Origin of the sequence: Frigoribacterium sp. CFBP 8759 (assembly GCF_014841655.1) — a bacterium.
Lineage (GTDB): Bacteria > Actinomycetota > Actinomycetes > Actinomycetales > Microbacteriaceae > Frigoribacterium.
The window spans coordinates 569324-625229 of the sequence record NZ_JACYUH010000001.1 but is presented as its reverse complement, the minus strand read 5'-3'; the positions used below and the strand labels follow the sequence as shown (position 1 = coordinate 625229).

Sequence of the window (55906 nt, the reverse complement as noted above, 5' to 3'; positions counted from 1 at the left end):
AGCCGTTTGGACGACGACGACTTCGCCGTGACGACCTCGGCGTGGTGCTCGAGGGCGTCGACGAGTTCGGCGAGCGCGGTGGGGATCTTCTTGGCCATGCGGGGGCCTCTCGGGTGAGGGAAACGGGTGGCGGGGCGTCCCGGACCGGTCGGGAGTGGTCACGGACGCCGACCGGATCATCACCCCACCCGGAGAACGGCAGGTGAACGGACCCGCGGCGCGAGTGCGGTCGCGGCTAGGCTCGCCTGCCGTGACGGGCGCGCGGGTGTGGCTGGTCGACCTCGACCTCGACCTCGGCCGAGAAGGCGACGCCGGCGCGCCTCCGGCGAGCGAGGTCTGCGACGCGCACGAGCGGGTCCGCGCGGCGGCCTTCGTGGACGCGACCGACGCGCGTCGGTACCTGGCCTCGCATCGTGCGCTGCGCCTCCTGCTCTCGTCCGTGACCGGCCGGGAGGCCGGGTCGATCGAGTTCGGACGCGAGGCCTGTCGCTCGTGCGGTGGTCCGCACGGTCGGCCGGTGCCGGTGCCGTCGGACGACCTGCACGTGAGCCTCAGCCGGAGCGGTCGCTGGGCCGCCGTGGCGGTGCGGGCCGGCGCGCCCGTCGGCGTCGACGTCGAAGGGGCCCGTCCAGCCGGTGCGCTCGAGCACCTCCGGCCCGACGTGAGCCCCGAGGACGTCGACGTGGACGTGCTGCGCGCCTGGGTGCGGAAGGAGGCGCTGCTCAAGTCGACGGGGGAGGGGCTGACCACCGCGATGTCGGCGCTCCGTCTGGGGCCCGGGCCCGGGGGCACGACCACGGACGGTCGACGCGGACTGGTCCACGACCGGCGCTCGGCGACCGGGGTCCTCCTCGCCGTCGCCGGTCCGGCCCTGGACGCGGTCGAGTTCACCGACGTGACACCTGGGGTCCCTACCGTGCGGCCGTGAGCCAGACACTGCCCGGCGTGATCGCCGGTTCGCCCGCGGCCCCCGCACCCCGGACGCTCGTCGACGTCCTGCGGGCCACGGCGCTCGAGCACCCGGACGCCTCGGCCCTCGAGGACGAGCGGGGCGCGTGGAGCTACGCGGAACTCGTCGTCCGCGTCGGAGCCGCTTCGCGCGCGCTCGCCGACGCCGGGGTGCGCCGCGGCGACCGGGTGGGCGTGCGCATGCCCTCGGGCGACTCGTCGCTCTACCTGACGATCCTCGCCGTCCTGGCCGCCGGGGCCGCCTACGTGCCGGTCGACGCCGACGACCCCGACGAGCGGGCCGCCCTGGTCTTCGGCGAGGCCGGTGTCGTGGGCATCGTCTCGGCGGGGGGACGCTTCACCCCGCGTGACGCCGACCGACCCGACAGCCTCGTGCTCGCCGCACCGGCCGGGCACGTCAGCGGGCGGGGCACGGCGCTCGCCGACGACGACCGGTCGCCGACCCCGGACGACGACGCCTGGGTGATCTTCACCTCGGGCTCGACCGGCACGCCGAAGGGCGTCGCCGCGAGTCATCGCTCGGCGGCCGCCCTGGCCGACGCCGAGGCGAGGATGTTCCTCTCGTCGCCCGGGCTCGATCCGCTCGGACCGGGCGACCGGGTGCTGGCCGGACTGTCGGTCGCGTTCGACGCCTCGTGCGAGGAGATGTGGCTGGCCTGGCGCAGTGGCGCCTGCCTGGTGCCGGCCCCTCGCAGCCTCGTCCGGTCGGGTGCCGATCTCGGGCCGTGGCTCGTCACCCACGGCATCACCGTCGTCTCGACCGTGCCGACCCTCGCGGCCCTCTGGCCGGACGAGGCCCTCGAGAGCGTCCGGCTGCTGATCTTCGGCGGAGAAGCGCTCCCGCCCGAGATCGTCGACCGGGTCGTCGGCGACGACCGCGAGGTGTGGAACACCTACGGGCCGACCGAGTCGACCGTGGTGGCCACCGGGGCGCTGGTGCGTGCCGGAGAGACGGTGAGGATCGGTCTGCCGCTCGACGGGTGGGACGTGGCCGTCGTCGACGCCGAGGGCGACCCGGTCGCGGAGGGCGAGGTGGGCGAGCTGATCATCGGCGGCGTCGGCCTGGCCCGCTACCTCGACCCCGCCAAGGACGCGGAGAAGTACGCCCCGCACGAGCAGCTCGGTTGGCAGCGCGCCTATCGCAGCGGTGACCTGGTGCGGTTCGACCGGGCCGGACTCGTGTTCCAGGGGCGGGCCGACGACCAGGTCAAGGTCGGCGGGCGCCGGATCGAGCTCGGGGAGATCGAGACCGCGCTGCAGGCCCTGCCCGGGGTCGGCGGCGCCGCCGCGGCGGTGCGGACGACGGCGGCCGGCAACCAGGTGCTCGTCGGCTACCTCGCGGTCGCGTCGGCCGAGACCTTCGACCGAGGCGCTGCCCTCGCCCGCCTCCGGGACGGACTGCCGGCCGCGCTGGTGCCGCTGCTGGCGCTGGTCACCGGCGACCTGCCGACGAAGACGTCGGGCAAGATCGACCGCGACGCGCTGCCCTGGCCGTTGGTCGACTCGTCGACCGGTGGCGACGGGAGAGGTGGCCGGCCCGACGGTGCCGGTTCGATGACCCCGGTCGAGCAGCTCGTCGCCGACCGCTGGCGCGAGGTCCTCGGCGTACCCGTCCCGGACGCCGACGCGAACTTCTTCGACCTGGGCGGGGGATCGCTGGCCGCCGCCCAGCTCGTGGCCCGGCTGCGCGAGCTCGACCCCGAGTTCACCGTCGCCGAGATCTACTCGCACCCCCGGCTCGGCGCGCTGGCCGAGGCGCTGACGGTGGCGGACGTCGACGACGAGGCCCCGCCGGCCGTGTTCCACCGGTCGGTGCCGACCCCGCGCCGCACCCAATGGCTACAGACCCTGCTCGGGGTGCCCCTCCTCGTGCTGTCGGGTGCGCGCTGGCTGACCTACGCCCTGACCGCGAGCACCGTGCTGCGCTGGTGGAGCGGGTTCGACGCCCTGCCGGCGGTCGACGGCGGGCTGCTCGTCGTCGCGATCCTCGTGTTCGCGACCCCGCCGGGACGCATGGCGATCTCGGTGCTGGCCTCGCGCCTCCTCCTCCGGGGGGTCGAGGCGGGCGATCATCCGCGCGGCGGCAGCGTGCACCTGAGGCTCTGGCTGGCCGAGCAGGTCGCGCACCAGATCGGGGCGGTCGGGCTCGCCGGCGCCCCGTGGATCAGTTACTACGCGCGGGCCCTCGGGGCTCGCATCGCACCTGACGTCGACCTGCACGCGCTGCCGCCCGTCACCGGCATGCTGCGCATCGGTCGCGGGGCGTCGGTCGAGCCCGAGGTCGACCTGGCCGGGCACTGGATCGACGGCGACGTCGTCCGCATCGGGGCGATCCGCATCGGTGCGGGCAGCACGATCGGCATGCGGAGCACCCTGCTGCCCGGCACCCGGATCGGCAAGGACGCCTCGATCGCGCCCGGGTCCGCGGTCTTCGGGCGGGTGCCCTCGGGTCAGCACTGGGCCGGTTCGCCGGCCGAACGCATCGGCCGCACTCGCGCCTGGTGGCCGGAGGACCGACCCCCGGCACCCACCCGGTGGTTCGTCGCCTACGGGGCGTCGGCCGTCGTCGTCGCGTTGCTGCCGGTGGCGTCGCTGAGCGCAGGAGGCGCGGTCGTCGCGCTCGGCGTGCGGGGTGCGGGTTCGCTGACGGACGCGTGGTGGCGGGCCCTCGCCCTCCTGGTGCCGGGCACGCTCGTGGCCGGGCTGGTGGCCGCCGTGCTGGTCGTCGCACTCACCCGGCTGTGGGCCCTCGGGGTGACCGAGGGCACCTTCGCGGTGCGGTCGAGGGTCGGTTGGCAGGTCTGGAGCACCGAACGCCTGCTCGACCTGTCGCGCACCCTGTTGTTCCCGCTCTACTCGAGCCTGTTCACGCCGGTCTGGCTGCGCCTGCTCGGGGCCGAGATCGGGCGGGACGTCGAGGCGTCGACCGTCCTGCTGCTGCCGTCGATGACGACCGTCCGCGACGGAGCCTTCCTGGCGGACGACACGCTCGTGGCGTCGTACGAGCTCGGCGGCGGCTGGCTGCGCGTGGCCCGGGCCGAGATCGGTCGGCGGGCGTTCCTGGGCAACTCGGGCATGACCGCCCCGGGCCACAAGGTGCCGAAGGACGGTCTGGTGGCCGTGCTCTCGTCGGCTCCGCGCAAGTCCAAGGCGGGGTCGTCGTGGCTCGGTTCACCCGCGGTGCGCCTGCGCCGCACGGTCGCCGTCGCCGACGAGACCCGCACCTTCCGCCCGGCCACGCACCTCCGGGTGGCCCGCATCGCGTGGGAGCTCAGCCGGATCGTGCCCGTCGTCGTCACCTGCGGCATCGGCCTCGGCCTGGTCGTCGGACTGTGGGCGCTGGTCGACGCGATCGGGGTCGGCGCGACGGCCGCGGTCGGCGGCGTCGTGATGCTCGCCGTCGGGGCGGCGGCCGCCGGGGTCACGACGCTCGCCAAGTGGGCGCTCGTCGGGCGCATCCGGGCCGGCGAGCACCCGCTCTGGTCGTCGTTCGTCTGGCGCAGCGAGGTGTCCGACACCTTCACCGAGATGTGCGCGGCCCCCTGGTTCGCCCACGCGGCGGCCGGCACCCCGGCCCTCGTGTGGTGGCTGCGCTCGCTCGGGGCCTCGATCGGTCGCGGCGTGTGGACCGACAGCTACTGGTTGCCCGAGGCCGACCTGGTGCGACTCGACGACGCGTCGACGGTGAATCGAGGATGCGTCGTGCAGACCCACCTGTTCCATGATCGAATCATGAGCATGGACACCGTCACCCTGGCCGCGGGCTCGACCCTCGGACCCCACAGCGTCGTGCTGCCCGCGGCCCGTCTGGGCGAACACGCCACGGTCGGTCCCGCGTCGCTCGTCATGCGCGGCGAGGTCGTCCCCGTCGGCAGCCGGTGGAGCGGCAACCCGATCGGCCCGTGGCGGGACGTCACGTTCGCGGACTACCACGCCGTCTCGCAGTGACCGGTCCGGCGGCGACCCCGGACGGCTACACGCCCGAGAGCGGCAACACCGGGTACGGCGTGCGCTCGTACGACCTCGTGGTCGGGTACCGCGTGGCGACGAACCGACTGGACGGCGTGGCGACGCTGACGGTCGTGCCGACCGAGGCCGTCCGCACGCTCGTGTTCGACCTGCTCCGCCTCCGTGCCGCGAAGGTGCGGGTGGACGGGCGCAAAGCGCGTCACGCGCAGTCGGCGACGAAGCTCACGGTGACGCTGCCCGAGGAGACCGTGCCGGGTGAGCCGGTCGAGGTGGTCGTCGAGTACGCGGGCTCGCCCGCACCCCGCCGCACCCGCTGGGGCACCCTCGGCTGGGAGGAGCTGACCGACGGCGCACTCGTCGCCTCGCAGCCGAACGGGGCGGCGACCTGGTTCCCGTGCAACGACGACCCGGCGGACAAGGCGACCTACCGGGTGCAGGTCACGACCGAGCAGCCCTACGCCGTCGTCGCCCACGGTGAGCTGACCGACCGGCACACGCGGTCCGGCCGCACGACCTGGGTCTACGAGCAGCCCGAGCCCACGGCGACGTACCTCGCGACGGTGCAGATCGGCCGCTACGAGTTGGTGCCGGTCGTGCTCGCGGGGGTGCCCGGCGTCTTCGCCGGGGTGCCCGCGATGCGGTCCCGCATCGGTCGTGACTTCGGCGAGGTGGCCGACATGATGGCCTGCTTCGTCGAGCGGTTCGGTCCGTACCCCTTCGCGTCGTACTCGGTGGTCGTCACCGACGACGACCTCGAGATCCCGCTCGAGGCCCAGGGCCTCGCGATCTTCGGGGCGAACCACGCCGACGGGGCGGGCGGGTCGCGTCGGCTGATCGCGCACGAACTGGCGCACCAGTGGTTCGGCAACAGCGTGGGCCTGACGACCTGGCGCGACATCTGGCTGAACGAGGGCTTCGCCTGCTACGCCGAGTGGATCTGGTCCGAGGCCTCGGGCGGTCCGTCGGCCGCGCGCATCGCCGCCCAGACCCGCGCGCGGCTGGCCGGTCTGCCCCGCGACCTGCTCGTCGGCGACCCCGGCCCCGACCTGATGTTCGACGATCGCGTCTACAAGCGCGGGGCGCTCGCGGTGCACGCCCTGCGCTCGGCGGTCGGCGACGTCGCGTTCTTCGACGTGCTGCGTGCCTGGACCGCCGAGCACCGGCACGGCGTGGCGACCACGGCCGACTTCGTCGCCCTCGCCACCCGCGTCTCCGGCCACCCCGTCGGACCGCTGCTGCGTCCCTGGCTCGACGAGCGGGCCCTGCCGCCGTCGCCGTGACGATAACGTGACGGCATGACCGCCCCGACGCTGTCCGCACCGCCCGTGATCGCCCTGCTCCGCGACCTCGTCGCGATCGACTCGACCAGCGGCTCACCGGGCGAGGCGGCCGTCCTGCGCCGCGTCGCCGCGGAGTTCGAGGGCGTCGAGGAGGCGCGGGTCGCCTTCGCCCCCGGGGCCGACGGTGAGCCCACGGCGCTGCTGGTCTCGCCGGTGGTCGTCGGCGCCGACAGGCCGCTGCTCGTCTTCGCGTCCCACGCCGACGTCGTCCCGGTGACCGACGCCTCGGCCTGGACCCACGATCCCTTCGCCTCGACCGCCGTCGGCGACCGCCTGTACGGGCGGGGTGCCTCGGACATGAAGTCCGGCCTGGCCGCCTCGATCGTCGCCGTACGGGACCTCCTGCGCCAGGGTGCACCCGTCGCGCTCGCCGTCTCGACCGGTGAGGAGGTCGGCTGCCTCGGGGCTCCTGCCGTCGTCGACCTGCTCGCGGGCCTGCGCGTGGGGGCCGTGGTGATCCCCGAGTCGACCGACGGGCAGGTCGTGCTCGGTCACCGCGGCGCGCTCTGGGCGACCGTCCGCACCTCGGGCGTCGCCGCGCACGGCAGCACGCCCGAGCGGGGCCACAACGCGATCCTCGACCTCGTGGCCGTGCTCGGGCGCCTGGACGACCTGCCCCTCTCGTCCCATGCCGACCTCGGGCGCGAGACGGTCAACGTCGGCGTCGTGTCGGGCGGCAGCGTGCCGAACATCGTGCCCGACGTCTGCGAGGCGCGCATCGACCTGCGCGTCGTCCGGGAGGACGTCGACGAACTCGTCGACTGGTGGCGTGGCCAGCCCGAGGTGACCGACGTCCGCGTCGACCTCGACCTGGCCGCGGTGTGGACCCCGCGCGACCATCCCTGGCTCGCCGGGCTCGACGCCCCGGTCTCGGAGGCGCCCGCGTCGTACTTCACGGACGCCTCGGTGCTCGTGCGGTCGCTCGAGGACGGGGTGCCCGTCGTGGTCTGGGGCCCGGGCGACCCCACCGTCGTCCACACGGTGGACGAGTCCGTGTCGGTCGAGGCGGTCCTGCGGGCCGTCGAGCAGTTCGGCCGCGTCGGCGGGCGGTGGGCCGTCGAGCACTGACCGACGCCCGACGGGGCGGACGGGTCAGGCGGGCTCGGGAGTCGACGACCGCGTGCTCTGCCGGCGGACGAGCCTCGGCGCGAACGAGACGCGCGCGCCTCCGAGTCCTCCGTCGTCGGAGCCCCGCAGCGAGAGCAGCCGCAGCGCCTCGGCGGCCATGCGGTCGGTCGGCTGCGCCAGGGTCGTCAGGGCCGGGGTCACGTACGAGGCGAAGACGATGTCGTCGAAGCCCGTGACCTGCAGCTCGTCGGGCACCGACACCCCGAGCTCGCGGGCCGCCCTCAGCACGCCCATGGCGATCAGGTCGTCCGCGCAGACGATGGCGTCCGGGCGGTCGTCGGAGGTCAGCAGTCGGCGGGCCGCCGCGTCGCCGCTGTCGACCGAGTAGTCGCCGAGCACGACCCCGTCGCGCACCTCGCGGATGCCGAGTTCGGCCGCCCAGTGCCGGAAGCCCCGGAGGCGCAGGGTCGTCGACGAGTTCGTCAGCTCGGAGGTCACGAACGCGGCCGAGCGGGCACCGGTCCCGGCGAGGTGCGTCAGGACGAGCTTCATCGCCTCGGCGTCGTCGAGGCCGATCCAGTCGGTGCCGGCGACGTCGACCCGGCGGTCGAGCTGCACCAGCGGGACGGCCCGGGCGGACGCGGCGACGGCCGCCGCGCTCTCGGTGTCGTGCACGGGGCTGACCACGATGCCGTCGACGTGCCGCTCGATGAGCGACCGGAGGTGCTCGGCCTCGACGGCGGGGTCCTGCCGCGAGTCGCAGAGGAACAGCTGTTTGCCCTCGCCGTGCAGCGCGCTCTCGAGGCTGTCGACCAGGGTCGTGAAGAACGGGTTGAGGATGCTCGGGACGACCATGCCGACCGTGTCGGTGCGGCGGGTGCGCAGGGCGCGGGCGATGCCGTTGCCCGAGTAGCCCAGCTCGTCGGCCGCCAGCCGCACGCGGGCCTCGACCTCGCGGCCGACCGGGCGCGACGCCGACATGACGCGCGAGACCGTCGCGGCGGAGACGCCCGCCCGGCGGGCGACGTCCGAGATGGTGACGGCGTTCATGGGCTCCTCAGGGCGTGGCCGCCGGGGACGACGGGTGATGCCGTCATCGTATCGTCCCCTCGCGGGAAACCGATTGCCCGCTCGAGATCACTTTTACACGTCGGAAACACAAAGGTGTTGACACTCGAAACACGGAGGCGTCACTCTTGACGCAGTTCCCGACGGAAATCGATTGCCCGTCGATCTCGACCCCACCGAGATCGCCCCCTCGCCAGTCCCGCATGCTCCACCTCGTCCTCCCCAGGAAGGCTCCTCATGCCCACGACCCGTACCGTCCTCGCCGCATTCGCCGTGGGCGCCATCGCCATCGGCACCCTCGCCGGCTGCGACTCGTCCTCGACCACCGCCTCCGGCTCCGCGTCCGGCGGCTCGACCTCGACCCGCCCGGCCCCCACCGACGTCCCCCAGGCCTGTGCCCCCGAGGGCGGCGGCACCCTGCAGCTCGGCATGGTCGACATCAACGAGCAGACCGCCTTCTTCACCCAGATGAACGAGGGCGTCCAGGACGTCGCCGACGAGGCCGGTGCCGACCTGCAGATCGTCAGCGGCGACAACGACAGCGCCACGCAGGTCTCGGGCGTCGAGAACCTCGTCGCCTCGGGGGTCGACGCGCTCATCGTCGACCCGGTCGACGCGACCGCGTTGATCCCGGCGCTCACCGCGGCGAAGGCGGCCGGCATCCCGGTCGTCGCGGCCGACGGTTCGGTCGAGGACGCCTCGGCGATCGACTCGTACGTGGGCACGGCGAACGAGGACGGCGGCGCCCAGCTCGGGAAGGCCTTCCTCGACATCACGGGTGGCGAGGGCGAGGTCGGCGTCGTCGGAGCGCTCAACAGCGCGATCCAGATCCAGCGCCAGAACGGCTTCACCGACGCGGTCGAGGCCGGCGGCATGACCATCGGCACGATCGTCGACGGCCAGAACGTCAACGAGGACGCCCAGGCGGCGGCCGAGAACCTGCTCACCGGCAACCCCGACCTCGAGTACATCTACGCCACGGGCGAGCCCGCGCTGAACGGCGCCATCGCCGCGGTGAAGAGCCAGGGCGCCCAGGACCGCGTCACGATCGTCGGCTGGGACCTCTCGCCCTCGGCCGTCGAGGGTCTGCAGGACGGCTACGTGAAGGCCGTCATCCAGCAGGACACCTTCGGCTTCGGCTACGAGGCCGCGAAGGCCGCGATCAACCTGGCCTGCGGCACCGCCGACGTGCCGACGACCGTCGACGTGCCGATCACGATCGTCACGCCCGACAACCTGGCCGACTTCTCGTACTACCTGGAGGGCTGATGACCGACGTCACCACCGGCGACCTGCTCGTCGAACTCGAGGGCATCCGCAAGTCGTACGGCGCCGTCGACGTCCTGCGCGGCGTCGACCTGCGCCTCGCGCGCGGCGAGGTGCTCGGCCTGGTCGGCGACAACGGCGCCGGCAAGTCCACCCTCATGAAGGTGCTCGCCGGTTCGGTCCAGCACGACGGCGGCCGCATCAGCATCAAGGGCAAGGAGGTGCGGTTCCAGTCCCCGAGCGACGCCCAGGCCGAGGACATCGGCATCGTCTACCAGGACCTCGCCCTCTGCGACAGCCTCAACGTCGCCGCCAACCTGTTTCTCGGCCACGAGCCTCGGGTCGGGCCCTTCCTCAAGGTCGGGGCGATGCACGCCGAGGCCACGGCCGTGCTCAAGGAGTTCGGCGTCCGCGTCACGTCCACGCACCAGCTGATCTCGCAGCTGTCGGGTGGTCAGCGCCAGTCCGTCGCCATCGCGCGCGCCGCGTCGGTCGACCCCGACGTGCTGATCCTCGACGAGCCGACCGCCGCCCTCGCCGTCACCGAGGTCGAGTCGGTGCTGCGCCTCATCAAGGAGGTCGCGGCCCGAGGGGTCGGCGTCATCCTGATCACCCACCGGCTGCAGGACCTCTTCCGGGTCTGCGACCGCATCACCGTCATGTACGAGGGGCGCAGCGTCAACGACGCCCGCATCGACGACCTCACCATCGAGTCGCTCGTCGACATGATCACCCGTGAAGGGAGCGCTGCCGCATGACCGCGACGACCTCTGACCCCACCCGCACCAACGGCCCCGAGCCGGGTCGCGGACACGGCTCCACCGACGTGCGCGAGCGCCGCTGGGAAGCCCTGCAACGCGTCAACAAGTCCACCCTGTTGATGCTCGTCGTGACGCTGGTCGTCATCGTCGTCTTCTCGGTGGCGACCCCGACCTTCCTCACCGGCACGAACCTGCGGAACGTCGCCGTGCAGGTCGCCCCCGCGGCGATCGTGGCCGTCGCGATGACCTTCGTCATCACGGCGGGCATGATCGACCTCTCGGTCGGGTCGACGCTCGCCCTCGTCTCGGTGATCGGGGCGGTCCTGCTGCGGGCCGGTCTCGAGTCGGTGCTGGTGATCGTCATCTGCCTGGCCGTCGGAGCCTTCTGCGGGTTGGTCAACGGCTGGTTCTCGAGTTACCAGGGCATCCCGTCGTTCATCGTCACGTTGGCCACCATGTCGATCGTGCGGGGCGTCGCCCTGCTGATCACGAAGGGCTACTCGATCGCCATCGGCTCGGGGCTGATCTTCGCCCAGGTCGGGCAGGGCCGGCTGTTCGGGCTCGGGTACCCGGCCTGGCTCGCGCTGATCATCGTCGGCGTCGGCATCGTGGGGCTGCAGCGCATGCGGTTCGGCCAGTACATCACCGGCATCGGCTCGAACGAGGAGTCGGTCCGCCGGGCGGGCGTCGACACCCGCTTCGTCAAGATGATGGCCCTCGTGCTCAGCGGCACGGCGGCCGGCGCGGCCGGCATCATCACCGCGGCCCGACTGGGGTCGGGCGACGCCAACTCGGGCGTCGACTTCGCCATGACGGTCATCACCGCCGTCGTGATCGGCGGCACGAACCTGCTGGGCGGCAAGGGCAGCGTCATCGGCACGGCGATCGGGGCGATCCTGACCGGCGTCATCACCAACGGCCTCACGTTGCTCGGCCTGAGCCCCTACATCGTGCCCATCGTGACCGGCAGCCTCCTGATCATCGTCATCTGGATCAACCTGCGGGGCGGCTCGTTCACCGACCTGGTGCGCAAGCGGGTGACCCGATGAGCCGCGTCGGAGGGTTCGGGGTCGAGACGACCACCGTCGTCGACGTGCAGACCGTCACCGGTCCCGTGCCGAGCGACCGGCTCGGCTACACGCTGCCGCACGAGCACCTGATCAACAGCATCGAGGAGGGCGGGCTCGAACCCGACCCCGACTTCCCCGAGCTGTTCGACGCCCCGGTCACTCCCGAGATCGCCTGGTTGCTGCGCGACCGTCCGCTCGCCTGCCGCGACAACTGCGTGCTCGACGGCGACGACGACGCGGTCGACGAGCTCGTCGCGTTCCGCGAGCTCGGCGGCAGCACGGTCGTCGAGCTGACCTCGGACGGACAGGGGCGCGACCCCCGCCGTCTCGCCGAGATCTCGCGCCGCAGCGGGGTCGCCGTCGTCACCGGCGGCGGCTGGTACCTCGAGCGGTTCCACCCCGAGGCCACGGGCCGCGACACCGTCGACGACCTGGCCTCGCGCCTGGTCGCGCAGTACCGGGCCGACCCGGCCGAGACCGGGGTGCCCCGGTCGGGCGTGATCGGCGAGATCGGCGTCTCGCCCGGGTTCACCGAGCGGGAGGAGCGTTCGCTGCGCGCGGCCTGCCGCCTGCAACGCGAGACCGGCCTGCCGATGTTCGTGCACCTGCCCGGCTTCGTCCGGCACGGCGGCCGCGTGCTCGACGTCGTGCTGCGCGACGAGGGCGTCGACCCCACGGCGGTCGTCCTCTGCCACATGGACCCGTCCGGCAGCGACCCCGACTACCAGCGCAGCCTCGCCGAGCGCGGGGTCTGGCTCGAGTTCGACATGATCGGCATGCCGTACCGCTTCTCCCTGCCCGGCGAAGGGCAGTCGCCGTCGCCGGTCGAGACGGCCACGGCCATCGCCCGTCTGGCCTCGGCCGGGTTCGGCCGCCGTCTGCTCTTCAGCCACGACCTCTTCCTCAAGAGCATGTTGCGCAAGCACGGCGGCAACGGCCTCTCGTACGTCCCCGCCGTGTTCCTCGACCGGCTGACCGACCTCGGCGTCGACGCCGAGATCGTGCACGGCGTCGGCACCCGCAACGTCCGCGACCTCTTCGAGGGCGCCGCCCTGACCCGCTGAGGGGCGACGACGCGGCACCGAGCCGCTCGCGCCTCCTCGTCCCGAACCGTCCCGTCACCACCGGAAGGCCCCACCATGTCCCGCATCCTCATCGCCGGCGAGAGCTGGATCACCGCGACCACCCACACCAAGGGCGTCGACGAGTTCACCGCCCACTCGTACACCGAGGGCGTCGCGCAGCTGCGCACGGCCCTGCAGGCCGGCGGCCACGAGGTCGTCCACCTGCCCGCCCACCTCGTCGCCACCGGCTTCCCCGAGACGCAGGAGGCGCTGGACGCCTACGACGTCGTGGTGCTGTCCGACATCGGCGTCAACTCGCTGCAGCTCGCGCCCGCCGTCTTCGAGAAGAGCATCCCGGGTCGGGACCGCGTCCGCGAGCTCGCCCGCTGGGTCGAGGCCGGAGGCGCGCTGCTGATGATCGGCGGCTACCTGTCGTTCTCGGGCTGGCAGGGTCGTGCGGGCTACGCCCGCACCGAGATCGCCGACGTGCTGCCGGTCGAGATGCTGATCGGGGACGACCGCGTCGAGCGCCCGGCCGGCGTCGTCGCCACCGTGCTCGACGCCGAGCACCCCGCCCTCGGCGGCGCGGGCACCGAGTGGCCGCTGCTGCTCGGCTACAACCGCACCGTCGTGAAGCCGGGCGCGGTCGAGCTCGCCCGCCTCGACGGCGACCCGCTCGTCGTCGTCGGCGAGGCCGGTGCGGGGCGCACGGCGGTCTTCACGAGCGACTGCTCGCCGCACTGGGCGCCGCCGGCGTTCTGCGAGGAGTGGGACGGCTACGCCCGGGTGTTCAACGGCATCGTGTCGTGGCTAACCGGCCGCTGACGGTGGCGGGCACGACCCGGCCCGAGGGCGTCGGCACGGGCCGGGCGGCGGCGCTGGTCGCCCGCTGCTCGGCCGAGCTGGACGCCTCGGCGTCGGTGCCGCTGCTGGCCCGGATGGCCGACGGCACGCTCGACGACCCCGCCTTCGGTCGCTACCTCGCGATCGAGCAGGCGTTCGTCCGGACGGCGGCCCGTCTCGCCGGCTACTGCCTCTGGCAGCAGCCGGAGTGGTCCCGCGCCGAGCGCCACGCCGAGGCCGTCGCCGACCTCGTCGGTCCGCAGAGCCGGTACTTCGAGCGGTTGCTCTCGACGCGACCGGTCGACGACGTGACCTCGACCGACCTGCTGCGCCGCGCCTCCGTCCTCGAGGGGGCGGTGACGGCGGCACTCGCCGAGGGCGGCTACGCCGGGGTCGTCACCAGCCTCGCCGCGGCCGAGACGCTCTACCTGCGGTGGTGCACGCGGGCGGTCGAGCGTGCCGTGCCCCGACCGGACGACGTGCAACGGTGGATCGAGCTGCACGTCACCGACGGCTTCCGCGCCCAGGTGGCCTTCTTGCACCAGCTGGTCGACGAGCTGCCCGCCGACGTGACCGACGCACGACTGGCCGCCTGGTTCGTCGGCATGCTGCGCGCCGAGGACGCGTTCCACGCGAGCGCCCTCGTCGAGGTGGCCGCGTGACCGGGCCCACTGTCGACCCGGTCGGCCCGGTCGCGATCGACCTGCGCGCCGTCGAGGCCCGTCTCGCCGCGGCCGGCATCGCCTCCGAACGGGTGGTCGTCGGAGCCGACGCCGTCGTGGTCGTCTCGTCCTACGGAGGCCGCGTCTACGGCCCCTTCTTCGCCGAGGGCGAGGCCGAGAACTGGCTGCCCGACGCGTTCACCGACGACGACGCGTTCGGCGCGTTGGTCGACTCGTGCGACTGGAACGTCGGCGGCGACCGGGTCTGGATCGGACCCGAGATCGCCTACATGATCCGCGACCGCAGCGACTACTGGGGCAGCTACGAGATGCCGCCGTCGCTCGACCCCGGCCGCCACGACCTCGGCCGCACGGGCGACCGCGTGACGCTGTCGCGGGTCGCCGAGCTCGAGGCGTTCACGGAGCCGACCGGGCTCGTGCGGGCCGACCTCACGCTCGTCGTGCGGCCGGCGGCCCACCCGCTGCGACACCTGCGCGGGGCGTCGGCCGGGGGCCCCGGCGGCGCACCGCTCGTCGACGCCGTCGAGTACGGCGGCTACGTGACGGAGGTGCGGCTCGGCATCACCTCGGACGGCGCGCACGAGGCCGAGTCGTGGATGCTCGACCAGGTGCGGGCGGGCGGCACGGCGTTCGTCGCGGCCGTGCCCGACACCCAGGTGACCGACTACTACGAGCCGGTCGGCGAGCTGCTCGCCGAGGTGCCCGGCGGCGTCGCCGTGTCGCTGACCGGTGCCGACCGCTTCAAGATCGGCTTCGCGGCACCGCACGTCACCGGACGCGTCGGGTACGTGCGCGCGGTCGGCGACCCGGCCGACGACCGTGCCGTGCTGTTCGTGCGTGGCAGCCACAGCGACCCGTCGGCCGAGTACTCGGAGGAGCCCGACCCGTCCCCGGGGGTCCGGGGCGACTCGCTGCACCTGTACGACGACGACGGCGGGCTCGGCGGGTTCGCCGAGATCGAGGCCCGGGGCACGCCCGTCCTCGGGCCGCGACCCGAGGCGGTCACCGACCGGTTCGCCAGCTGGTGGTTCCGGGGGAGGACGGACGACGTCGCCCGCGTGGCCCAGCACCTGCTCGGGGTGCCCGCCACGACGGTGGCGCAGGCCGCCCGGGGGGCCGCGCCGCGCCTCCTCGGTCCGTCGGCCGCGTCGTCGACCGCCACCACGACACCGTCACCGACCCCGACCCCAGAGCCGTTACCGAGAGGCACGACATGACCCACGACACCGACCCGGCCGCGGCGCAGCGCGCGGAACGCGCCTACGACGACCTCGTCGCCCTGGTCCAGCACGGCCCCCGGTTCCACGGCACCGCAGGGATCGCGGCCGCGGCCGACTGGCTCGAGCAGCGATTGACCGCGGTCGGGTGGCCGGTCGCCCGGCAGCCCGTGACGCTGCCCGGCTGGCAGCCGGGCAGCGTGCACCGGGTCGCGGTGCAGCAGCCGATCGCCCGTGAGCTGCCCGCCTGGCCGATGCTCTGGAGCGGGTCGACCGGCGGTCCGCGCCGGGGCACGGTCGAGGCCGTCGGCCCGCAGGGGCTCTGGGGCGACTCGATGGTCTGGCAGAAGTTCGTCGTGCGGGCGGACGACGGGGACGTCGTGGCCTACCTGCACGCGCGGGACGACGGACCCGCCGCGCCGCAGCCGCTGCCCTCCGGGTCGGACCACGACGTGGCCCACCTCGCGATCGGCCGCGTGGACGGTCTGCAGCTGACCGAGTGGATCGCCGACGGCAAGCCCGTCGAGGTCGAGATCGAGGCCGACGGCGGCCCGGTCGACGCCGCGACCAGCGACAACCTGGTCGTCGACGTGCCCGGCACGGGCGACGGGTCGGTGCTGCTCTGCGCGCACTACGACACGTTCTTCAACACGGTCGGCGCCTACGACAACGGCAGCGGCACGATCGCCCTGCTGCAGCTGGCCGAGCGGTGGGCGGCGGCCCCGCCGGTCTCGTCGGTCCGCCTCGTCTTCTTCACCGCCGAGGAGTGGCACCTGGGCGGGTCCCGGCACTTCGTCGACAGCGCCTCGTCCGACGAACTGGACGCCATCGACTACGTGCTCAACGTCGACGGGCTCGGGCGCGGATCGTTCGTCGAGGCGTTCGGCGCCCCCGAGGCGTTCTCGACGGCGTTCCGCGGGGCGCTGCTGCAGCACGCCGCGGACACCCGGCCCGACCTCGAGCTGGTCACCCGGTTCCCGCCGACGACCGGCACCGACGACGCGTCGTTCTACCGGGCGGGCGTGCCCAGCGCGTTCCTGACCTTCAACGACCTGCACCGCCTGCACCAGCCCGACGACGAACCGAACCGCGGCATCGCGGCGAACGTCGCGTGGACCGTGCCGCTCGTCGAGCACCTCGTGGCGACCCTGGCGCGACCGACGCGGGCCGCGCCTCCCGGGGTGTTGTAGACCAGCCGGCACGGCACCTCGTGGCGTCCCGGCGTGCCCGCGTGCCCGGTCGGCGGGCGGCGGGTGCCGGGCTCAGGCCACCGGCTCGGCGAAGACGATCCGGTTCTGGTCGTAGTGGCCCGAGCCGCGGTCGAAGACGCCGCCGCAGGTGATCAGCCGCAGCTGGTCGGTCGGCTGCGCCCCGAAGACGCGGGCGGTCGGGAACTCCGCCTTCGGCGCGTCGACGACCTCGGTGACGGCGTAGCCGACGACGTCCCCGTCGACCGTGGTCACGTCGACCCGGTCGCCGACGACGAGTTCGTCGAGGCGGGCGAAGACCGCGGGGCCCGACGCCGAGTCGACGTGGGCGGCGATCACGGTCGGCCCGCGCCCGCCGGGTCGGCCCCCGCCGGTGAACCACCCGACGTCGTCCGCGTCCACGGGTACCTCCATGGCGCCGTCGTCGGCGATGCCGAGATCGATCAGCGGGGCGTCCAGCCCGATGGCCGGCACCGAGACGGCCGCCGGAGCGACGCCCTCGCCGACCACCTCGCCGCTGCCGTCGACCCCGCCGCCGTCGACCCCGCCCACCGCAGGAGGTGCGGTGCCCGTCGCCGACGGAGCCGCGGTCGTCGAGGGGCTCGCCCCCGCCCCCGGGGCCGGCGTCACCGTCGGTGCGACCACCCCGGGTGACGCGCACCCGGCGAGGGCCAGCACGACGCCGACGGCGACCACCGGGCGGAGGGAGCGGAGCACGTCAGGCCCGGGCCGCGCGCTGACGACGGGTCAGGACGTACGCACCCGCACCGAGCAGGGCGAGGGCCCCGGCGCCACCGGCCGCGAGGCCGAGACCGCCGGCCGACGCGCTCTCGGCGGCCGCGCCTCCGAGTCCCGTGTCGACGCCACCGACGGGCACCTGCGTCAGCTGGCCGCGGACGACGCCGGCCGCGAACGTGGCCGTGTGCGAGTCGCCCGTGAAGCCGGCCGGGTTCGCCTCGAGCTGCTTCAGGCTGAAGCCGGTGCCCGTGTCGGCCCCGGCGGCGCTCATGACGCCGGTCGTGAAGGGCCCCTGCAGGCAGCCGCTGCTCGTGCGCGTGCCGTCACCGCGGTCGACCGGGTTCGGGAACGAGATGCGCGGCGGGCCGGCCTGGCCCTTCGCGGCCTCGTGGATGTGCGTCGCGGTCTTCGCCGGGCTCTGGTACTCGCCCGTGACGCCGCGCAGGGTGATGTCGTAGCAGATCACCTCGGTGTCGCTGTTGACGCGGAAGTCGAACGTGCCCGTGGCACCGGCCTCGCCCGGTGTGGCGACCCCGTCGTTGTTGATCACCTGGTCGGGCGTCGCCATGACCGTGTAGGCGCTGGTGAAGGTCGCGGGCTCGGGCACCTCGGTCTCGGCGAACGCGGGCGTCACGCCGAACAGGGTGACGGCGGTGGCGGCGGCGCCACCGATCGTCAGGGTGCGGATGGCGGTCTTCTTGGTCGTGCGCGTCATCTTCGGCATGCTCCGGGTCCTCTCGACGGGGCGGCGCCCGGGCGGGTGCCGCTCGACAGGGCCTACGTCGTCGGGCCTCGATGCGTTCACCAGGTGCCGAGAAAGTTTTCTCGACGGTGCGGTGAACGCCGGAGGCGCAGCGGACGTAGACCCCGTCGGCATCCGCGAACGGCGTGGATAGGCTGGAGGGCAGGCGGATGATCGCCGTCATGGGTCGCGCGGGGCCCGTCCCGGGCCGCGCCGCAGATCGGAGCCCGATGAGCGAGGGGTCGTCCGGTCTCGACGTCCGGGCCGCGTTCGTCGAACACGGCTCGTCGCTGCTCGGTTTCGCCGTCAACGCCCTCCGCGACCGGGCGCTCGCCGAGGACTGCGTGCAAGAGACCTTCGTGCGGGCCTGGCGCGCCCGCGACTCGTTCGACGCCGACCGCGGCAGCGTCCGCACCTGGCTGTTCGCGATCGAACGCCGCGTCGTGCTCGACGTGTACCGGGCACGCACGCGCACGCCGTCGGTCGTGCCGCTCGAGCACGCCCCCGACCCCGTGGCGACCGTCGCCGACCCGCTCGAGCGCCTGGGCATGGCCGAGGGGCTCGCCCGCCTGAGCGACGACCACCGGGCGGCCGTGGTGGCCGTCCACCTCGAGGGCCTGAGCTACCGCGAGGTCTCCGAGCGCACGGGCGTGCCCGTGGCGACCCTCCGCACCCGTGTGTTCCACGCGCTGCGTGCCCTCCGCACCCACCTCGACGACCAGGAGACGACCGATGACTGACCGCACGCCAGGGGTGGGGGCCGGTGACGGTGCCGGTGCCGGTGCCGGGGACGGCGGGGGCGCCGACGGTGTCGGGGGCGCCGACGCCCGTCGTGACGAGTTGACGGCCGCGGCGCTCGCGGACGACCTCTCGCCGGGCGAACGCGTCGAGTTCGACGCGTTGCGGGCCGCCGACCCGTCGATCGACGCCGAGTTGGCGGCGCTGGGCGTCGTCGTCGGAGGGCTCTCGGACTTCGGTCGTTGGGACGAGGTCGCCCCGAGCGACGGACTCCGCGAGCGCGTCGACGCCGTCGGACGGGCCGGAGACGACCCGGCCGTGGGGCGGGCGACCGATGACGGCATCGCCTCGGACGTCGGCACCGCCTCGGGCGTCGGCACCGCCTCCGATGCCGGCATCCTGTCCGGCGCCGGCACGATGGGGGTCGACCCGACGGTCCCGCGCATCGGTCCCCACGTCGCCACCGCCCGCTCGGGCCGGGGCCGTCGCCCGCTGCTGATCGCCGTCGCCGCCGCCGCGTGCCTGGCGATCGGGGCCGGGGGCGGAGTCCTCCTCGCGATGCCTCGCGACACGGTGGTGGCCGGCCCGGCCGGCACCCTCGGTGCCGTCGAGCACGTGGACTTCGTCGGTCAGCCGGCCGGGGTCGACCTCGACGGAGACCTCGTCGCCCACACCTGGGGCACCGAGACCGTCCTCAGCATCGACGGCCTGCCGACGGGCTCGGCGTTCACGGTCGTGGTGGTCGGGGGCGACGGGCGTGAGTACGAGTCCGGTGCGTTCCTCGGGTCGGACGTGCGCGTCGACTGTCGGTTGAACGCGGCCGTGCTGCGGCCCGACGTGGCGTCCGTCGAGATCCGTGCCGCGGACGGCCACGACATCGCCGTCGCGTCGGTGCCCCCGGTCGCGAGTTGAGCCGAGTCCTGGGCTCGGGCACGGGTGGCCGAGAGGTCCGACGTGCCGCTCCACCCTGGACCTGAGCCACACGTCGTGACGTCTCGGCAGGGTCAGACGATGGTCAAGGAGGCGCGGGTCGCCTCGATCGTCGCGAGCAGCGACCTCGAGTCGGCCAGCGAGTGCAGAGGCGAGTCGCGCAGCCCGGCATCGACGTAGGACGCCAGGGCCGTCGCCTGGTAGGCCAAGCCCTCGCGGCCGGTCGGGACGGACGGGTCGCTCCAGACGGCCGAGCCGCTGCCCGTGGTCAGCTCGAACGTCGCGGGGAAGACCAGGTTCTGCAGGGTGCGGATCGAGCCGGTCGTGCCCGAGATCGTGCCGAGCCCGGGCGAGGTCGTGAGCAGGCTGGTCGCCGCGGTGGCCAGCACCCCGTCGGCCGTGCGGGTGACGACGGCCGCGTCGAGGTCGACGCCGTCGGCCCGGGTCGAGCCGGTGGCGTGCCACTCGACGGGGTGACCGGTGGCGAACTGGGTGAACCAGAAGGCGTAGACGCCGATGTCGAGCAGGGCGCCGCCGCCGAGGGCCGGGTCCGTCATGCGTCCGCCGGCCGAGAGGTCGTTCGCCCAGGCGACGTCGGCGGTCGCCAGTCGCACGTCTCCGATCGCCCCCTCGGCGAGCAGTTCGGCGATGACGGTGGTGTGCGGCAGGTACCGCGTCCAGAGCGCCTCCATCGCGAGGACCCCCGCGGCGCTCGCCGCAGCCACGATCTCGTCGGCTTCGGCGGTGCTGGTCGCCATCGGCTTCTCGATCAGGACGTGCTTCCCGCCACGGATCGCGGTCAGGGCGTCGGGCAGGTGCCGGGTGTGGGGCGTGGCCACGTAGACGACGTCGACGTCGGGGGACGCGACCAGCGCCTCCGCGTCCCCGTGGGCGGTGTCGACGCCGTGGGCGCGGGCGAACGCCTCGGCCCGGTCGAGGCTGCGCGAGGCCACGGCGACCACCCGCTGGTCGGTGTGCGCGTGCAGGGCGTCGGTGAAGTCGCCGGCGATCTCGCCCGGGCCGATCACGCCCCAGCGGAGGACCGGCCCGCCCCGCAACGGGACGGCCGTTGAAGCGGGCAAGCTCGGGGTGCTCTGGGTGCTCGGGGTCTGCAGGGACATGCGTTCTCCTCGGGGTCACGTCGTCGTGGGTGCATCCATCTTCGCGGGTGCGGGTGCGGGTGCGGGTGTGGGTGTGGGTGTGGGTGCGGGCGGCTGCCAGTGTGCGGCTGCGGGTGTCTGACGGTCGCCCCTCGCCCTCACTCGTGTTCGGCGAACCGCCCGATGCCGATCACGTCGAGCAAGCGCAGCTTGGCGTCGTCGTCGGACCCGGGCGTCGCCGTCAGCACGAGGAGCGTCTGCGACTGGTCCTCGGTGAAGAGGGCCTGGCAGTCCACCTCGATGCGGCCGAGCTCGGGATGCAACAGCGTCTTGCGGTCGTCGAAACGTTGGTGGACCGCGTGACGGCTCCAGATCGTCGCGAACTCGTCGCTCGAGGCGAGCAGCGCCTCCACCAGTTCGCGCGGTCGCCCGCGGCCGCCCGCCAGGCTGAGCGCCGCCCGCAGCCCGGACGCCTGCAGCTCGAGTTGGTGCGCGTGGTCCTCGACCGGGTAGGAGGCGCGCTCGGCCGGGTCGGTGAACCACCGGTGGAACGCGCTGCGGTCGAGACCCTCGTGCCTCATCTGGTCGCCGAGCAGGGCGACCGCGAGCCGGTTCTGCGCGAGCGTCTCGGCCAGGTCGCTGAGGACGAGCGCGGGGGTGTCGTCCAGACGGTCGAGCACCCGCAGCAGGGCGGGACTGACGTGGTCGCCGCCGCGTGTGCGGCGCGGCGGGTGGTGACCGGTCAGGCGGTAGAGATGGTCGCGCTCGTCGAGGCTCAGCCGCAGCGCCCGGGTGAGCGCGACCAGCATCTGCTCGGACGGCTGGGGGCCGCGCTGCTGCTCGAGCCGCGCGTAGTAGTCGGTCGACATGCCGACGAGCCCCGCCACCTCTTCACGACGCAGTCCCGCGGTTCGCCGACGCACGCCCTCGGGCAGCCCGACGTCGGACGGCCGGAGCGCCTCGCGGCGGTGGCGGAGGAAGTCGGCGAGTTCGGCGCGGTCCATCGCCCCATGCTGTCAGCCCCGTCGCTCGCCGACCAGGGAGTGGCGATCCCTGGACGAGCGCTCTCTGCCGCCTCGCGCCTCCCCGGGTCAGAGTGGGGTCGTCGCCCCGACCACCCTCGGCGCGGCGACGACCACCGGCCGCGCCGAGCGCGGCACACCCGAAGGAGCAACCGTGAAGATCAGCGGCAACACCGTGTTCATCCCCGGAGCCACGTCCGGCATCGGCCTGGGCCTCGCCCGGCGCCTGCAGGCCGCCGGCAACACCGTCGTCGTGGCGGGCCGACGCCGGGCCCTGCTCGACCAGATCGTCCGCGACCACCCGGGCCTCGAGGCCGTCGAGCTCGACACCACCGACCCGCAGGCCGTCGTCGACGTCTCGGCCGAGGTGCAACGCCGCTGGCCCGAGACCAACGTCGTGGTCGCGATGGCCGGCATCATGCAGACCGAGGACGTCACGACAGGTGAGTTCCTCCCGACCGCCGAGGCGATCGTCACGACGAACCTGCTCGGGCCGATCCGCCTGATCGCCGCGTGGACGTCGTTCCTGCAGTCACGGCCGGCGGCGTCGATCGTGACCGTGTCGTCCGGGCTCGCGAGCGTGCCGCTGCCGATCACGCCGACCTACAACGCGACCAAGGCGGCGATCCACTCGTTCAGCGAGGGCATCCGCGTGCAGCTCGCCGGCACGAGCGTCCAGGTCGTCGAACTCGTGCCGCCGGCCGTGCAGACCACCCTGCTCGGCCAGCAGGACGACCCGTCGGCCATGCCGCTCGACGAGTACCTCGACGAGACCATGGCGCTGCTCGAGGCCCAGCCCGACGCCCACGAGATCCTGGTCGAGCGGGTCAAGTTCCTGCGCAACGCCGAGGCCGAGGGGCGCTACGACGAGGTGCTGGCGCGGCTCAGCGGTCACTGAGGCGGGCTGGGGGCCGCACCCTAGGCTGGGTGGATGAGCACATGGGGTGACTGGGGTCCGGCGGTGGTGGCGATCGTCGTGGCGGTCGTGTACCTCGTGATCGTCGTCAGCATCGTGCGTGCCGTCCGACGGCGTGCCGACACGACGCAGCTCGAGCGCACGGTCTGGACGGTCGCCGCCGTCTTCTTCCCGCTCGGTGCCGGTGCGGTCTGGCTGCTGCTCGGGCCGCACCCGCTCGGGCTGCGCATCGACCACGAGCACGACTGAGCCGGGCCCGGCCGGGTGTCGGTGGCCGCACCTAGCCTGCGGGGGTGACCAGCCCGACGCCCCGACCCGACGACACCTGCCGAGGAGGCACGGGGCGGCTCGGCGACGACTCCTGCGGTCGTCCGGTCGATCCGTCGTCCCCCGTGCCGCTCTGCGATCGGCACCTCGCGCTCGCCGCCGACTGGGCCGCCTCGCTCGAGGGGTCGGGCGAGGGAGTGACCGACCTGCTGCCGTCGCCGTGCCTCGCGTGCGGGTCGCGGCTCGGCGTGCACTGGCCGTCGGGGTGGCTCTGCGCCGTCTGCGAGTGGCGTCAGGGCGACGTGCCCGACGGCGAGCTCGGGGTCGTGCGGGTCGACGTCGTCTACTACATCCGCTTCGAGGACCGCATCAAGATCGGCACCTCGTCGAACCCCCGACAGCGGCTGAGGACGCTCTGGCACGACGAACTCCTGGCCTTCGAGCGCGGCGACCGCCTGGTCGAACGGCGACGGCACGGCCAGTTCGCGGCGTCCCGGTTCGGTCGCACCGAATGGTTCGCCCGGAGTGCCGAGCTCGACGCCCACGTGGCGGCGCTCGCCGAGGGCATCGACGATCCGTGGCAGCGCTACGCCCGCTGGCGCAGCGAGGCGCTGGCCCTGCGCGGCTGAGCCCGACTGGCCTGGCTAGCCTGGCTGGCCCGGGGGTCGCGTCACACCACGTTCTGAACGTCGCACCGTGTTTCGTGCAGCGCACCGCAACGAGATCGGGTGCCGTGCACGAAACGCGGTGCGGTGTCGTGGTCCCGCCCGGCCCTGCCGTGCCGGGGGGCGCGCCGTACTCAGCGGCGCAGGTAGGCGTCGACGAGCAGCGGGCCGCGGATGTCACGCAGCTCGTCGAGCAGCAGGGGCACCGTCTGCCGCGTCAGCCCCGAGAGTTGCAGGTCGTGGGGGCCGAGCGGGGGCAGCTTTCCGGTCCGGAGCCGTACGACCTCCCAGCCGGCGGCCCGCAGCGCGGCGTCCTTGCGGCGGTCGGCGGTCTCGCGGTGCCCGACGTGCTCGAGCCCGTGCCGCCCGGTCGAGTCGTACTCGATCGCGACCCGCAGCTCGCTCAGCACGATGTCGGGCCACACCTCGACGTGGTCGAAGAAGGGACGCCCGACCCGCACCGCGTTCAGACCGGGCTCGAACTCGAGCCGGGCCGTCAGTCCGGCTCGCAGCTCGGCCTCGACCGCCGACGCCGGCTTGGGGGCACACGCGCTGACGAAGGGCGTACCGGTCGGCAGGGCCGGCGTCTTGTCGCACACCGGCCGGGAGGCGCGGGTCGGCCGAGGGGCGCGGGCCGGCCGGGACGCGCGTTCGGTGAGGGAGGTGCTGATGGGCAGGGAGGCGCGCTCGGTGCGGGAGCCGCTGATGGGCGGGGAGGCGCGAGCGGTGCGGGAGGCGCCGGTGGACGAGGAGGCACGCTCGGTGCGGATGTCGTTGACCAGCGGCGAGGTGGGGGAGGCGCGGGAGGGCTCGGGACTGCGGCTCGCCTCCGCGCGCGGCGTCGTCGACGGCAGACCCGTGCTCGAGCCGCGGCGACGCCGGGGCGGGGGTGACGGGGCCGCCGGCACCGCGCCTCCTGCGGTCTGGGCCGCCCAGGCCTGGCCGGACGCCGTCCCGGCATCGCCCGGTGCCGGCCGGGCCTGGCTCGGTGCGCTCGCGCCCTGCGCCGGCATGCCCTCGGCCTGTGCGCGGACCGCCGCCGCGGGTGCCATCGGCGGTCTCATCGGCAGGGCGCGCGGAGCGGCGAGCTCGCTGCACTCGGGGCACCACGACGACCGCCGGCGCTCGCGCCCGGGCCGGTGCCGCTGTTCGTCGGGGGTGGCGACGAAGACGTGGCCCGCGTCGCAGAGCCAGCACAGCCACACGTCGGCCGCGGGCGGGATCTGGCTGAGCACGATGCCGCCGTTGTGTTCGGGCCGGTACTGCCGCACGAGCACCGGGTACGACGCCCACGCCTCGCGGTAGCTGCCCACGGGGTAGGGCACGGCGAGGCCGCGCGACGACCGGCGTCGCGCCCACCAGGCGGCGATCGGCTCGGGCACGCGCACACGCTACGACGGGCCACCGACACTCGGCCCGGCAGCCCGGCAGCCCGGCAGCCCGGCAGCCCGCCGACACCGCACCGACACCGCACCGGCACCCCGACGGGCCACCGGCACCCGGGCCGACTCCGTCGGACACCCGTAGCATCGACCGGATGCCCGACACCGCCCCTCCCGACGTGCCCGACCTGCCCGACGCCCCCTCCGACGCCCCCGCCGACGTCCACGCCCGCGGTTTCGTCCGCGTCCGCGGCGCTCGCGAGAACAACCTGCGCGCGGTCGACGTCGACGTCCCGCGCGACAGCATCGTCGCGTTCACCGGCGTCTCGGGCTCTGGCAAGTCGTCGCTGGCCTTCGGCACGATCTTCGCCGAGGCGCAGCGCCGCTTCTTCGAGTCCGTCGCCCCCTACGCGCGGCGGCTGATCGCCCAGGGCGGCGCCCCGCACGTCGACGAGATCACCGGCCTGCCCCCGGCCGTCGCCCTGCAGCAGCGCCGCGGCGCCCCGAGCTCGCGGTCGACCGTCGGCACCCTGACCACCCTGTCGAACTCGATGCGGATGCTCTACTCGCGGGCCGGCAGCTACCCCGCGGGGGCCGACCGGCTCGAGTCCGACTCGTTCTCGCCGAACACGGTCGCGGGGGCCTGCCCGCGCTGCCACGGGCTCGGCATCGCGCACGAGGTGACCGAGGCGTCCGTCGTCCACGACCCCGACCTGAGCATCCGCGACGGCGCGATCACCGCCTGGCCGGGAGCCTGGCAGGGCAAGAACCTCCGCGACGTCACGAGCGTGCTCGGCTACGACATCGACCGCCCCTGGCGTGACCTGCCGCAGGCCGATCGCGACTGGCTGCTCTACACCGAGGAGCAGCCCGTGGTCGAGGTGACCCCCCAGCGCGACCGCGTCGCCAAGCCGTACAAGGGCCGCTTCTGGAGCGCCCGCGCCTTCGTCCTGCACACCCTCGCCGACTCGCAGAGCGAGACCCAGCGGACCAAGGTCCTGCAGTACGTCGAGAGCGGTCCCTGCTCGCTCTGCGGTGGCAGCGGCCTGACCCGGGCGGCACTCGCCGTGACCTTCGCCGGCCGGACGATCGCCGAGCTCAACGCCCTGCCGATCGCCGAGCTGGGCGACGTCCTGCGGCCGACGGCGACCCTGACGAGTGCGTCGGCGGCGGTGTCGAACGCGTCGTCGGGCGAGGTCACGGAGGTCGCCGTCCGCATCGCCTCCGACCTGCTGGCCCGGACGACCGTGCTCGCCGACCTCGGGCTCGGCTACCTCAGCCTCGGCCGTGCGACGCCGACCCTGTCGCCGGGCGAGATGCAGCGGCTCCGCATCGCGACGCAGCTGCGCTCGGGCCTGTTCGGCGTCGTCTACGTGCTCGACGAGCCGAGCGCCGGCCTGCACCCTGCCGACGCCGAGTCCCTCGTCGAGGTGCTCGAGCGGCTGCGGGCGAGCGGCAACTCGGTGTTCGTCGTCGAGCACGACATGAGCATCGTGCGTCGCGCCGACTGGGTCGTCGACGTCGGCCCGGGGGCGGGCAGTCAAGGAGGCGCGGTGCTCTACAGCGGGCCCGTCGCCGGGCTCGCCGGGGTCGCCGACTCCGTCACGAGGCGGTTCCTCGACCCCTCCGCCGACGGTCGCGCCCAGGGCGGGTCGCCCGTCCGCCGCGAACCGACCGCCACCCTCGAACTGCGTGGCGTCACCCGGCACAACCTCGACGGCGTCGACGTCGACCTGCCGCTCGGCGTGCTGACCGCGGTCACGGGGGTGTCGGGCTCGGGCAAGTCGACGCTGGTCGGCGGCGTGCTGGCCGAGACGGCGACGAGCCACGAGCGGGTCGACCGCGTCGTGCAGGTCGACCAGAAGCCGATCGGCCGGACTCCGCGGTCGAACCTCGCGACGTACACGGGCCTGTTCGACGCGGTGCGCCAGGCCTTCGCCGCGACCGACGAGGCACGGGCCCGGGGGTACGGCGCCGGACGCTTCTCGTTCAACGTCGCTGGGGGCCGCTGCGAGGTCTGCCAGGGCGAGGGGTTCGTCTCGGTCGAGCTGCTCTTCCTGCCCGGCAGCTACTCGCCGTGCCCCGAGTGCCACGGAGCCCGCTACAACGCCGAGACGCTCGAGGTCACGTGGCACGGCGCGACCGTGGCGGACGTGCTCGCGATGACGGTCGACGAGGCGGCGACGTTCCTCGCCGAGGTGACCAGTGCCTCCCGGGCCCTCGAGACGTTGCGGCAGGTCGGGCTCGGCTACCTGCGACTCGGTCAGCCGGCCACCGAACTCTCGGGCGGCGAGGCGCAGCGCATCAAGCTCGCGACCGAACTGCAGCGGGCACGCTCGGGCCACACGCTCTACCTGCTCGACGAGCCCACGACGGGCCTGCACCCCGCCGACGTCGAGCTGCTCGTCACCCAGTTGCAGCTGCTCGTCGACGCGGGCAACACGGTCGTCGTGGTGGAGCACCACATGGGCGTCGTGGCGGCGTCCGACCACGTCATCGACCTGGGCCCCGGCGGAGGGGACGCCGGTGGGCGCGTGCTCGCCGTCGGGACTCCCGAACAGGTGGCCGGAGCCACCGGTAGTCGCACCGCGCCGTACCTCGCGGCGGCGCTGCCCGCCTGAGCCGCCGGGGCCACTGACCCGAGGAGCCGAGGAGGCGCGGTCCAGCCGACCCGCGCCTCCTCGGTTCCGTCGTCGGTCGGGCTACGGCGAGACCATGCCGCCGTTGACGTTGAGCGTCTCGCCCGAGACGAAGCTCGACTCGGCCGAGGCGAGGAACACGTAGGCCGGGGCCTGCTCGGCGGGCTGGCCGGCGCGACCGAGCGGGGCCTCGCTCGAGCCGAACTCGGGCAGCGACTCGGGGTCGACGCCGTCGGTCACCTGCAGCACGGTCCAGGTCGGGCCGGGCGCGACGACGTTGACGCGGATGCCCTTCGTGATGAGCTGCTGCGCCATGCCCTTCGACAGGTTGTTGACCGCACCCTTGGTGGCGGCGTAGTCGAGGCGGTCGGGCGCGGGCGTGTGGGCCTCGGCCGAGGCGGTGTTGATGATCGTCGAGCCGGGGGCGAGGTGCGGCACGGCGGCCTTGACGATCCAGAACGGGGCGTAGACGTTGGTGCGGAAGGTCAGGTCGAACTGCTCGTCGGTGATGTCGGCGATGTCCTCGTGCCAGACCTGCTTGCCGGCGACGTTGACGACGGCGTCGAGGCCGCCGAGTCCGTCGACCGCCTTCTGCACCAGTTCGCGACAGAAGGAGGCGCTGGTCAGGTCCCCGGGGAGGGCCACGGCCTTCTGCCCCGCGGCCTCGACGAGCGCGATGACGTGGTCGGCGTCGGACTGTTCGCTCGGCAGGTAGTTCAGGGCGACGTCGGCACCCTCGCGGGCGTAGGCGATCGCGACGGCGGCGCCGATGCCCGAGTCGGCACCCGTGATGAGGGCCTTGCGCCCCTGCAGGCGTCCCGTGCCGCGGTAGGTCTCCTCGCCGAGGTCGGGGACGGGCGTCATCTGCGACTGCAGGCCGGGCTCGTCCTGGTGCTGCACCTCGGGGCTGATCGTGGGGTAGAGCGTGCGCGGGTCGGAGAAGGTGTACTGGTCGCGGGTCATGCGGGGTCCTCTCTGGTTCGGGGGTGCCCTGGACGCTACGCCGGGCCGCCTCCGCCGACGCGGCGCGTTCGGGGTACGGGCCCGGACGCAGCGGACGAGCGGCCGCGGATCGTGCCCGCCATCGTGGCGGAGGACGATCGGCGACCACTCGTCCGGATCGTCGTGCGGGCTAGAGGCCCTGGGTCATGATCAGCGCGCCAGCGACCATCGAGCCGATGTTGGCCACGATGCCGATGAAGCCGAGCACGATGCCGACCGTCGCCATGGTGCGGGCGGCCGGCTCGCGCTTGCGCGACAGGAAGCCGAGCACCACGGCGGCGATGGCGAGGAGGATCCACAGCACCGGCAGGAAGAGGCAGAAGACGATGCTGACGATGCCGAAGACGAGCGACAGGACGCCCATCGTCTTCTTGGTCGTCGTGGCGGGGCCGGTGGTGCCAGGGCCGGGGTAGGGGGTGGCGTCGGTCATGTCGGGTCTCCTCAGAATCGGGGTGAGCATTTCTCGTGGAAGCTAGCGACTTTCGGACCGTGAAGGCCGGGTGATCGGCTGGCGGGACCCGACCCGACCCGACCCGACCCGACCCGACCCGACGCGACGCGACGCGACGCGACGCGTCGCGACGAGCGGTGGCGGGCGCCGCGGCTCGGAGGAGTGCGGAGGGGGCGTCAGTGGGGTGCGTGGATCCGTCAGCGGGTGACGGCGAACGCCGGGGGAGGGGCGTCCACGATCGTCGCCGCGCCGCACGCGATCGCGCGGCTGATCCGCTCGACCAGCTGGTCGGGGACGGGGCGGCCCCAGCCGAAGGCGACGGTGTCCTTGGCGCGTCGGTGAGGGGAGACGTCGCCTTCGAGGGCTTCGTCGAACCGGGGCACGGGGTAGATGCCGAGGTGGCGCGTCCAGGCCGCGAAGTAGAGCGTCTGCCCGTCCTCGAAGCGGATGGCCGGCATGCCGTACCGCAGGCTCTCGACGCCGCCGGTGCACCCGGCGTGGATGGCCCGCCTCACCCGTTCGAGCGCTTCGCGTCTCTCGGGCGGGAACCCCGCGATGTACTGATCGACCACGGTGTCGCTCATGACGAGTCCTCTCGTTCGCTGGGCACCAGTGTGCGACGGAACGAGCGCGGGCGCCAGCCCCCGGGCCGAGCGTTCGTGTGCGGCGTCGAGGTCTGCATCGGATCACATCGCTTCTTTCACGCCCGACCTGATGAGGAGCCAGTTGACGGGGTAGGAGGTCGCGAACCCGGCGAGCATGGCGATCTGCATGACGAACCAGAATTCCGGACTGACGACGTCCGCGCGCCCGCCGAAGAGTGAGGGCAGGACGAGGAACTGGGCCAGCGCCATCACCCCGTACATTCCGACCTGCCACGCCGAGATCGACAGGGCGTCGGCCTTGAGGGCGGCCACGATGCCGGCTCGGAGGCCGAGGCCGCGCATCGGGGCGATGGAGAAGTACTGGAACACGATCCCGAGAGCGAAGGCGAGGACGAAGTCGATGATCCAGCCGGCGAAGATCTCGTCGTCGTACAGGGTGCCCCGGCCGACGACGACGCCGATGACGGGGAAGGCGACGAGGGCGAACTCTGCGACGAGGTCGCCGATCGCGCAACCCGCGCCGCAATGGCTGGTACCCGTGGCGACGGAGACCGCCATCGAACTCCCGCGCTCGTCCTGGCTCAGTCCTCGCAGGGCGGCGCGCGCGGTCCGACGGTAGAACAGCAGCCACGCGAGCCCGCCGAACAGCATCGTCACGGGCCACACCACGTTCATCACGGCCATCGGCTGTGGGCGGCGGGCCACGTCGGCCGCGACACCGACCGCGCAGACGACACCGATGGCGATGAAGGTCCACGAGAGGAACGTGAACCCGACGGGGAACGCGTCGACGGTCAGGACAGGTGAGGCGGCGACCATCCATCGACCCAACACCCTGACGATGCCGAGCGTCGACGTCGACGAGAACGTCGTGAGGCCCGCTGTTCGACGCCGATCTGCTCGGCACGTGCCTCCGGCCCGATCCCGGGGGATGAATCGGTCAGGCCGCTTCCGTTTCTGCGATCAGTCGACGGAGGGTGATCAGGGCATCGCGGATGCGGGTCTTCATCGTCCCGATGGCGACGCCGGCCTCACGGGCAGCCTCGCTGTGGCTCAGCCCGCCGAAGTACACCAGCTCGAGGGCTTGCTGCTGCAGGTCGGTCAAGGTGCGCATGGCCTTCGTCACTCGCTCGTGCTCGACCCGGGTCTCGGCCGTCTCCGCCACGTCGTCCCGTGCGTCGACGAATTCCTTGGCACCGACCGCGAGGTCGCGGTCGCGTGAGGACTGGGAGGCGCGCACCCGGTCGACGGCGCGGCGGTGCGCCATCGTGAGCAGCCACGACGATGCCTTGCCACGCGCGGGATCGAAGCGCCCGGCGGTCTGCCAGGCCTCCAGGAAGATCTCCTGCGTGACTTCCTCGGACTGCGCCGGATCGACCAGGATGCGACGGACCAGTCCGAGGACACGGGCAGCCGTCCGGTCGTAGAAGACCGCGAAGGCTTGCTGGTTGCCTTCGGCGACGAGGACGAGGAGGTCGTCGTCGGAGCGCTCGGTCCCCACGGGTGGCGCAGGTGCAAGAGACATGGCGTCCAGTCCGGGGGGCTCGGGATCGAGGTTTCGTGCCACCGACGGCACCCCTCGAACTCTATGCGCTTGAATTGAAAGCGGTGACCCCAGACCGGGGGTCACGAGTCGTGTCTGCGGTGGTCGTCAGCTGCCGGGCAGACGCGGAGGTGACCGGCGCGGTGAGCACGGCGCTCGTCACCCCCGCCGCGCCTCCTGACCCCCGGCCGTCAGTGCGCGAAGAACCCGGTTCCGAACGATGCACNGCGCGTGGTGAGCACCGAGATCACCACGGGGTCGCCCGACGGGGGGACGACGATCGCGACGTCGTTGCGGATGCCGCCCGCGCCTCCTGACTTGTCGGCGACCTGCCAGCCGTCGGGAGCGCCGGCACGGATCAGGGTGTCGCCGGTCGCGTTGCCCGACATCCACTCGAGCAGGGTGGCGCGGTCGTCGGCGGCGAGCCAGTCGCCGTCTGTGATGCGGGCGAGGGTGGCGGTGAAGGCGGCGGGCGTGGTCGTGTCGGCCGTGCTGCCCGGGGTGAGCGTGTTGAGCTCGGGCTCGCCGTGGACGACGTCGGTCACGTCGTCGCCCTGCGCGGCGAGGGCGGCGTCGAGCCCGGCCGGGCCGCCGAGCTCGGCGAGCACCAGGTTCAGCGCCGTGTTGTCGCTCTGCCGGACGGCCGCCTCGGCGAGCTGCCGCAGCGGGAGCCCGTCGGCGACGTGCTCGCTGGTCAGCGGCGAGTACCCCGCGGCGTCGACCTCGGCCTGGGTCCAGGTGACGACGCGATCCAGGTCGGCGTCGTCGGTCGCGTCGAGCAGGGCCGCCACGGCGAACGCCTTGAGGCTCGACGCGTACCCGAAGCGTTCGTCGGCCCGGTGGTCGAGGGTCGCGCCCGAGCCGGTGTCGAGCACGGAGAGGCCGACGCGCGCGTCGTACCGCGTCTCGAGGTCGGTCAGCGCGGCCTCGACCTCGGGGGTCGCGAGGTCGGGCGCGACGATCGGGCTGGGCAGGGGGACCGGCGTCGCGGTCGGGCTCGGGGCGGGTGCCGAGGACCCGGGCGTCGAGCAGCCGGTCAGCGCGAGTCCCAGGCCCAGGGCGCTGGCCGTCAGGAGGGTCGTCGTCTTCGTCGTCCGGGAGGTCATCGGTCCAGTCTCGCCGACGCCCCGGAGGCGCGGGTCGGCTCGACGTCGAGAGGTCGGGTTGCGGCACCGGGGTGAGGTTAGGCTAACCTAAGCGCGTGACCACCGACCTGCCCCTCGCGGCCACCGCACCCGCCTCGGCCACCCTCCGTGCCGACGACGTCTCGGTCGCCTACGACGGCGTCGACGTCGTCCGCGGGGCCCGCCTCGAGCTCCGACCCGGCTGCGTCACCGCCCTCGTCGGCCCGAACGGCAGCGGCAAGTCGACGTTGCTGCGCACCCTCGCCCGGCTGCAGAAGCCGCGCACGGGCTCGCTGACCCTCGCCGCGCCTCCTGCGGGGGTCGAGTGGTCCGAGAACGTCGTCCGCGCCTCGGGGAGGGACGATTCGCGACCACTCGACCGCGCGAGCGCGGACGCGGGCGACGAGACGGTCGACGGGTTCGAGCTGTCGCTGCGGCAGTTCGCGCGGCGGGTGGCGCTGCTGACGCAGGGGCGCCCGACCCCCGGCGGCCTCAGCGTGCGCGACGTCGTCGAGTTCGGCCGCTACCCGCACCGCGGCCGCTGGGGGCGCTCCGACCCGGACGGCCCCGCCGCCGTCGACCGCGCGCTCGGACTCACCGGCGTGGCCGACCTCGCCGACCGCGGCGTCGACCAGCTCTCGGGCGGTCAGCTGCAGCGCGTCTGGCTGGCCAGCTGCCTCGCTCAGGACACCGGGGTGCTGCTGCTCGACGAGCCCACCACCTACCTCGACCTGCGCTACCAGGTCGAGCTGCTCGACCTCGTGCGCGACCTGGCCGACTCGGGCCGCATCGCGGTCGGAGTCGTGCTGCACGACCTCGATCAGGCCGCCGCGCTCGCCGACCGCATCGTCGTGCTGAGCGAAGGCCGCATCGTCGCCGAGGGCGACCCCGGGGACGTGCTGACACCGCGCCTCCTGACCGACGTCTGGGGCATCCGCATCGACGTCGACACCGACCCCACCACCGGCCACCTGCGCACCCGCGCGATCGGCCGACACCACACCCGGGCCGAGACGCCCGTCCGATGAGAGAGACACCACCCGTGACCCAGCGCCTGATGACGACGCCCCGCCACACCCCGACCACCGGCGGCCCCGCCCGCCGCCCCGCCCGCCGACTGCTGACGGTCACCGCCGTCGCCGCGGCCGCGGCCCTGACCCTCGCCGGCTGCGGCACCACCGAGTCGGCCGACGCCGGCTCGACCTCGGGCAGCGGCGAGCAGATCACCCTGACCGACGGCACGGGGGCCGAGATCACCCTCGACGGTCCCGCGACGAAGGTCGTCGGCACCGAGTGGAACGTCGTCGAGGACCTCGTCGCCCTCGGCGTCGAACCCGTGGGCGTCGCCGACGTGAAGGGGTACAACGAGTGGGACGCCGCCGTGCCGCTCACCAACGAGCCGACCGACATCGGCACCCGCGGCGAGCCGAGCCTCGACACCGTCGCGTCGCTCGCACCCGACCTGATCGTCGCGACCGACGGCCTGAGCGCCGACGCCGTCGAGCAGCTGAAGGAGATCGCTCCCGTGCTGCAGATCACCTCGGCCGACGCCTCGCGCCAGATCGAGCACAGCATGGACAACCTCGACCTCATCGCCAAGGCGACCGGCACCGAAGAGAAGGCGACCGAGGTGAAGAAGGAGTTCACCGACGCCGTCGAGGCGGGCAAGCAGGCCCTCGCCGACGCCGGTCTCGCAGGTCAGCCCTTCGCCTTCGCCGACGCCTATGTCGACGCCGGCCAGGTGAGCATCCGCCCCTACGCCAAGGGCTCGCTCGTGTCCGACGTCACCGAGGAGCTCGGCCTGACGAACGCCTGGACCGTCGAGGGCGACGAGGCGTACGGCCTCGCCACGACCGACGTCGAGGGCCTCACCCAGCTGCCGGCCGACGTGCAGTTCCTCTACATCGACAACACCGCCGCCGGTGCCGACGACCCGTTCGCGGTGTCGCTCGCCTCGAACGCCGTCTGGACGTCGCTGCCGTTCGTGCAGTCCGGTGACGTGCACCGTCTCGACGACGGCATCTGGATGTTCGGCGGCCCCGCCGCGATGACCGCCTACGTCGACTCGCTGGTGTCGACCCTGACGAAGTAACCGGCACCGTGAGCACGACCGTCACCCCCACCGACCCCGCGCCGCCCCGGCTCGGCGAGCCCGCCACCGGGCGCGACGAGCGGGCGATCCGCGCGGCGCGAGCCCAGGAGGCGCGGCTCGCCGCCCCCCGCCGGGTCACGCTCGGGTCGGTGGGCGTGACGGTCGCGCTGGTCGCCGTCGTCGTGGTGCTCGCCCTCGTGGACGTCACGCAGGGCACCGCCGACGTCGGCGCCCGGCAGGTCTGGCAGGCGCTGACCGGCACCGCGACGGCAGGCGACGCGTCCGTGGTCGTGGCCTCGCGCCTCCCCCGGATGGTCGCCGGCCTGCTGGTCGGCGTCGCCCTCGGAGCCGCCGGTGCGGCCCTGCAACAGATGAGCCGCAACGTGCTCGCCTCGCCCGACACCCTCGCCGTCAACGCCGGCGCCTACGCGGCGCTCGCGCTCGCGGCCGTCACGGGGCTCAGCCTGCCCCTGCTCGCCTCGTCCGGCGTCGCGTTCGTCGGCGGGCTGCTCGCCGCGGGCCTCGTGCTCGCGGTGTCCGGGCTGGGCGCCGGCACCGTGCGGCTCGTGCTCGCCGGCAGCGCCCTCGCCCTCGGCCTCGCCTCGGTGACGAGCGCCCTGCTGCTGCTCTTCCCGCAGCAGACCGCCGGGCTCTACGCCTGGGGCCAGGGCAGCATCTCGCAGAACGGCTTCGACGGCGTCGTCCAGCTCGCCCCGGTGATCGTCGTGGGGCTGCTCGTGCTCGTCGCGATGAACGTCCGCGTGGACGCCCTCGCGCTCGGGGACGACGCCGCCCGCAGCGTCGGCGTCGACGTCCGCACGACCCGCGTGGTCACCGTCCTCGCCGCCGTGCTGCTCTCGGCCGCCGCCGTCACCCTCGCGGGGCCGATCGGCTTCGTCGGCCTCTGCGCCCCCGCCCTCGTCCGCCTGCTGCGTCGGGCCGTGCCCTCCGTCCGCCGCTTCCTCGTCTTCCTGCCCCTCGCGGCCCTGGCGGGCGCCGCCCTCGTGCTCGGCGCCGACGTGCTGCTGCGCGCCCTGGTCGGTGCCGAGACGTCGGTCCAGGTGCCGACCGGCGTCGTGACCTCGCTGCTCGGGGCGGTCGTCCTCGTCGTGCTGGCCTTCCGTGCCCGCGACCACGGAGGCGTCACCCCGACCGACCGGCACCCCGTGGTCTCCCGCCTGCGGTTCGTGGTCGTCGTCGTGGTCGTGCTCGCCGCCCTCGTCGCCGTCGTCCTCGGCTCGGTGCTGCTCGGCGACGCCAAGCTGCTGCTCGGCGACGTCGCCAACTGGGTGGTCGGTCGGTCCGGCCGCGTCGTCACCTACGTGCTCGACACCCGCGTCCCCCGGGTCGTGGCCGCCCTCGCCGCGGGGGCGGCGCTGGCGCTCGCCGGCACGCTCGTTCAGGCCGTCACGCGCAACCCGCTCGCCGAGCCGGGCATCCTCGGCGTGACGGGCGGAGCCGGCCTCGGGGCCGTGCTGCTCGTCACCAGCGTGCCGCTCGCGACCGGCTGGGGCATCGCCGGCGCGGCGTTCGCCGGAGCCGTCGTGGCGGCCGTCGTCGTGTTCGGCCTAGCCTCCCGCGGTGGCTTCCCGCAGAACCGGCTCGTGCTGATCGGCATCGGCGTCTCGACGGCGACGGCGGCCGCGATCAGCCTGCTGATCGTCCTGACCGACCCGTTCAACGGAGCGAAGGCGCTGACCTGGCTGTCGGGTTCGACCTACGGCCGCACGCTGGACGACGCGCTGCCGGTGTCGCTGGTGCTCGTGGCCGCGCTCGTGGTGGTCGTGCTGCTGCGCCGTCGCCTCGACCTGCTGGGGGTGGACGACGACACCCCGCGCCTCCTCGGGGTCTCGCTCTCGCGGTCGCGCCTGGTCTTCCTGTCGCTCGCGGTGCTGCTCACGGCGACGGCCGTGGCCGCCGTGGGCGTGGTCGGATTCGTCGGACTCGTCGCCCCGCACGCCGCCCGGTCGCTGGTCGGACGGCGGCACGCACGGGTGCTGCCCGTGGCCGTGCTGCTCGGCGCGGTGCTGGTCTGCGCCGCCGACGTGCTCGGCCGCACGCTGATCGCCCCGGCACAGCTCGGCGCCGGCCTGCTGACCGCCGTCATCGGCACGCCGTACTTCGTCTGGCTGCTCTGGCGCGGGCGGGCCTCCGCGAGCTGACGCCCCGGCGCACTGACGCCCTGGCCGCCTGCCTTGGCGCCCGGCGTCCGCGCCCCGGGCCGGTCGAGTGGGCAGAAGATGTCCTTCCCGCCTCGACGAAGGACGTTTTCTGCCCACTCGACCCGCGCCTCCCGGGGTCGGGACGTCAGGAGGCGCGGCGCAGCACCCGGAGCAGCACCAGCCCCGCGACGCCTCCCGCCAGGTACCCGAGCAGGTCGGTCGCCACGAAGGTGGAGCCGAGCACCCACGCGACGGGCGGGAACGCGTCGGCGGCGGCGGCGGGCAGTCCGGTCAGCTGGAGCAGCTCGATGCCGACCGACGCCGCGGTGGCGGCCCCGGCCGCGGCGGGGGCGGCCAGGCGCGGGGCGACGAGACGCGGGGCGACGAGCGCGAGCAGCAGGGCGAGCAGCACCGTGTAGAGCGCCGAGCCGAGCAGGTCGCCCGTCAGCCCGGGGACGGCGAGCTTCGCGACGACGCCGAGGGCGACGGTCGCCGCCGCCGCGACCGCCGTCAGCAGCCGCCGCCGCCGCGCCCGCGGCCGCAGTCGTCGAGCATCCCCCGGATCTGCGGCCCGCGGGTCGAGTGGTCCCGAATCGTCCTTCCGCACAGCGGGAGGGACGCTTCGCGACCACTCGACGGGCGGCGTCACGAGAGGCACCCGGTCTGGACGCCGAACGACAGGCCGTCGGCCGACCGCCCGTCGGCCACCCCGGCCACAACCGCAGCCACCACCGACGTCGCGATCGCCCGGCGCGGGGTTGGAGAGGTCATCCGTCGAGCCTACGAACGGGCGAGCCGGGTCGCGTCCGTCTCGGGGACCACGCCGCGCGCCGGGAGGACGAACCCCCCGCCGCCGGACCGACATGTCTCATCTAGGATCGTCCCTGGGGCCGGGCACCGCCGGGTCACGGCCCCGGGCAAGAGTGAAGCCCACGACCGCTAGAACGATCGTGGGCTTCGTTTGTCCTCCGAGTGGAAGACCAGGGATGCTAGCAATCCCGAGTTCACTACTCGGTCAATTGTAATCCAGGTCCTCCTGGATTGCATCCCTGGCACCTTCCGCTCCTCGTGTCCGCCGGCGCGCACACCAGGAGGTGATCCTCATGTCGAAAGACGCCGAGGGCCAGCCCAGGAAGACCGTGCCGTGGCTGCAGATCGCGACGTTGTTCGTGACCGTGGCCCGGTTCGTGTTCGACCTGTGGCGTAAGGGCTAGGAGAGAGGGCGCCCCCGTGGCCCTGCGTCACGGGGGCGTTCCTCGCCGGCGCGACCCGCGCCTCCTGGGCTGGGGAGCTCAGGAGGCGCGGGTCGCGTGCTGCAGGTCAGGCCGCGTCGACGACGCGCGAGACGTCCGCGCCGACGCGCTCGCCGGCGACGGTGCCCGTCAGCCCGGCGCTCGCCAGGAAGCGGTCGGCGGTGCGCAGGCCGAGGGCCATGATCGTCAGGGCGGGGTTCGCGACGACGGCACTCGGGAAGACCGAGTTGTCGGCGATCCAGAGGTTCGGCACGTCGAAGCTGCGCCCGTCGGGGTCGACCACGGCCGTCGCCGGGTCGGTGCCCATGCGGCAGGTGCCGATCGTGTGCGCCGTGCGGGCCAGGACGCGGATGTCGCGGCCCCCGGCCGCCTCGACGATCGCGGTCATCGTCTCGACGGCGTGGTCGTCGATCGCCTTCTCGTTGTCGCCGGGCGTGAAGGTGACGACGACCTTGGGCATGCCGAACTCGTCGACCTCGTCGGACAGCGTCAGGCGGTTCTGTTCGCTCGGCAGGCACTCGGCGTTGATGCCGACGCCGGCCATGAAGCGGTAGTCGTCGAGCGCCTCCACGAGTTCGGGGCCCCAGAGGCCGGCACCGCGGGCCAGGGTCGTCGCCAGCGTCAACGGCATGGCGCCGAGGCTCTGGATCAGGTAGCCGCCGACGAAGTCGACGCCCTCGGGCCGCATCGTGTCTTCGGTGATGATCGACGACGGGTACCCGCGGTAGCCGCGCATCTCGGTGTCGAACGTGCCCCAGACCTGCGTCGCGCCGTGGGCCATGAAGTTGCGGCCGACCTGGTCGCTGCTGTTGGCGATGCCGGCGTGCAAGAGCAGGCGCGGGGTCTCGACGCCGCCTGCGCAGAGGAAGAGCGCGGCGGTGCGCTGGCGGTGCTCGACCCCGTCGCGGACGTAGACCACGGCCGACACCTCGCCCGCCTCGTCGAGCTCGATGCCCGTGACCATCGACTCGGGGCGGATCTCGGCCCCGTTCGCGACGGCCATCGGCAGGTAGCTGGTGTCCATGCTGACCTTGGCGCCGCTGCGGCACCCCTGGTGGCAGCTGCCGCAGCCGACGCAGGCCGGGCGGGTGCCGACGTGCTCCTGGCGCCAGTCACGGCTGACCAGGGCCGCCGGGGCGTCCGTGGCCCGGATGCCCAGGGCCTCGCACCCGCGGATCATCATGTCGCTCGACGCGTTGCGGGCGGGCGGCGGCATCAGGTACGACCGCGACGGGTCCCACGGGTAGTCGGCCGGGCCGGAGACGCCGACGAAGTGCTCGACCTCTTCGATGTACCCGATCAGCTCGGCGTGGTCGACCGGCCAGTCCTCGCCCTTGCCCGTGAGGGACTTGAGCTTGAGGTCGCGCTCGTCGGGACGGGGGGTGAAGGCGCCCCAGTGCAGGGTCGAACCGCCGACGCCCTTGCCGCTGTTGTTCTGGCCGAACGCGGTCGGGGTCTCGCCGCCGCTGAGGCGCTCGTCCATCCAGTTGATCTTGACGGCCTCGATCTCGTCCTGCGTGTACTCGTCGGGCTCGAAGTTGCGGCCGGCCTCGAGGGCGACGACCGAGAGGCCCTGCAGGGCGAGCTTCGCCAGGATCGGGGCGCCACCGGCGCCGGTGCCGATCACGACCGCGTCGACGACCTCGGACTCGTCGTAGGTGCGTTGTCCGTCGAGCTTCATCGGGTGACCTCCATGGCTGGTTCCCAGCCCTCTCGTTGGCCGGCACCGAGCCGGCTGAATCCTTGCAGGGCGCGACCGGCACGGCCGTTCGCGAAACCGTCGAAGCCGATGCGTTCCATCGTCGCGGGGTGGGCGAGCCAGAGCTTGACCAGGTCGACGCGGCAGTCCTCGAACCACGCGGTGAGCTGCTCGACCGAGAAGGGGTGGGCCTCGTCGGGGCTGGGTTGCCCCGTGCGCCCGGGGGTGCCGCCGGTCATCCCGGCGTCGTCCTGGTCGCCGCCGTGGTGCGAGTCGCCGCCACCGCTGTCGCCGACGGTCCCGAGGGCGTCGTCGGGATCGCCCGCGACGATCGCGGCGAGCCGCTCGTCCTGCTGCTCGTAGGTCAGCCCCGTGAAGTCGGCGAGGGCGTCGAGGCCCAGCGCGTAGGCCTCGGGGTCGCTCGGCAGGTCGGCGTTGCGCCAGCCGTCGCCGTAGCCGGCGGCGAGCTGGGCGTCGACCCGCGCGGCGAGGTCGACCGAGTGGTCGGGGTCGTCCTGCGGCACGACGCGGGAGGCCACGGCACGCAACGTGGTCAGCTGCGCCTCGGTCAGCACCTGTGGGACGTAGCGCGGGTCGTCGGCGACGGCGCGCCGGGCGAGGATGCCGCGGGTGTTCGAGGCGGTGCGGCTCGAGGCGATGACGCGGGCGAAGTCGTCCGACATGACCGGAGCCCGCCCCGCGTCGTCGCGCCAGAAGTCGAGGACGGCCGAAGCGACCTCGGTCGGGCGCTCGAGCGGCAACAGGTGCCCCGCGCCGTCCAGGGTGAGGTGCGTGGCACGCGGGTAGACGGCGCCGTTCAGGCGACGCTGGGCGTCCTCGCCCAACGGCCCGTCGGCGCCCCCGGCGACGATCAGGGCGGGCACGTCGAGGGTGCCGACCTCGGCCGACCAGTCCTCGCGGCTGCCGCGGTCGAACCATGCGGTCCACGCCTCGGGGGAGGTGCGGTGCAGGTCGGCGAGGGCCTGGTCGTCGAGCGGCGTGGCCAGGGGAGCGCCGACGTTGTCGTCGACGAAGCTGCGGGCCGTGTCGGCGTCGAGCGGGCCGGCGGCGGCCGCGGCGATCATCTGCTCGCGGTTCGACTCGCTCATGGGCTCGGGTGACGGCGGGGACGCCGCGAGCAGCACGACCCCGGCGAGGCCGAAGAGCCCGCCCTGCCCGGCGAGCGTGCGCGCGGCGACGATCGACGCGATCTTGCCACCCATGCTGTGACCGACGAGCAGCCAGCGGGTGGCGCCGTGCCGGCGGATCTGCCGGGTGACCTGACGGACCATGTCGTCGACGGTCACCCCGTCGGCCGTGGTGGCGTCGCCGAAGCCGGGCAGGTCGAGGGCGACCACCTCGACGTCGTCGCCGAGCGCCTCGGTGACGGGACCGTACTCGAGCCGGCTCATGCCGAGCGCGTGCAGGCAGAACAGGGTGGGGCGTGTGGTGGTGTCGCTGGTCACTCGGACTCCTCGGAGAAGACGTGGGGCCGGGCGACGACCCCCGTCGTCCCGGCGGACTCGACGCTACGGCGCGCCACCGTCATCGGGCCGAATGAGGGCGTGCGGACCGTGCCGGTGGTACGACTGATTGCCCACCGCGGGTGGTCCCGACGCTGGGAGGCGTACCCCGAGGAGGCGCGGGTGGCGGATGCTCAGGAGTCGCGCCTTGTGCCCGCCCCGCCCGCCCGGGAGGATGGGCGGATGGAAACCGTCATCATCGCCCTCATGGTCATCGGGTCGATCGTCGTCATCTTCGGCATCGTCTTCTTCCTGGTCGCGGCGGTGCTGCCCACCCGTGCGCCTCGTGCCGACCGCCGGGGCCGCGGCGGACGTCCCGCCGCCCGCACCCGCTAGTCGGGGCCCGGGGTACGACGATGGACGAGGGACTCGTCGTCCACCTCCAGCGGTGTGCCGCCCAGCTGGTGACCCGCAACGAGCTCCGTGATCGGTTCGACCTCGCACGGACCGTCACGCACGCGGCCGACTTCTCGCGCCGATCGGCTGCCGAACGCGCGGCCGACGAACTCCGCACGGCGGGCTACGACGCGACGGTCACCCGGCACGGTCTGCTGGGGGCAGATCTCCGGGCCAGCCGGGAGGACGCGCTCGACGACGACCGCGCCGTGACCTTCACCCGAGAGGTGTTCGACGTCGTGCAGCGATCCGGCGGTCGGTACGACGGCTGGAGCGCCGAGGTCATCGCCGAAGCCCAGGCCTGACCCGCCTGCACCCGCCTGTGCCCCCGGGTCGCACCACCGGGGTGGTGTCGAACCGCCGATGTGCATGGTTCGACACCACGTCGGTGGTTCGACATCGCCTCCCGCCTTACGGGACGATCGCGTCGACGTAGCCGCCGTCGACCCGCAGCGCCCCGCCCGTCGTCGCCGAGGCGAAGCGCGAGCTGAGGTAGACCACCATGTTGGCGATCTCCTCCGGCTCGATCAGTCGCTGGATGAGCGACTGCGGTCGGTGCTTCAGCATGAACTCGTGCTGGGCCTCGTCCCAGGGCAGGTCGTCGCCGACCAGCTCGCGCACGAACTCCTCGACGCCGCCCGTGTGCGTCGGCCCGGCGATGACGCTGTTGACCGTCACGCCCGAACCCGCGGCCGCCTTCGCGAACCCCCGCGACACCCCGAGCAGGGCCGTCTTGGACACCCCGTAGTGGATCATCTCGACCGGCGTCACGATCGCCGAGTCGCTCGCGATGTACTGCACGCGGCCCCAGCCGCGCTCCATCATGCCGGGCAGGTAGGCCCGCGTCAGGCGCACGGCCGAGAGCACGTTCGTCTCGAAGTAGCGGCGCCACTCGTCGTCGTCGATGCTCAACGCGTCGGCCGAGCCGAAGACGCCGAGGTTGTTCACCAGCACGTCGACCTCGGGGAAGGCCTCGACCGCCGCCTGCGCGCCCGCCTCGGTGGCCAGGTCGGCCGCGAGCGTGACGACCCGCGCCTCCCGGGGCCCGGCGTCGAGGACCGCGAAGGCGGCGTCGTCGGCCAGCGAGTCGAGGAGGCGCGCCCGGGCCGCCCCCGTGGTCTCCGTCGAGCGTCCGTTCACGATGACGCGGGCCCCGGCGGCGGCGAGCCCCCGGGCGATCGCGAAGCCGATGCCCTGGGTCGAGCCGGTGACGAGTGCGGTGGTGCCGTCGAGTTCGATCTTCATGGGGCCATCCTGCTCGTTGGAGCCCCGGGGGCCCACCCGACCTCAGCGGCGGCGCGGCACGACCATCGGCGACCCGGTCACGGGGTCCGGCACGACGACGCAGGGCAGGTCGAACACGTCGGTCACCAGCTGCTCGGTCAGCACCTCGGCCGGGGTTCCCGTCGCCACCACGTCGCCGTCGGCCATCACGATCAGGTCGGTCGCGTACCGCGCGGCCTGGTTGAGGTCGTGCAGCACCGCGACCACGGTCGTGCCCTGCCCGTGCAGCCGGGCGAAGAGGTCGAGCAGGTCGTACTGGTGCGCGATGTCGAGGTAGGTCGTCGGCTCGTCGAGCAGCAGCACCGGGGTCTGCTGCGCGAGCGCCATCGCGACCCACACGCGCTGGCGCTGGCCGCCCGACAGCTCGTCGACGGGCACGTCGACCAGCTCGGTGAGGTCGGTCTCGGCCAGGGCCGCGTCGACGGCCTCGCGGTCGGTGCCGGTCCACTGCCGGAAGAGCCCCTGGTGCGGGTAGCGGCCCCGGGCGACGAGTTCGGCGACGGTGATGCCGTCGGGCGCGGTCGAGGTCTGGGGCAGCAGGCCGACGATGCGGGCCACCTCCTTCGCCGGCACGCCCGCGAGCTCGCGTCCGTCGAGCAGGACCGACCCCGACCGGGGCTTAAGGAGGCGCGCGAAGGCCCTCAGGAGGGTCGACTTCCCGCAGGCGTTCGGCCCGACGATGACGGTGAACGAGCCGTCGCGCACGTCGGCGTCGACGGCCTCGCTCACCGTCCGCCGGTCGTAGGCGAGGTGCGCGCCGCGGGCCACGAGGCGGGAGGGGCGGGTGTCGTCGGCGTTCACGCGGACCTCCGGGATTCCGAGACGAGCAGGGTGATCAGGTAGACCCCGCCGATCACGAGGGTGACGAGGCCGACCGGCACCGGGTTGGCGGCCACGTGCTGGGCGACGAGGTCGGCGACCAGCAGGAGCACCCCGCCGACGAGTCCGCCGGCGACGAGCGGCACCCCGGCCGACCGCACCAGGCGTCGGGCCAGCTGCGGCGCGGCCAGGGCCACGAACGCGATCGGCCCGGTGCTGGCGGTCACCACGGCGGTCAGTGCGACGCCGACGACGACGAGCGCCAGGCGCGACCGCTCGGCGCCGAGGCCGTGCGACCGGGCGGCGTCGTCGCCGAGCTCGAGCTGCCGGAGGGGACGCGACAACCCCATGACCAGCGGGGTCAGCACGACGAGCAGCACCAGCGCCGGGACGAGCTGCTTCCAGCCGACCAGCGCGAGCGAGCCCGCCCCCCAGAACGACGCGGTCAGGGCGACCTCGTTCTGCGCGCGCAGCAGCAACCAGCTGTTGACCGAGTGCAGCAGGGCCGTGACGCCGATGCCCACGATGATCAGCCGCAGCCCGTGCACGCCGCGACGGTAGGCCAGCAGGTAGACGACCAGCGCGGTGACGAGCCCGCCGATCAGGGCGCCGGCCGCCGTGCCGATCGTCGAGGCCGCACCCGACACGATGACGACGATCGCCCCGGTGTAGGCGCCGGTCGAGAAGCCGATCACGTCGGGCGAGCCCAGCGGGTTGCGGGTCAGGGACTGGAAGACGGCGCCCGAGACGCCGAGTGCGGCGCCGAAGACGAGGGCCGCGAGGACGCGCGGCAGCCGCCAGTTCAGCACGATGGTCGAGGCGAACCCGTCGCCGCCGAACAGCGCCCGCACGACCTGGGGCGGGCTGAGCGGGTAGTCGCCGATGCCGAGGGCGACGATCGCGACGACGACGGCCACCACGACCAGCGTCAGCGTCGCCGTGCGTCGCCGCCCGCCGGTCGAGCGCCACGAGCGCAGGAGGCGCGGGCCGACACCCGGGGAGGTCGACGTCGTCCGCGTACCCGACGACGTGCCCGTACCCCGGGTCGGGCGCGTGTCCGGCCCCGTGCCCCGGGTCACGCGCCACCCACCCGTCGGCGTCGGGCGATCGCGATGAGCACGGGGGCGCCGACGGCGGCCGTGACGAGGCCAGCGGCCAGCTCGCCCGGGGGAGCGACCACGCGGCCGAGGACGTCCGCGAGCAGCAGCAGCACCGGCCCGAGCACGGCCGAGAGGGCGGTGATCCACGGCTGGCTGGGCCCGACGACGCCGCGGGCGGCGTGCGCGACCATGAGCCCCACGAACGCGATGGGCCCGACCACCGCGGTCGCGCCTCCGGCCAGCAGGGTGACGACGACCAACGAGACGACGCGCACGGCCGGCACCGAGACGCCGACCGACGCGGCGTGCTCGTCGCCGAGCGCGACGGCGTCGAGCGGGCGCGAGGCGATCAGGGCGACGACGACCCCGGCCGCGACGAAGGGCAGCACCGTGAGCACGGGCTCCCAGCCGCGGTCGGCGAGCGAGCCGACCTCCCACGCGCGGACGGCGTCGAAACGGCGGGGATCGGCCAGCACGATCGACGAGGTGATCCCCGCGAGCACCGACCCGAGCGCGAGGCCGGCGAGGGTCAGGCGGGCGGGACCACCGCCTCCTCGTCCGGCGCCACCGATCAGGGCGACGGCGACCGTCGCGAGGCCCGCACCGACGAACGAGAACCAGACCCAGCCGCTCGCCGAGGTGACCCCGGCGAAGCCGACCGCGAGGGCGACGGCGAAGGCGCTGCCCGAGGTGACGCCGAGGATGCCCGGGTCGGCCAGCGGGTTGCGCGTCACGGCCTGCACGACGGCCCCGGCGACCCCGAGCCCGGCCCCGGCCACGATCGCGGCGACCGTCCGCGGCAGGCGGAGGTCGAGCACGGCGGTCGCGTCGGCGGTGTCGCGGCTCGCGGCGCCGGTGAGGATGCGCAACACCTCGTCGAACGCGACCGGCCGCGCGCCGACGGCGAGTCCCAGCACGACGGCGAGGGCCAACAGGGCCAGGGCGGCCACGAGGGCGAGGAGGCGCGTGCGGGTGCGCCGGGAGCCCCGCGTCGGTCGCGGGGCACGGCCGACCGTGAGCGCTCGGGGCATCGCCATGATGATTAGCTTAGGCTACCCTCACTTGGAGTCCGGCCGGGTGGCGCACGTCGCCGTCCAGGCCCGCCCCCCGCACCCGACCTTCCGCCCGACACCACGTCACAGCACCGACGTCACAGCCCTGAGGAACACATGCGCAAGACACTCTCGATCGCCGCCGCCGTCGCGGTCGCCACCCTCGCCCTGGCCGGCTGCTCGGCCGACGCCGACCCGGACGACGCCGCCGGCGGCGGAGCCTCGGGCGGATCGGGCTCGTTCCCCGTCTCGATCGACACGAAGTTCGGCGAGGTCACCATCGACCAGAAGCCGACGCGCGTCGTCGCGCTCGGCTGGGGCGACGCCGAGACGGCGCTCGCGCTGGGCGTGCAGCCCGTGGGGGCCTCGGACTGGCTCGCCTTCGGTGACGAGGCCGACGGCGTCGGCCCCTGGGCACAGGGCCTCTACGACCAGGCCCCCGAGATCATCGGCACCCTCGAGCCCTCCTACGAGGCCATCGCGGCCCTCGAGCCCGACGTCATCCTCGACACGAAGAGCTCGGGCGACCAGGAGCGCTACGACCGCCTGTCGAGCATCGCCCCGACCGTGGGCGTGCCCGAGGGAGGCGACAGCTACCTGACCGACTTCGAGGACCAGATGGAACTCGTCTCGAAGGCACTCGGTGAAGAGGCCAAGGGTGAGCAGCTCGTCGACGAGAACGAGAAGGCCGTCGAGGCCGTCGCCGACGCCCACCCCGAGTGGAAGGGCAAGACGATCACCGCCGCCACGAAGACCAGCGAGGGCTGGGGCGCCTACGTCGAGGACAGCGAGCGGGTCGAGCAGCTCGAGGCGCTCGGCTTCGAGCAGAACCCCGCCATCTCGGCGCTGTCCCCGAACGCCGGTGGCTTCTCGGTGTCGATCTCGAGCGAGCAGCTCGACCAGATCGACGCGGACGTCATCGTGGCCTTCCCGATCTACATCGACACGACCGAGATCACCGACGACCCGCAGTGGAAGGCCCTGTCGGCGGTGCAGGACGGCCACGCCGTCGTCATCGACGGCGACGTCGCCGCGGCGTATTCGCTCGGTTCGGCGCTCTCGCGCCAGTACGCGCTCGACCAGCTGGTGCCGCTGCTCGAGGGCGCCACGGAGTAGTCGCCGCACCCGTGCGGGCCGGATCGCTGCAGAGGGTGAAAGATGTTCTGGTGACCCACGAGCTGCACGACCTGATGACCCCCGAGAAGAACGTCCAACGCATCATGTGGACCGGCACGATCTGGTTCGTCGCCGCGGTCGGCAGCGTGGCGGTGGCCCTGGGGCTGCTGCTCGCGACCGGCTGGCGGCCGGCCCTCCTCTCGGCCGGGCTCGCGACGTTGTTCTGGGTCGGTGCCGCGCTGGTCGCCCTGAGCGTCGGGCTCATCGGGTGGTCGGGCTGCCCGATCCTCGAGGTCGACGTCCCCACGGCCGACCGCAACAAGACCCGCACGATGCAGGCCGGCACGATGCTGTTCATCGTCGGCGGCGCGGCCGCCCTGCTCGCCGTCCTGCTCGGCCCCGCGAGCTGACGCCGACGCCCGGCGAGCTGAGCCCCGCGAGCTGGCCGGGGGACACCTCACGACCGCCCGTCACTAGGGTGGCGCGAATGAGCGAACACGAGTCCCCGACGACGGCCACCGCCCTGCCGGGCCCCTCCTGGACCGAGCACGTCGTGTGGTGGCACGTGTACCCCCTCGGGTTCGTCGGGGCGGACACGACGGGAGCGGACCGCTCGCCGGCACCGCGCCTCCTCGATCTCGTGCCGTGGCTCGACCACCTGGTGGCCCTCGGCGCCAACGGGCTCGCCCTCGGGCCGGTCTTCGCGTCGTCGACCCACGGCTACGACACCATCGACTGGTTCGCGGTCGACCCGCGCCTCGGCACCGAGGCCGACCTCGTCACCCTGATCGAGGCCGCCCACGCGAAGGGCGTCAAGGTCATGCTCGACGGCGTCTTCAACCACGTCGGCCCCGAGTTCCCCGCGCTGGTCGAGGCACGTCGCGACCCCGACTCGAGCGCGGCCTCCCTGTTCCGGCGCGAGGACGACGGCAGCCTGGGCACCTTCGAGGGGCACGGAGGGCTCATCGCCCTCGACCACTCGTCGCCCGAGGTCGCCCGCACGGTCACGGACGTCCTGACGTACTGGGCCGACCGCGGTGCCGACGCCTGGCGGCTCGACGCCGCCTACTCGGTGCCGTCGTCGTTCTGGGCGACCGTGCTGCCGCCGCTCCGCGAACGGCACCCCGACGTGTACGTCGTGGGCGAGGTGCTGCACGGCGACTACGCGGCGGCCGTCCGTGACGGAGGCCTCGACTCGGTGACCCAGTACGAACTGTGGCAGGGCGTCTGGCACGCACTGGCCGAGGTCAACCTGTTCGAGCTCGAGTGGGCGCTGCAGCGCCACGACGGGTTCCTCGACGACTTCGTGCCGCTGACCTTCGTCGGCAACCACGACGTCACGCGCATCGCCAGCCAGATCGACGACGACCGCCACCACGCCCACGCGATCGTGCTGCTCTTCACCCTCGGCGGCACGCCCTCGGTCTACTACGGGGACGAGTTCGGCCTGCGGGCCGTCAAGGAGGCGCGGGTCGGCGGCGACGACGCGGTGCGTCCGGCGTTCCCCTCGCCGCGTGCCGAGGCTCCGGGTGCCGGCGTCCCGGACGCCCTCCCCGAGGTCCTCGCCCTGCACCAGGAGCTGATCGGCGTGCGACGTCGGCACCCGTGGCTGCACACCGCCCGCAGCCGCACCGTGTCGGTCGCGAACGAGTCGCTCGTGCTCGAGGTCACGGGCGCCGGGGCGGGCCGGTCGCTCGTCGTCGCGCTGAACCTCGGCGACGACGAGCTGCGCGTGGCCGACCCGGCCCCGGGCGAGTGGGTGGCCGGTCGGGACGCGGGCCTCGACGGCGACGTCCTGTCGGTGGGGCCGCACGGCTGGGCGGTCGTCGCGCGCGCCTGACGCGGCCCGCGCCTCCGGGGTCCCTCCGCCCCCCGTGGGCATCCCCTGGGAGTCGCGACGAACCCGGGCGGGCCGTCGCTACCGTGCCACGCATGGCTAAGACACGAGAGCTACTCATGACCTCGACCCTCGCCGTCGGTGCGCTGGTCGCCGCCACCGGATGCACCTCCGACCCCGCCGTGACGGCCCCGACCGCCGCGGCGACCGGCGTGCCGAGCGCCCCCGCGACGAGCGCGACCCCCGCCGGTTCCGAACAGGACTCGGCCGAGCAGGCGATCGTCGTCCGCTACCTCGACGCGATCTCGGACGGAGACACGGCGGCGGCCTGGGCCCTGCTGACCCCCGAGGCGCAGCAGTTCTACGGCGCCGAGCGGACCTTCGCCGAGTACTCGCCGGTGGACGGCACGGTGACGCCCGACGAGGCCTCGGTCCTGGTCGACGCCGACCTGGCCGTGGCCGAGGGGCCCGAGGGCGCGTTCACGCTGGTGAGCGCCACGACCGACGACCTCGCCGACGCCTGGATCGTGCGCGAGACGGCCGACGGCCTGCGCGTCGACGACGCCGGCGTGCCGCCGACCGGCGACTCGGTCTACGAGTGGGACAACCCGGCCGTCGGGGCCGAGGACCAGAGCGCAGGAGGCGCGGTGTACGACACCACGGCCCCCGCGTCGATCTCGTTCGCCAGCCCGTTGAGCCAGGACCAGACCGAGCCGAGCGTCGTCGGCTACCCCGACACGCTCTGGGCCTTCCTCGACGGTCAGCAGCTGCCGTCGATCGAGGCCGTGTCGGCCGGATCGGGCAAGCGCTTCACGACCGAGATCGGCGAGTCGAGCGGGGCCGGCCGCGGCCTCACCGTCGTGTGGCAGACGGGCGACGACTCGCTCGGCTGGCGCAGCAGCACCGTCGTGCTCTGAGCCCCGGCCCGGCGGGACGTCCGCCGCGAACCCCGTTCACGAAGACGAACCCCGTTCGATCGGGGTTCGTCTTCGTGAACGGGGTTCGTCGTCGGGAGGCGGCGGAGCGCTCAGCGGCGACGCAGCAGGGCCATCGCCTCGAGGTGCGGCGTCTGCGGGAACATGTCGAACACGCGCGCCGCAACCACGTCGAACGACGGCATCGCGTCGAGGTCGCTCGCCAGGGTGACGGGGTTGCAGCTCGAGTAGATGACGTGCTCGACTCCCGACCCCTCGAGCCAGCCGGCCAGCGTCGCCCCGATCCCGCGTCGCGGCGGGTTGACGATCACCAGCTCCGGAGGCGCGGTGCCGGTACCCGAGGACGCCGCCCCCGCGGACGCGCCCGTCGCGAACCGGGTCGCGTCGTCGGCCGCGAAGCGCACGTGCTCGAGGCCGGCGCGACGGGCGCTGCCCCGGGCGCTGGCCACCGCCTCCTCGCTGGTCTCGATGCCGACGACCTCGCGGTGCGCGTGCCGACTCGTGCGGCCGGCGCCCGGGCGCGCGACGTGCAGGGCGAAGCCTCCGACGCCGCAGTAGAGGTCCCACACCGTGGCCGGGTCGATCGCGTCGACCCACTCGGCGGCCTGCGCGTAGAGCCCGGCCGCGATCGCCGTGTTCGTCTGGAAGAAGCTCTGGGGGCGCAGCTCGAGGTCGACCCCGCCGAGCTGCATGGTGAGCGTCTCGCGCTCGGTCAGCACGATCTCGTCGGTCCCCTCGAGCACGGCCTTGTGCTCGGGCAGCAGGTTGACCGACACGACCGCGACCCGGGGCAGGGTCTCGAGCAGCCAGGGCAGTTCGGACCGCAGCCGGGGCAGGGCCTGCTCGCTGCGCAGCACGAAGCGCACCATCAGCTCGCCCGAGGGCGACTCGGTGACGTGCACGTACTTCGCCTCGCCGCGGCGACGCGGGACGTCGTAGGGCAGGAGGCGCGCCCGGGTCACGAACGCCGCCAGCGTCGGCAGCGCCTCCTGGATTCCTGACGTGTGCAGCCCGCAGCCGCGCAGGTCGACGCCCTGCCCGCGGCCGTCGAGGATGCCGAGCGTCGGCTCGTCGATCGTGCCGCCGACGACCATCTTCGCCTTGTTGCGGAACCCCGACTCGGGGCCGGTCAGCGTCGGCAGCCAGGCCGAGGGCGCATGGCGCTCGCCGAGGAGGTCGCGGACGCGCGCCTCCTTCTCGGCGACCTGGACCGGGTAGGGGCGGTCGAGGAGCGTGCACGAACGGCACAGCCCCGCGTCGAAGTAGTCGCACTGCATGGCGGGCCGAGTCTAGGCGAGGGGCGTGGGGTGGCGACCCGCGCCTCCTCGGCCGGGCGCGGCCGGGTGCGGCCGGGTCAGAGCTGGGTGATGCCGCGTACGAGGGCGAGGGCGCTGCCGACGGCCGCGAGCGTTAGGACGAGGATGCGGCCGACCCGGGCCGGGACGACCTTGCTGAGGTGGTGTCCGACGAACGCGCCGACGAACAGCAGGCCGAGGGCTCCCGCCCAGACGGGGACCGGCTCGGACGGGATGCCCTTCGTCAGCACCGAGGTCAGGTTGATCGCCAGCAGGAACACCTGGCCGGTGCCGACGAAGACCTCCCGGGGCCAGCGGTCGCTCGTGGCGTGCACCGTCAGCGCCGGACCGCCGACGCCGGCCGTCACGTTCATGAAGCCGCCGAGGGCGCCCGCGGCCACGGCGCCGACGCGGCCGGGCAGGAGGCGCGCGCGGCTCGAGAACGCCATCACGAGCACGCCGACCAGGGCCAGGGCGCCCACCGCGATGGTCAGCGGGCCGGTCGGGGCGGTCTGCACGACCCACGCGCCGATCGGGATCGTCACGAGGGCGGGCAGGACGAGGAGGGCAGCCGTCCGCCACCGCACCGTGCGCCAGGTGCTCGCCAGCACGACCAGCGCGAGCACGGCGGCGAGGGCGTTGCCGACCGAGACGCCGGCCTCGGGGCCGAGCACCACCACGAGGAGGGGGGCGGCGGTCAGCGCGAAGCCGATGCCCGCCATGCGCTGCGTGAGGGCGCCGACCACGATGGCCGCGGCGGCGAGGGCGAGCGTCAGCGGGGTCACGCCGCCACGCTACCCGGCGTGCCGGGCCGGGCTGCGCCGTGCCGGGCTGTGCCGGGCGTGCCGGGCCGGGTCGGCATGGCGCCAGGAGATGGCCACAGCGCCAGGACTAGTCGTGGTGCGGTGGCCATCTCGTGGTGCTGTGGGGCTGGGGCTGGGGCTGGGGCTCGGGCTGGGGCAGGGCAGAGGGGCGGCGTCAGTAGGGTGGCGGCATGACCGACTCGTCGAAGACCGTCCAGTTGCGCCGCTACGAGCTCGTCGAGGGGGTGCTCGACGACTTCGTCGCCTGGTTCACCTCGACGCTGATCCCCGCCCGGCTGTCCGAGGGCTTCGCGATCGAGTTCGCCTACGCGGACCGTGACGCCAACCAGTTCGTCTGGGCCGTCAGCACCCCCGGCGACGCTGCACGGTTCGCCGAGGTCGAGGCCGCCTACCTGCAGTCCGAGGCGCGGGCCGCGGCGTTCGCCGGCCAGCCCGTGCGGGTGGCGACGCAGCACGTCACGCTCGTCGAGCCCGTCGCCTGACCGCCCCGCCCCTGCGACACCGCCGAGTGGACAGGACACCGCCGAACGCCGCGGCGTCCTGTCCACTCGGCGGTGCCTCGTCAGCACGGCCGACGTCGGTGCGGTGACGGCTCCGGGCAGGCCCGACTAGAGGGCGTCGACGAACATCTGGGTCGCGAGCGGCACGTTCGTGGCGTTCGACGACGGGTCCCAGCCGACGACCGCGACGGCGTCCCCGCCGACGCGGGCGGTCAGGCCGACCAGGGTGAAGCTGCCGCCGCCGACGGTGCCCGTGACGCGCCAGCCGAGCGACTCGTCGGTGCCCGTGAGGGTCGGCTCGGTGGTCTCGACCGTGGTCTGCACGGGCTGGCCCTGCATCGTGAAGAGGGCGGTTCCGTCCGCGCAGCGGGTCAGGGCGTCGGACGCCTCGGCGACCAGGGCCGAAGCCGCGTCGTCGTCACCCGTGCTCGCGACGACGGTGGTCATCGAGCGGTCGTTGCTCGTGCCGAACTCGAGCGCGCCGTCGGGGGCGGCGTCGTCCCAGCCGACGCCGAACGGGGCGAGGCAGCTCGGGTCGCTCGCGGTCAGCCCCGGGTAGACCGAGTCGAGCAGCTGGTCGGTCGTGTCGAACTCGTCGGGCACGAACTGGATGCCCGTGAAGACGGACGCCAGTTCGGCGTCCGAGAGGGCGGCCGACGAGGCGTCGGCAGTCGCCGTGGCCGACGGACTCGCCGTGGTGGTGGCGCTCGGCGTCGTGGTCGGCTCGTCGCCGGCACCCCCTGAGCACCCGGTCAACAGCAACACGAGAGTGGCGGCCCCGACGGGCAGCGTGGTCCTGATCGACATGTCGTCCCCTCCGTCCGGGCACCCCCGTGGTCCCGCGACGCCCCGAGGCTACCAGCGGGTCGTGATGCTGCTCGGGCCCGCGCGTCGCACCGCGGACCGGACGTCGCACCGTCGAGATCGGCGGTGCGACGTCCGGTTCGTGGTGCGACCCGGGCCGATGACGGGAGGCCGATCGGCCTCGGCCCCGGGCTCAGGGCAGCAGGCCCGAGCGGTAGGCCCAGACGACGGTCTGCAGGCGGTCTCGGGTGCCGAGCTTGGTCGTGATGCGGGTGAGGTGTGACTTGACCGTGCTCGTCTCGACCACCAGGCGCTCGCCGATCTCGTCGTTCGAGAGCCCCTCGCCGAGCAGACGGACGAGCTCGCGCTCGCGCTCCGTCAGGACGTCGGGCGACGGTTCGACCGCCGACGTCCGCCGGCGCCGCGTGAACTCGGCGATCACCCGCCTCGTGGTGGCGCCGTCGATCGCCGCGCGGCCCGAGGCCAGGGCGCGGACGGCACCGACGAACTCGTCGGGCTCGACGTCCTTGAGCACGAACCCGCTCGCGCCCGCCTCGAGGGCACCGAACACGTACTCGTCGAGGTCGAAGGTCGTGGCGACGAGGACCGCGGGGGTGCTCGCCGACCCGACCCGCGCCTCCTGCCTGTCGACGGCATCGCCGCCGAGGGTCGCATCGCCGCCGGGAGCCGGACCGCCGCCGAGAGCCGGACCGCCGCCGAGGGGCGCTGACGAGCCGAGGCCGTCGGCAGCGGCCGTTCCGGCGGCACCGGGCCCTACCCGGGCGTCGACGATCGCCCGCGTCGCCTCGATGCCGTCGCCGCCGGGCATGCGCACGTCCATCACGACGACGTCGGGTCGGGTGCGTCGCACGACGTCGACCGCCTCGCGCCCCCCGGAGGCCTCGCCGACGACCTCGATGCCGCCCGCCGTCTCGAGCACGACCCGGAAGCCCGTGCGCACGATCGCCTGGTCGTCGACCAGCACGACCCGGATCACTCGGCACCCCCGCCGGTGAGCCCCGTGTCCGGCCCCGGCCGGAGCCCCGAGGTGGGCCCCGAGGCGGCCCCGCCGTCGGCCCCGGACGCCGCAGCGGTCGCCGACGGCCCGCCCGCCGGGGCCTCGGCCGAGGCGTCCGCCTCGACCGGCAGCTCGAGCCGCACCCGCCACTGCCCCTCGGCGGTCACCCCGGTGTCGAGCCGCCCACCGATCAGGTCGGCCCGTTCACGCATGCCGACCAGCCCGAAGCCGCTGCCCCCCGACGTGTCGCGAGCCAGGGGCAGGTCGTTCTCGACGACGATCACGAGGGACCCGGCCGTCGCGGTCAGGTGCAGCTCGACCGTCGCGCCCGGCGCGTGCCGACGGGCGTTGACGAGCGCCTCTTGCACCGTGCGGTAGGCCGTGACGTCGGCGAGCGGGGCCAGCGACGGCAGCGTCCCGTCGACGTGCGAGTCGACGACGGCCCCGGACGCGCGGGCCTGGTCGACGAGGTCGGCCACGTCGCCGAGACCGGGGACCGGCACGGTGCCGCTCGGCCCGTCGCCGGTCTCGCGGAGGATGCCCACGATCGACCGCAGCGCGTCGAGGGTCTCGCGGCCCTGGGCCCGGACGCTGCGGAGGGACTCCTTGGCGCGCTCGGGGTCGCCGTCGACGAGGCGCTCGGCCGCGCCGGCCTGCACCACGAGACCGGTGAGGTGGTGCGCGGCGACGTCGTGCAACTCACGGGCCATGCGGGTGCGCTCGGCGGCGACCGCGGCCCGGGTGAGCGTCGCCTGGTGCTCGACGCTCTCGGCCGCGCGGGCCCGGGCGTCGCGGTCGTGGGCGCGGCGCAGGGTCACCCACGAGCCGACGGCGGCGCTCACGCCGTTGATCAGCACGGCGCTGGCCACGAGGGCGAGCGCTTCGACGACGACGCCGACCTCGCCGAGCCCGGCGGGGGCGCCCAGCTGGTCCTTGACGATCGCCGACGCCCCGACGGCGGCACCGACGGCCTCGATGCCCACGGCGGCGAGCACCGCCCCGACGACGTCCCGGGTCGGCCGCAGGGTGGCGACCGTGTAGGCCGTGACGACGGGGGCGGCCGTCCACAGGGCGAGGCCGGTCGGCAGCACGGTGAGCAGGGCGGCCTGCAGGACGGCGACCGCGAGCAGGGCCGTGACGGGTCGGACGCGCCGGAGTGCCAGGGGCACGTGCTGGACGAGCGCCAGCACGATCACGGCGACGATCTGGGCGGTCGGGATGCTGCGGTTCGCACCGTAGAACTCGCCCGCGGCCAGCAGCGTGGCGAGGAAGGCGACCGTGACGAGCGCCCAGACGCCGGCGAGGGCGACGTCGCGGCCGAGCACCGTGTGCACGCCCAGCCGGTCGAGGACGCGGCGCACCGTCGCCATCCCGGGCCCGGCCGAACCGGCCTGCCCGGCCTGCCCGGCCTGCCCGGCCTGCCCGGCCTGCCCGGCCTGCCCGGCCTGCCCGGGCCCGGCCGAACCGGCGTGGCCGCGCGGACCGCCCGGAGCGGGCGAGGTGTCGGGGGTCGTGGTCACCGTCCGAGCATGCCAGGTGCCGCGGGCGTCCCGGCCCCGGGCCGACGACGGCTGTGCACCGTCGGCCCGGGTGTCGCGCTGGGGGCGGGTCATCAGAAGCTCACGCTCGGGGCGATGAGGCGGAAGCCGAAGGCGAAGCCGGCGAGCACGACGAGCGACGCGAGGACGAGCACGCGTCCGGTCACCACGGCCCAGCCTCGACGGTCGCGCACGGCCCGCCAGGCGACCAGGGCGGCCGGCACGATCGCGACGACGCCGAGCAGCTGCAGTCCCTGCAGCAGGCGCAG

55 protein-coding genes (2 of these 55 cut by a window edge) are annotated in these 55906 nt (G+C 73.9%); 28 read left to right on the top strand and 27 right to left on the bottom strand.

What is annotated here, in order from left to right; all coding sequences use genetic code 11:
- Positions 1-98, bottom strand: partial view of a hypothetical protein gene (locus IFT79_RS02885; RefSeq protein ID WP_123571676.1) — the 5' end (the start) only. The gene continues 172 nt to the left of window position 1, outside the view; 98 of the gene's 270 nt are visible here — the first part of the coding sequence; it begins with the start codon at positions 96-98; the stop codon falls past the left edge of the window.
- A gap of 152 nt (positions 99-250) precedes the next feature.
- On the opposite strand from IFT79_RS02885, the gene IFT79_RS02880 reads away from it, so the two are divergent.
- The 4 genes from IFT79_RS02880 to IFT79_RS02865 are packed head-to-tail and all read left to right on the top strand — an operon-like array spanning position 251 to position 7346.
- Positions 251-928 (top strand): 4'-phosphopantetheinyl transferase family protein, encoded by a 678-nt coding sequence (locus IFT79_RS02880; protein ID WP_192122862.1) that lies wholly within the window; start codon positions 251-253, stop codon positions 926-928.
- A complete protein-coding gene (locus IFT79_RS02875; protein ID WP_192122861.1) occupies positions 925-4917 on the top strand; it encodes a Pls/PosA family non-ribosomal peptide synthetase in 3993 nt (1330 codons plus the stop codon). The genes IFT79_RS02880 and IFT79_RS02875 overlap by 4 nt, the downstream gene beginning before the upstream one ends.
- A complete protein-coding gene (locus IFT79_RS02870; RefSeq protein ID WP_192122860.1) occupies positions 4914-6218 on the top strand; it encodes a M1 family metallopeptidase in 1305 nt (434 codons plus the stop codon). Before IFT79_RS02875 ends, IFT79_RS02870 begins: the two co-directional genes overlap by 4 nt.
- 15 nt (positions 6219-6233) lie before the next feature.
- On the top strand, positions 6234-7346 hold the full coding sequence (locus tag IFT79_RS02865; protein ID WP_192122859.1) for a M20 family metallopeptidase: 1113 nt from the start codon (positions 6234-6236) through the stop codon (positions 7344-7346).
- Between the two features lie 24 nt (positions 7347-7370).
- On the opposite strand, the gene IFT79_RS02860 is transcribed toward IFT79_RS02865, so the two are convergent.
- Positions 7371-8396, bottom strand: a complete 1026-nt coding sequence (locus IFT79_RS02860) for a LacI family DNA-binding transcriptional regulator (RefSeq protein ID WP_056043012.1) — start codon at positions 8394-8396, stop codon at positions 7371-7373.
- A gap of 255 nt (positions 8397-8651) precedes the next feature.
- Between IFT79_RS02860 and IFT79_RS02855 the strand changes: the two genes are divergently transcribed.
- From IFT79_RS02855 to IFT79_RS02820, 8 genes are all read left to right on the top strand, one after another.
- Positions 8652-9683, top strand: a complete 1032-nt coding sequence (locus IFT79_RS02855) for a substrate-binding domain-containing protein (protein ID WP_123571672.1) — start codon at positions 8652-8654, stop codon at positions 9681-9683.
- Positions 9683-10438 (top strand): ATP-binding cassette domain-containing protein, encoded by a 756-nt coding sequence (locus tag IFT79_RS02850; protein ID WP_192122858.1) that lies wholly within the window; start codon positions 9683-9685, stop codon positions 10436-10438. Before IFT79_RS02855 ends, IFT79_RS02850 begins: the two co-directional genes overlap by 1 nt.
- Positions 10435-11490, top strand: a complete 1056-nt coding sequence (locus tag IFT79_RS02845; RefSeq protein ID WP_192122857.1) for an ABC transporter permease — start codon at positions 10435-10437, stop codon at positions 11488-11490. The genes IFT79_RS02850 and IFT79_RS02845 overlap by 4 nt, the downstream gene beginning before the upstream one ends.
- Positions 11487-12575 (top strand): phosphotriesterase family protein, encoded by a 1089-nt coding sequence (locus IFT79_RS02840; protein WP_159827359.1) that lies wholly within the window; start codon positions 11487-11489, stop codon positions 12573-12575. The genes IFT79_RS02845 and IFT79_RS02840 overlap by 4 nt, the downstream gene beginning before the upstream one ends.
- A 75-nt stretch (positions 12576-12650) precedes the next feature.
- Positions 12651-13400, top strand: a complete 750-nt coding sequence (locus IFT79_RS02835; protein ID WP_056043001.1) for a glutamine amidotransferase — start codon at positions 12651-12653, stop codon at positions 13398-13400.
- A complete protein-coding gene (locus IFT79_RS02830; RefSeq protein WP_192122856.1) occupies positions 13382-14080 on the top strand; it encodes a TenA family protein in 699 nt (232 codons plus the stop codon). The genes IFT79_RS02835 and IFT79_RS02830 overlap by 19 nt, the downstream gene beginning before the upstream one ends.
- Positions 14077-15318 (top strand): hypothetical protein, encoded by a 1242-nt coding sequence (locus IFT79_RS02825; RefSeq protein WP_192122855.1) that lies wholly within the window; start codon positions 14077-14079, stop codon positions 15316-15318. Before IFT79_RS02830 ends, IFT79_RS02825 begins: the two co-directional genes overlap by 4 nt.
- Positions 15315-16508 (top strand): M28 family metallopeptidase, encoded by a 1194-nt coding sequence (locus tag IFT79_RS02820; protein WP_192122854.1) that lies wholly within the window; start codon positions 15315-15317, stop codon positions 16506-16508. Before IFT79_RS02825 ends, IFT79_RS02820 begins: the two co-directional genes overlap by 4 nt.
- 72 nt (positions 16509-16580) lie before the next feature.
- On the opposite strand, the gene IFT79_RS02815 is transcribed toward IFT79_RS02820, so the two are convergent.
- Positions 16581-17243: a class F sortase gene (locus IFT79_RS02815; RefSeq protein ID WP_056042989.1), complete on the bottom strand. Its 663-nt coding sequence runs from the start codon at positions 17241-17243 to the stop codon at positions 16581-16583.
- A 1-nt stretch (position 17244) separates the two neighbouring features.
- Complete coding sequence (locus IFT79_RS02810) at positions 17245-17988, bottom strand: CHRD domain-containing protein (protein WP_233568501.1); 744 nt, start codon at positions 17986-17988, stop codon at positions 17245-17247.
- Between the two features lie 248 nt (positions 17989-18236).
- Here IFT79_RS02810 and IFT79_RS02805 point away from each other — a divergent pair, with 248 nt between their 5' ends.
- Together IFT79_RS02805 and IFT79_RS02800 are read left to right on the top strand one after the other, a co-directional pair.
- On the top strand, positions 18237-18746 hold the full coding sequence (locus tag IFT79_RS02805; protein WP_043594763.1) for an RNA polymerase sigma factor: 510 nt from the start codon (positions 18237-18239) through the stop codon (positions 18744-18746).
- Positions 18739-19656 carry a hypothetical protein gene (locus IFT79_RS02800; RefSeq protein ID WP_192122853.1) on the top strand — a complete coding sequence of 306 codons (918 nt, stop codon included), beginning with the start codon at positions 18739-18741 and terminating at the stop codon, positions 19654-19656. Before IFT79_RS02805 ends, IFT79_RS02800 begins: the two co-directional genes overlap by 8 nt.
- 92 nt (positions 19657-19748) lie before the next feature.
- Here the strand turns inward: IFT79_RS02800 and IFT79_RS02795 are convergent, their stop codons facing one another.
- Entirely contained in the window at positions 19749-20795 is a 1047-nt protein-coding gene (locus IFT79_RS02795; RefSeq protein WP_192122852.1) for a Gfo/Idh/MocA family protein, read from the bottom strand.
- 137 nt (positions 20796-20932) lie between these two features.
- Positions 20933-21778: a helix-turn-helix transcriptional regulator gene (locus IFT79_RS02790; protein WP_056042983.1), complete on the bottom strand. Its 846-nt coding sequence runs from the start codon at positions 21776-21778 to the stop codon at positions 20933-20935.
- Between the two features lie 172 nt (positions 21779-21950).
- On the opposite strand from IFT79_RS02790, the gene IFT79_RS02785 reads away from it, so the two are divergent.
- Genes IFT79_RS02785 through IFT79_RS02775 form a run of 3 tightly spaced genes read left to right on the top strand, consistent with a single transcriptional unit; the run spans position 21951 to position 23608 of the window.
- Positions 21951-22694, top strand: coding sequence for an SDR family NAD(P)-dependent oxidoreductase (locus IFT79_RS02785; protein WP_192122851.1), 744 nt, complete (start codon positions 21951-21953; stop codon positions 22692-22694).
- A gap of 33 nt (positions 22695-22727) precedes the next feature.
- Positions 22728-22961, top strand: coding sequence for a PLDc N-terminal domain-containing protein (locus IFT79_RS02780; protein ID WP_192122850.1), 234 nt, complete (start codon positions 22728-22730; stop codon positions 22959-22961).
- Between the two features lie 44 nt (positions 22962-23005).
- Entirely contained in the window at positions 23006-23608 is a 603-nt protein-coding gene (locus tag IFT79_RS02775) for a GIY-YIG nuclease family protein (protein WP_446718848.1), read from the top strand.
- Between the two features lie 170 nt (positions 23609-23778).
- Here the strand turns inward: IFT79_RS02775 and IFT79_RS02770 are convergent, their stop codons facing one another.
- Positions 23779-25026 (bottom strand): hypothetical protein, encoded by a 1248-nt coding sequence (locus tag IFT79_RS02770; protein ID WP_192122849.1) that lies wholly within the window; start codon positions 25024-25026, stop codon positions 23779-23781.
- Between the two features lie 155 nt (positions 25027-25181).
- Here IFT79_RS02770 and IFT79_RS02765 point away from each other — a divergent pair, with 155 nt between their 5' ends.
- The gene (locus tag IFT79_RS02765; protein ID WP_192122848.1) at positions 25182-27647 is read left to right on the top strand and encodes an ATP-binding cassette domain-containing protein; all 2466 of its coding nucleotides are present in this window, start codon (positions 25182-25184) and stop codon (positions 27645-27647) included.
- A gap of 81 nt (positions 27648-27728) precedes the next feature.
- Here the strand turns inward: IFT79_RS02765 and IFT79_RS02760 are convergent, their stop codons facing one another.
- From IFT79_RS02760 to bla, 6 genes are all read right to left on the bottom strand, one after another.
- Positions 27729-28628 carry an SDR family oxidoreductase gene (locus IFT79_RS02760; protein ID WP_056042968.1) on the bottom strand — a complete coding sequence of 300 codons (900 nt, stop codon included), beginning with the start codon at positions 28626-28628 and terminating at the stop codon, positions 27729-27731.
- A 169-nt stretch (positions 28629-28797) separates the two neighbouring features.
- Positions 28798-29097, bottom strand: coding sequence for a hypothetical protein (locus IFT79_RS02755; protein ID WP_056042964.1), 300 nt, complete (start codon positions 29095-29097; stop codon positions 28798-28800).
- A 218-nt stretch (positions 29098-29315) separates the two neighbouring features.
- Complete coding sequence (locus tag IFT79_RS02750) at positions 29316-29702, bottom strand: iron chaperone (RefSeq protein WP_056042961.1); 387 nt, start codon at positions 29700-29702, stop codon at positions 29316-29318.
- A 102-nt stretch (positions 29703-29804) separates the two neighbouring features.
- A complete protein-coding gene (locus IFT79_RS02745; protein ID WP_192122847.1) occupies positions 29805-30542 on the bottom strand; it encodes a DUF4396 domain-containing protein in 738 nt (245 codons plus the stop codon).
- A 121-nt stretch (positions 30543-30663) separates the two neighbouring features.
- Positions 30664-31248 (bottom strand): ECF RNA polymerase sigma factor SigK, encoded by a 585-nt coding sequence (gene sigK, locus IFT79_RS02740; RefSeq protein ID WP_123571661.1) that lies wholly within the window; start codon positions 31246-31248, stop codon positions 30664-30666.
- Positions 31249-31493: 245 nt separating this feature from the next.
- Positions 31494-32372: class A beta-lactamase (gene bla / locus IFT79_RS02735; RefSeq protein ID WP_207116406.1), on the bottom strand; the 879-nt coding region annotated here is incomplete at its 3' end.
- 95 nt (positions 32373-32467) lie between these two features.
- Here bla and IFT79_RS02730 point away from each other — a divergent pair.
- From IFT79_RS02730 to IFT79_RS02720, 3 genes are read left to right on the top strand one after another with little or no spacing between them, the layout of a single operon-like run.
- Positions 32468-33418 carry an ATP-binding cassette domain-containing protein gene (locus IFT79_RS02730; protein ID WP_192122845.1) on the top strand — a complete coding sequence of 317 codons (951 nt, stop codon included), beginning with the start codon at positions 32468-32470 and terminating at the stop codon, positions 33416-33418.
- Positions 33419-33432: 14 nt separating this feature from the next.
- Positions 33433-34482, top strand: a complete 1050-nt coding sequence (locus tag IFT79_RS02725; protein ID WP_304437902.1) for an ABC transporter substrate-binding protein — start codon at positions 33433-33435, stop codon at positions 34480-34482.
- A gap of 8 nt (positions 34483-34490) precedes the next feature.
- A complete protein-coding gene (locus IFT79_RS02720) occupies positions 34491-36644 on the top strand; it encodes an iron ABC transporter permease (protein ID WP_342211750.1) in 2154 nt (717 codons plus the stop codon).
- A 145-nt stretch (positions 36645-36789) separates the two neighbouring features.
- Here the strand turns inward: IFT79_RS02720 and IFT79_RS16810 are convergent, their stop codons facing one another.
- From IFT79_RS16810 to IFT79_RS02705, 4 genes are all read right to left on the bottom strand, one after another.
- Positions 36790-37251, bottom strand: a complete 462-nt coding sequence (locus IFT79_RS16810; protein WP_162234590.1) for a DUF2809 domain-containing protein — start codon at positions 37249-37251, stop codon at positions 36790-36792.
- A 38-nt stretch (positions 37252-37289) separates the two neighbouring features.
- Positions 37290-37415, bottom strand: coding sequence for a hypothetical protein (locus IFT79_RS16600; protein WP_274598580.1), 126 nt, complete (start codon positions 37413-37415; stop codon positions 37290-37292).
- A 549-nt stretch (positions 37416-37964) separates the two neighbouring features.
- Positions 37965-39578 carry a GMC family oxidoreductase gene (locus IFT79_RS02710; protein WP_173154349.1) on the bottom strand — a complete coding sequence of 538 codons (1614 nt, stop codon included), beginning with the start codon at positions 39576-39578 and terminating at the stop codon, positions 37965-37967.
- Positions 39575-41062 carry an alpha/beta hydrolase gene (locus tag IFT79_RS02705; protein WP_192122844.1) on the bottom strand — a complete coding sequence of 496 codons (1488 nt, stop codon included), beginning with the start codon at positions 41060-41062 and terminating at the stop codon, positions 39575-39577. Before IFT79_RS02705 ends, IFT79_RS02710 begins: the two co-directional genes overlap by 4 nt.
- Before the next feature lie 240 nt (positions 41063-41302).
- Here IFT79_RS02705 and IFT79_RS02700 point away from each other — a divergent pair, with 240 nt between their 5' ends.
- Together IFT79_RS02700 and IFT79_RS02695 are read left to right on the top strand one after the other, a co-directional pair.
- Complete coding sequence (locus IFT79_RS02700; protein WP_157485223.1) at positions 41303-41455, top strand: hypothetical protein; 153 nt, start codon at positions 41303-41305, stop codon at positions 41453-41455.
- 20 nt (positions 41456-41475) lie between these two features.
- Positions 41476-41820, top strand: coding sequence for a ribonuclease E inhibitor RraB (locus tag IFT79_RS02695; protein WP_192122843.1), 345 nt, complete (start codon positions 41476-41478; stop codon positions 41818-41820).
- A 106-nt stretch (positions 41821-41926) separates the two neighbouring features.
- Here the strand turns inward: IFT79_RS02695 and IFT79_RS02690 are convergent, their stop codons facing one another.
- The 4 genes from IFT79_RS02690 to IFT79_RS16000 are packed head-to-tail and all read right to left on the bottom strand — an operon-like array spanning position 41927 to position 45755.
- A complete protein-coding gene (locus IFT79_RS02690; protein WP_192122842.1) occupies positions 41927-42760 on the bottom strand; it encodes an SDR family NAD(P)-dependent oxidoreductase in 834 nt (277 codons plus the stop codon).
- A gap of 42 nt (positions 42761-42802) precedes the next feature.
- Positions 42803-43600: an ABC transporter ATP-binding protein gene (locus IFT79_RS02685; protein WP_056044437.1), complete on the bottom strand. Its 798-nt coding sequence runs from the start codon at positions 43598-43600 to the stop codon at positions 42803-42805.
- Complete coding sequence (locus IFT79_RS02680) at positions 43597-44697, bottom strand: FecCD family ABC transporter permease (RefSeq protein WP_342211749.1); 1101 nt, start codon at positions 44695-44697, stop codon at positions 43597-43599. Before IFT79_RS02680 ends, IFT79_RS02685 begins: the two co-directional genes overlap by 4 nt.
- Entirely contained in the window at positions 44694-45755 is a 1062-nt protein-coding gene (locus IFT79_RS16000; RefSeq protein WP_123570988.1) for a FecCD family ABC transporter permease, read from the bottom strand. Before IFT79_RS16000 ends, IFT79_RS02680 begins: the two co-directional genes overlap by 4 nt.
- A 132-nt stretch (positions 45756-45887) precedes the next feature.
- On the opposite strand from IFT79_RS16000, the gene IFT79_RS02675 reads away from it, so the two are divergent.
- The 4 genes from IFT79_RS02675 (at position 45888) to IFT79_RS02660 (ending at position 49640) form a co-directional block, all read left to right on the top strand.
- The gene (locus tag IFT79_RS02675; RefSeq protein ID WP_192122841.1) at positions 45888-46886 is read left to right on the top strand and encodes an iron-siderophore ABC transporter substrate-binding protein; all 999 of its coding nucleotides are present in this window, start codon (positions 45888-45890) and stop codon (positions 46884-46886) included.
- Positions 46887-46936: 50 nt separating this feature from the next.
- On the top strand, positions 46937-47296 hold the full coding sequence (locus IFT79_RS02670; RefSeq protein WP_043595969.1) for a hypothetical protein: 360 nt from the start codon (positions 46937-46939) through the stop codon (positions 47294-47296).
- Between the two features lie 77 nt (positions 47297-47373).
- Positions 47374-48726 (top strand): alpha-amylase family glycosyl hydrolase, encoded by a 1353-nt coding sequence (locus IFT79_RS02665; protein WP_192122840.1) that lies wholly within the window; start codon positions 47374-47376, stop codon positions 48724-48726.
- A gap of 92 nt (positions 48727-48818) precedes the next feature.
- Positions 48819-49640 (top strand): hypothetical protein, encoded by an 822-nt coding sequence (locus IFT79_RS02660; protein ID WP_173154358.1) that lies wholly within the window; start codon positions 48819-48821, stop codon positions 49638-49640.
- 110 nt (positions 49641-49750) lie between these two features.
- On the opposite strand, the gene rlmC is transcribed toward IFT79_RS02660, so the two are convergent.
- Positions 49751-50935, bottom strand: a complete 1185-nt coding sequence (gene rlmC / locus IFT79_RS02655; RefSeq protein WP_192122839.1) for a 23S rRNA (uracil(747)-C(5))-methyltransferase RlmC — start codon at positions 50933-50935, stop codon at positions 49751-49753.
- Between the two features lie 77 nt (positions 50936-51012).
- On the bottom strand, positions 51013-51738 hold the full coding sequence (locus IFT79_RS02650) for a sulfite exporter TauE/SafE family protein (RefSeq protein WP_056044452.1): 726 nt from the start codon (positions 51736-51738) through the stop codon (positions 51013-51015).
- Between the two features lie 209 nt (positions 51739-51947).
- Here IFT79_RS02650 and IFT79_RS02645 point away from each other — a divergent pair, with 209 nt between their 5' ends.
- Complete coding sequence (locus IFT79_RS02645) at positions 51948-52259, top strand: hypothetical protein (protein ID WP_056044453.1); 312 nt, start codon at positions 51948-51950, stop codon at positions 52257-52259.
- A gap of 126 nt (positions 52260-52385) precedes the next feature.
- Here IFT79_RS02645 and IFT79_RS02640 read toward each other — a convergent pair whose 3' ends face one another.
- From IFT79_RS02640 to IFT79_RS02625, 4 genes are all read right to left on the bottom strand, one after another.
- Positions 52386-53084, bottom strand: a complete 699-nt coding sequence (locus IFT79_RS02640) for a hypothetical protein (RefSeq protein WP_123570982.1) — start codon at positions 53082-53084, stop codon at positions 52386-52388.
- A gap of 190 nt (positions 53085-53274) precedes the next feature.
- Entirely contained in the window at positions 53275-54078 is an 804-nt protein-coding gene (locus IFT79_RS02635) for a response regulator (RefSeq protein ID WP_192122838.1), read from the bottom strand.
- Complete coding sequence (locus tag IFT79_RS16805; protein WP_342211748.1) at positions 54075-55619, bottom strand: sensor histidine kinase; 1545 nt, start codon at positions 55617-55619, stop codon at positions 54075-54077. Before IFT79_RS16805 ends, IFT79_RS02635 begins: the two co-directional genes overlap by 4 nt.
- 92 nt (positions 55620-55711) lie before the next feature.
- Positions 55712-55906, bottom strand: partial view of a serine hydrolase domain-containing protein gene (locus IFT79_RS02625; RefSeq protein WP_192122837.1) — the final stretch only. It continues 1953 nt past the right edge of the window; only the last 195 of its 2148 coding nucleotides appear in the window; the start codon falls outside the window, past its right edge — the gene reads right to left on this strand; its stop codon occupies positions 55712-55714.

Bases quoted from the DNA above. Each gene is read 5' to 3' on its own strand.
- IFT79_RS02755 (WP_056042964.1), bottom strand. From the start codon at position 29,097: ATGACCGACGCCACCCCCTACCCCGGCCCTGGCACCACCGGCCCCGCC.
- IFT79_RS02845 (WP_192122857.1), top strand. From the start codon at position 10,435: ATGACCGCGACGACCTCTGACCCCACCCGCACCAACGGCCCCGAGCCG.
- IFT79_RS02865 (WP_192122859.1), top strand. From the start codon at position 6,234: ATGACCGCCCCGACGCTGTCCGCACCGCCCGTGATCGCCCTGCTCCGC.
- IFT79_RS02640 (WP_123570982.1), bottom strand. From the start codon at position 53,084: ATGTCGATCAGGACCACGCTGCCCGTCGGGGCCGCCACTCTCGTGTTG.
- IFT79_RS02805 (WP_043594763.1), top strand. From the start codon at position 18,237: ATGAGCGAGGGGTCGTCCGGTCTCGACGTCCGGGCCGCGTTCGTCGAA.
- IFT79_RS02760 (WP_056042968.1), bottom strand. From the start codon at position 28,628: ATGACCCGCGACCAGTACACCTTCTCCGACCCGCGCACGCTCTACCCC.
- IFT79_RS02835 (WP_056043001.1), top strand. From the start codon at position 12,651: ATGTCCCGCATCCTCATCGCCGGCGAGAGCTGGATCACCGCGACCACC.
- IFT79_RS02790 (WP_056042983.1), bottom strand. From the start codon at position 21,778: ATGGACCGCGCCGAACTCGCCGACTTCCTCCGCCACCGCCGCGAGGCG.
- IFT79_RS02700 (WP_157485223.1), top strand. From the start codon at position 41,303: ATGGAAACCGTCATCATCGCCCTCATGGTCATCGGGTCGATCGTCGTC.
- sigK (WP_123571661.1), bottom strand. From the start codon at position 31,248: ATGTCTCTTGCACCTGCGCCACCCGTGGGGACCGAGCGCTCCGACGAC.
- IFT79_RS02645 (WP_056044453.1), top strand. From the start codon at position 51,948: ATGACCGACTCGTCGAAGACCGTCCAGTTGCGCCGCTACGAGCTCGTC.
- IFT79_RS02795 (WP_192122852.1), bottom strand. From the start codon at position 20,795: ATGTCCCTGCAGACCCCGAGCACCCAGAGCACCCCGAGCTTGCCCGCT.
- IFT79_RS02780 (WP_192122850.1), top strand. From the start codon at position 22,728: ATGAGCACATGGGGTGACTGGGGTCCGGCGGTGGTGGCGATCGTCGTG.
- IFT79_RS02690 (WP_192122842.1), bottom strand. From the start codon at position 42,760: ATGAAGATCGAACTCGACGGCACCACCGCACTCGTCACCGGCTCGACC.
- rlmC (WP_192122839.1), bottom strand. From the start codon at position 50,935: ATGCAGTGCGACTACTTCGACGCGGGGCTGTGCCGTTCGTGCACGCTC.
- IFT79_RS02745 (WP_192122847.1), bottom strand. From the start codon at position 30,542: ATGGTCGCCGCCTCACCTGTCCTGACCGTCGACGCGTTCCCCGTCGGG.
- IFT79_RS02660 (WP_173154358.1), top strand. From the start codon at position 48,819: ATGGCTAAGACACGAGAGCTACTCATGACCTCGACCCTCGCCGTCGGT.
- IFT79_RS02710 (WP_173154349.1), bottom strand. From the start codon at position 39,578: ATGAAGCTCGACGGACAACGCACCTACGACGAGTCCGAGGTCGTCGAC.
- IFT79_RS02675 (WP_192122841.1), top strand. From the start codon at position 45,888: ATGCGCAAGACACTCTCGATCGCCGCCGCCGTCGCGGTCGCCACCCTC.
- IFT79_RS02665 (WP_192122840.1), top strand. From the start codon at position 47,374: ATGAGCGAACACGAGTCCCCGACGACGGCCACCGCCCTGCCGGGCCCC.
- IFT79_RS02850 (WP_192122858.1), top strand. From the start codon at position 9,683: ATGACCGACGTCACCACCGGCGACCTGCTCGTCGAACTCGAGGGCATC.
- IFT79_RS16600 (WP_274598580.1), bottom strand. From the start codon at position 37,415: ATGACCTCTCCAACCCCGCGCCGGGCGATCGCGACGTCGGTGGTGGCT.
- IFT79_RS02810 (WP_233568501.1), bottom strand. From the start codon at position 17,988: ATGCCGAAGATGACGCGCACGACCAAGAAGACCGCCATCCGCACCCTG.
- IFT79_RS02820 (WP_192122854.1), top strand. From the start codon at position 15,315: ATGACCCACGACACCGACCCGGCCGCGGCGCAGCGCGCGGAACGCGCC.
- IFT79_RS02695 (WP_192122843.1), top strand. From the start codon at position 41,476: ATGGACGAGGGACTCGTCGTCCACCTCCAGCGGTGTGCCGCCCAGCTG.
- IFT79_RS02840 (WP_159827359.1), top strand. From the start codon at position 11,487: ATGAGCCGCGTCGGAGGGTTCGGGGTCGAGACGACCACCGTCGTCGAC.
- IFT79_RS02750 (WP_056042961.1), bottom strand. From the start codon at position 29,702: ATGAGCGACACCGTGGTCGATCAGTACATCGCGGGGTTCCCGCCCGAG.
- IFT79_RS02855 (WP_123571672.1), top strand. From the start codon at position 8,652: ATGCCCACGACCCGTACCGTCCTCGCCGCATTCGCCGTGGGCGCCATC.
- IFT79_RS02860 (WP_056043012.1), bottom strand. From the start codon at position 8,396: ATGAACGCCGTCACCATCTCGGACGTCGCCCGCCGGGCGGGCGTCTCC.
- IFT79_RS16000 (WP_123570988.1), bottom strand. From the start codon at position 45,755: ATGGCGATGCCCCGAGCGCTCACGGTCGGCCGTGCCCCGCGACCGACG.
- IFT79_RS02765 (WP_192122848.1), top strand. From the start codon at position 25,182: ATGCCCGACACCGCCCCTCCCGACGTGCCCGACCTGCCCGACGCCCCC.
- IFT79_RS02800 (WP_192122853.1), top strand. From the start codon at position 18,739: ATGACTGACCGCACGCCAGGGGTGGGGGCCGGTGACGGTGCCGGTGCC.